This window comes from Marinibaculum pumilum (assembly GCF_042646425.1).
GTDB lineage: Bacteria > Pseudomonadota > Alphaproteobacteria > Ferrovibrionales > Ferrovibrionaceae > Marinibaculum > Marinibaculum pumilum.
The window spans coordinates 121,158-174,354 of record NZ_JBHRTR010000023.1; the positions used below are offsets into that span (position 1 = coordinate 121,158).

The window sequence follows — 53,197 nt, forward strand, 5'->3', positions numbered from 1 at the left end:
CTCCGTCCAGCACCGGCAGGGCGAAATAGCCGAGCCTGCGCTTCGCCTTCGGCACATAGGCCTCGAACAGATGGTCATAGCCGAAGAACAGCGACAGACGCTTGCGCTGGATGATCAGCGGGTCGAACGGCGACAGGATGTGCAGCAGGTCGGGCAGGGGGGCTGCGGCCCCGTCCAGGGCTTCCGGCGTGGCCCAATGTTCCGTCTTGTCCGCGCCTTCCAGGGCCACCGGGCGCAGCTTCCCGCGCCGCACCCGGCTTTCGATCCGCTGGCGGATCGCCGGCTTCCGGCCGGCATCCAGGTGACAGATCGAGTCCAGGCTGACAACGCCCTGCGACCGCAGCGCCCGGTCCAGCAGATAGTCCAGCAGCTGCCCTTCGGTGGCCGCCCGCGGCTTTGCCGTCCAGCCGAAATGCCGGTCCGTCAGGTCGTAGCTCTTCAGCATGCCGTCGCGGGCGGCGATGGTCAGCGCGCCGGTGAAGAAGGCGAGCTGCAGGGCCTTCTTCGACGGCTTGCGGCTGCCCCAGGCATGCGTCTTCTCCACCAGGGTATCGTCGTCGATGTCGCGGATGGAGATCGGCCCCTGGTCGCGTACCAGCCGCATCACCTTGCGCATGTCGGCGGGGCGCACCGTGCCGAACCAGGATTTCGATTCGCGGCCGAACTGCCGCATCGCCGGCAGGAAAAAGCGGAAATCGGCCGTGGGCACGTAGGACAGCGCATGGGTCCAGTATTCGAAGACGCTCTTCTCGCCGCTCTGCGCGGCCTGCAGGTCGGCACGGCGATAGTCCGGGATGCGGGACCAGAGGATGTGGTGGTGGCTGCGCTCGACGACGTTGATGGTGTCGATCTGGACATAGCCCAGATGCGCGACGGCGGCGCGCACGGCCTGCGGGCCGGCACCGAACGGCGCATCCGCATCCAGTCGCTGCGCCCGCAGCCAGATGCGGCGGGCGTGAGTGGCGGACAAGGGCAGGGGGGCAGGGGGCGGCTTCGGCATCGGCGAGAGATTAGCCGCCCGCATACCCTCCGGCCCAGCCTTGTCTGCCGCCGCACCGCCATGCGGCCGCTGCAGGGATCGCCCGAGGGGCTTCCAGGTCGAACTTCGTCAGCTGCGTCAGTGCCTGCACTGCGCGATGCCGGTCATCCGACGGCCTCCTGCGCGGCATCCGTACCGGCGTTCAGAGCGTCGCCGCCAGCTCGGCCAGCTGGTGGGCCACGATGCCCCAGCCTTCTTCGAAACCCATTTCCAGGTGGGACTGCCGGTCCGCCGCCGTCCAATGGCGGGCGCAGGCGGTGTAGCGGGTGCCACCGCCCTCCGGCACGAAGTCGATGATGCCGGTCATGAAGGGCTTCTCCGACGGCCGCCATCCGGCCGTGTAGGCATCGGTGAAGACCAGGCGTCGGTTCGGCACCACCTCCAGGTAGACGCCGTCATTGGGATACGCCTTGCCCTGCGGGTCGCACATGGTGATGCGGCAGCTGCCGCCCGGCCGCAGGTCCAGAACCGCATGCGATACCGACCAGGGCCGCGGACAGAAGAACCGCTTCAGGAGATCCGGTTCGCTCCAGCAGCGGTACAGCAGCGGCGGCGGGGCGGGAATGAACCGCGACAGGACGAGGTCCCGCGGGTCGCCGGCTTCGGCATCGCGGCGATCGGCTTTGGCGGCAGGACTGGCGGGCATGGTCGGCTCCTATGCGACGGGGCTGTGATTGCCCCCAGGACGCGCGACCGGTGTCGCGGCCGACATCGGCGGGCGAGATTTTTCCCAGCCGCGGATCCCGTCCGGTGCATGGCTGCGAAACGGCCGGCGGGGGCTGTCATTTCCGTGCCGCTTTCCTATGTCATGCAGGCGCCCCGGAAGGGGGCCGCCATATCCAGGCCCCCGACAGGGGCCGCGACCCCTCTACGCCGTCCCGTCAGGAAGGGCTTCCGTGGATCCCATTGTCGTCATCTCCGGCCTGGACAAGGTCTATGCCGGCGGCCATCACGCGCTCAAATCGGTCGACCTGGAGATCCGCCGCGGCGAGATCTTCGCCCTGCTCGGGCCCAACGGAGCGGGCAAGACCACCCTGATCGGCATCGTCTGCGGCCTGGTGCGCCCGACCTCCGGACGGGTCACGGTCGGTGGCGCGGACATCCGGCGCGACTATCGCGCGGCGCGGTCGCGGATCGGCCTGGTGCCGCAGGAACTATCCACCGACATGTTCTCCACGGTGTGGCAGACACTCGTCTTCAGCCGCGGCCTGTTCGGCAGGTCCTCCGACCCGGCGAAGGTGGAGCAGGTGCTGCGCGACCTGTCGCTGTGGGACAAGCGCGACGCGAAGATCATGACCCTGTCCGGCGGGATGAAGCGCCGGGTGCTGATCGCCAAGGCCCTGGTGCACGAACCGGAGGTGCTGTTCCTGGACGAGCCGACCGCGGGGGTCGATGTCGAGCTGCGCCGCGACATGTGGGCACTGGTGCGCCGGCTTCGCGAACAGGGCACCACCATCATCCTGACCACCCACTATATCGAGGAGGCGGAGGAGATGGCCGACCGGATCGGCGTCATCGACGGCGGCGAGATCATCCTGGTTGAGGAGACAGCCGCCCTGATGCGCAAGATGGGCCGCACCGAGGTGACGATCGGCATCGCCGAACCGCTGCCGGCGGTACCGCCGGGCCTGGAGGACTGGGCCATCGGCCTGTCGGAGGATGGCTGCGTGCTGACCGCGACCCTGGGCGGGGGCGAGCAGCCGGACGATGCCGGCGTCGCCGACCTCCTGAAGGCGCTGGCCGCCCGTGGCGTCGACGCCCGCACCATCGCCATGGAGCGGTCGTCGCTGGAAGACATCTTCGTCGACCTGGTGGGGCGCCGGCCATGAACCTCTATGCGGTCCGCGCCATCTACCTGTTCGAGCTGGGGCGCACCTGGCGGACCCTGTTCCAGAGCATCGCCTCCCCGGTGCTGTCGACCTCGCTCTACTTCATCGTCTTCGGCGCCGCGATCGGCAGCCGGGTCGACCAGGTGGAGGGGATCGACTATGGCGCCTTCATCGTGCCGGGCCTGATCATGCTGACCCTGCTGACGGAGAGCATCTCCAACGCCTCCTTCGGCATCTACCTGCCACGCTTCACCGGCACGATCTACGAGCTGCTGTCGGCGCCGGTTTCGGTGACGGAGACCCTGCTGGGCTATGTCGGCGCGGCGGCGACGAAGTCGGTGATCCTGGGGCTGATCATCATGGCCACCGCGCGGCTGTTCGTGCCCTACGAGATCGCGTATCCGGCCCTGGTGATCGCCTTCCTGGTGCTGACGGCCGTCACCTTCAGCCTGTTCGGCTTCGTCCTGGGGGTCTGGGCGGAAGGCTTCGAGCGGCTGCAGATCGTGCCGCTGATGATCGTCACGCCGCTCGCCTTCCTGGGCGGCACCTTCTACTCGATCTCCATGCTGCCGCCGTTCTGGCAGACGGTGACCCTGTTCAACCCGGTGGTCTACCTGGTCAGCGGCATGCGCTGGGCGTTCTACGGCCGGGCCGATGTCTCGGTCTGGATCAGCTTCGGCATGACCCTGGTCTTCATGGCGGTCTGCATCGGGATCATCGCCTGGATCTTCCGCACCGGATACCGGCTGCGCAGCTGAACGCCGCAGCTACAGCGCCACCCAGCCCGCCGGCGGTTCCCGCCCCGGATGGACCGCACCGCAGCTGCCGCAGCGGCGCTTTTCGGCATCGCCGTAGAAGGCGTCGAACAGCGGCGGCAGGTCCTTCACGATGTCGGTGACCTGCACCTCCACCCGGTGCACCAGGGCGCCGCAGTCGAAGCAGTACCATTCGAACCCGTCCCAGTGGGTCGGCCCGCGCGTGCCCTCGACCACCAGGCCGACGGAGCCGGGGACGGGGCGCTGCGGCGAGTGGCGCACATGCGGCGGCAGCAGGAAGACCTCTCCCTCGCGGATCGGGATGTCGTAGATCTGCCCGCCCTCGACGACCTTCAGCAGCATGTCGCCCTGGATCTGGTAGAAGAATTCCTCCACCGGGTCGTCGTGGAAATCGACCCGCATGTTCGGGCCGCCGACGATCATCACCACCATCCCGGTCTTCCGGTCGAACAGCTGCTTGTTGCTGACCGGCGGCTTCAGCTGGTCGCGGTTGCGCGCGATCCAGTCCTGGAAGTTGAAGGGGGTCAGGCTGGGATGGACGTTCATCTTGTGTCTCCGCTTCCTCGGCGCGCCCATCCTGCCTATGGCAGAATGCCGGTCCAGGCAATTCCCGGAAGCACGATGCCAGACAGCGATACCCAGAGTGAACCGGCCGCCGGGATCGGCATGCCCCTGCGCCGCCGCGAGGACGCCGCCCTGCTGCGCGGGGAAGGACGCTATGTTGCGGATATCGACCTGCCGGGCGCGCTGCATCTGGCCTTCCTGCGCAGCCAGCTGCCGGCCGGGCGCATCCGCGGCTGCGACACCGCGACGGCAGCCTGCGCCCCGGGTGTCGCGGCAATCTTCGATGCCGCCGACCTGGGGCCGCTGGGGAACCTGACGGTCGCTACGCCGCTGTCGCGGCAGACCGTCCCGCCCTATCCGGTGCTGGCCGATGGCCGAGTCGACGCGGTCGGGCAGCCGGTGCTGGCGGTGCTGGCGGACAGCGCGGCCCATGCCGCCGATGCCGTCGAGATGATCGACCTGGACGTCGAAGCGGCGGCGGCGGGCGCGGGCGATCCGCTGCTGGCGGAGGACTGGTCGGCCGGTGACGCGGCGGTGGCGTTCGCCGCGGCCAGCCATGTGGCGCATGCGGAGATCCGCCATGCCCGCCTGGCGCCCTCGCCGATTGAATGCCGGGCCATCGCGGTCGATGTCGGGCCGGAGGGCGAGACTGTCACCGTCTGGCTGTCCAGCCAGACGCCGCACCGCGCGCGCAGCGAACTGGCCGCGATCCTGGGCATCGACGCCGGCCGGATCCGGGTGATCGCGCCCGATGTCGGCGGCGCCTTCGGGATGAAGGCCTCCCTCTATCCAGAGGAGGTGGTGGCGGTCTGGGCCGCGCTGCATCTGCGCCGGCCGGTCCGCTGGACCGCGAGCCGGGGCGAGGACCTGCTGGCGGCCAGCCATGGCCGCGGCCTGACCTGCCGCGGCCGCCTGGCGGTGGACGGGGAGGGGCGCTTCCTGGCCCTGGAGGCGGAGGTCGAGGGGCCGCTGGGGCACTGGCTGACCACCAGCGCGCCGGTGCCGCTGTGGAATGCGGGACGCATCCTGCCGGGCCCCTACCGGGTACCGGCCCTGCGGATTGCGGTGCGGGGGCATCGCAGCCACACCGCGCCGGTCGGCATCTATCGTGGCGCCGGCCGGCCGGAAGCGGCGATGCTGATGGAGCGGCTGGTGGAGGCGGCGGCGCGCGGGCTCGGGCTGGACCCGGTCGAACTGCGCCGCCGCAACCTGGTGGGGCCGCAGGACATGCCCTGGCAGGGCGCCACCGGCACCCGGCTGGATTCCGGCGACTATCCCCGGCTGCTGGCGGAAGCGGATGCCGCCGCCCGGGCGGCCGGACTGCACCGGCTCCGCGCCCGCCGGCGCGCCGCCGGCGACCTGGCGGGCCTGGGCTGCGCCCTGTTCGTGGAACCCTGCGGGCAGGGCTGGGAAAGCGCGCGGGTGCGCTGGACGCCGAACGGGCGGGTGGAGGCCTTCCTGGGCGGCAGCAGCCAGGGCCATGGCCGGGAGACGGCGGCGGCGCAGATCCTGGCGGATCTGTTCGGCCTGCCGGCCGAGGCGGTGGAGGTGCGCCACGGCGATACCGCGACCTGCCCGGCGGGGATCGGTGCCCTGGCCAGCCGCAGCACGCCGATCGGCGGCAGCGCGCTCCTGCAGGCCGGGCGGCAGGTCCTGGCGGAGCTGGACGCCGGCAACCCGTCGGCTCCGGTCGAGGCGGAGGCCGTCTACACCGCGGCAGGGGAGGCCTGGGGCAGTGGCTGCCACTGGGCGCTGGTGACCGTCGACCGCGACACCGGCGCGGTCCGCGTGGAACAGATGATCTGCCTCGACGATGCCGGACGCATCGTCAACCCGATTCTGGTGGAAGGCCAGATCATGGGCGGCGTGGCGCAGGGCCTGGGCGAGGCGCTGCTGGAGCGCCTGGTCTATGACGATGCGGGCCAGCTTCTCACCGGCAGCCTGATGGACTACGCCTTGCCGCGGGCGGCCGACATGCCGCAGATCCGTGCCGGTTGCCTGCAGACCCCGTCGCCGGCGAATCCGCTGGGTGCGAAGGGGGTGGGGGAGGCCGGCACGATCGGCGCGCCGGCCGCGATCGTGAACGCCGTCCTGGACGCGCTGGCGCCGCTCGGTGTCCGCGATATCGGCCTGCCGCTGCGGCCGGAGTCGGTCTGGCGGGCGATCCGCGACGCGGCGTTGGCCGACAAGGAAGGGGGAACGGGGCGATGACCTACGACAAGCTGGACGCCAAGGCCCATGCGCGGGCCCATATGCGCGGCATCTGGGCCGCCGCGCTGACGCCGATGCTGCCGGACTTCGCGGTGGACGAGGCGGGCTTCCGCAAAAACATCCGCCACTGGGTCGACGAGCTCGGCATCGCCGGCCTGTTCATCAACGGCAAGCAGGGCGAGTTCTTCTCGATGTCGCTGGCGGAGCGCAAGCGCAGCTTCGAGATCGCGGCCGAGGAATGCCGCGGCAGCGCCCAGACCATCATGTCCTGCTCCGACCAGAACTTCGACACGGTGCTGGACCTGGGCCGCCATGCGGAGGCGGTAGGCGCCGACTATATCGTCGTGCATGCCCCGGTCCTGCATTTCATCCACGACCGCGACGACACCCTGTTCAACTATTACCGCCTGCTGTGCGAGGAACTGCGCATCGGCATCGCGATGTGGAGCCATCCGGACAGCGGCTACATCATGAGCCCGGAGCTCTGCGCGCGGATCGCCGAACTGCCGAACATCGTGGCGATCAAGTACAGCGTGGACCGCCAGCATTATCGCCGCCTGACCGAACTGGCCGGCGACAGCATCCTAGTCTCCACCGCGTCGGAGGAGGAGTGGCTCGACAATATCGTCGAGCTGGGCTGGCAGCTCTATCTCTGTTCCTCGCCGCCCTATCTGCTGCAGACGAAGAACGACCGCCGCATGCATGACTATACCGAACTGGCCTTTGCCGGCCGGGTCGAGGAAGCGCGGCGGGTCCGCGACAGCCTGGAACCGGTACGACGGGCGTTGAAGGGGACGCGCCCCGGTGGCAAGCCGCAGGCGCACCAGAAGTACTGGCAGGAACTGCTGGGCCAGGCAGGCGGGCCGGTACGGCCGCCGCTGCTGCAGCTGACGGAGGCGGAGAAGGCGGCGACCCGCGCGGCGTTCGAGGGCTGCGGCCTCAAACTCTAGGAACCGCTACCGCTGTCGTTCAGCGACCAGTCATAGTCATAGCCGTCGACCCGGCCGCGCATCCGGATCGCCGCCGCCAGTCCGGGGCGCGCCCGTGCAGCGAGCCGGTCCAGCACCGCCGCCTCGTCCGGGCCGAAATCCTTGCGGAACCAGAGCCAGATCTTTGACAGGGTCAGACGGCCCTCCGGCCCGACCGTGACGCCGCGCGGATCGTTCACATAGGCGCGCTCCGCGGCATCGAGCGCGGTGTCGAGCCCCTCAGCCCGCCAGGCCTGCGGCCGCAGGTTCGGGCAGCCGATGGCGGCGCAGTTCAGGGCGTAGTGGATGCGCGGCTCGTCGAAGAACGGGCGCAGGATCCGGTGCTCGATATCGTTCAGGCTCAGCGGCCGGCCGGCCACGGCCACCACCTCGCGGTCCCAGGGGCCGAAGGACAGCAGGCCGTCGTCGATGTCGCGGATGCTGGCCACCGGGTAGTGCGCCAGCACCAGCGCAACCGTTGCCGCGTTGTAGAGGTTGATCCAGTAGGCCAGCTGCTGGGGCCGGGTCAGCGATGCCGGCGGGACGGCCTGCAGCCGGTCGAGATAGGCCTGCAGCGCCGCACGGTCGGGCGCGGTGACCGCGGCATAGTCTATGCGGGTCACGCCGTCAGTGCCGGTCGTCAGGTAGCCGGCCAGAAAGCCCTCCCAGGCGTCATGGTCCAGCACCCGTCCCGGCGGGGCGGCGGAGGCCCCCCAGTCCGGGCCCAGGGGATGCGGCGCGGGAATGGCCGCACGCTCGATGGCCGCGCAGGCGGCGGTCGACAGCGCAAGCAGCAGGGCCGCCAGCAGCTGCCGGAACCGACCGGCGTTCATCGCCCGTCGTCCCCGGCCGCGGCGCGGAGCCGGCCCTTCAGCCGCTTGCGGGGCAGGGGGAGCGCCGCCGGATCGACCTCCGGCCGGGCCGTTGCGAGGCGGCCCGAGGCGGCGTCCCACCACCGGCGGCCGGCCGCGGTCTCCACCCGCGCCGGCGCGAACAGGTGCCGGTCGCGGGCGGCGTTGTGCACGCACATCGACAGCGGCCCCTCTGCCGTCATCACCATGAAGACGCAGGCGCGGCAGCGCTCGGCATCCAGGTCCGTCGCATCCATGAAGTCGTGCACCAGAAGCGACAGCCGCGCGGGACGGAAGCGGGCGGCAGGCAGGCCCCGGCGCAGGCGCCAGAACAGAGCCAGGCAATGCCAGGCCAGCCGCAGGGTCAGGAGCGGCCGCCGCGGCAGCAGCCGCCGCAGGGTGGCGCGCAGTTCGAGATGCGGCTCCACCGGCCGCTCGACGGTCTCCAGCCCCGCGAACAGGTCGTGCAGGAGGCGGCGGTCGGCCAGTGCGGAGACGGCGCTTCGGCCCGCCACCAGGACCGAGGCATAGCGGCTGCAGGCCTCATGCCCGATTGCGGCGCTGTCGAAATCGAGTGCGCAGCCCATGCCCTCGGCAAGGGCGGACCGCAACGCCGCCGGTGTCACCGCAGCGGCACGGTCGCGCAGGACGCCGCGCCCGGTATCGGCCTGCATCTGGAACGAGGCCAAAGCCACGGTTGCGGCATGGTCGCGGAAGAAGCGGGCCAGGACCGGCAGTTCGTGCAGATTGCCGTCGAAGACCGTGGTGTTGAACAGCACCCGCAGGCCCAGCCCTTCCGCGCGACGGATATACTTCGCCCGCACCGGGTTCAGCGAGACCTCGGTGTCATAGCCCTTGCGGTCCTGGGTGAGATCGACATGGAAGGCGACATCGTCCAGCCCTGCCGCCGCCAGCCGGGCAAGCAGCGCACGGCTGGCCCGGATGCCGTTCGTCATCAGGCAGGAGCGCAGGCCCCGGCCGCGGATCTCGCGGCAGATAGCCTCCAGGTCTTCGGCGCTGCGCAGGGTCGGGTCGCCGCCGGAGATCTGCACCGGGGTACCCGGACCGTAATGGCTGCGCACCATGCGGATGCGGTCGAACAAGACCCGCAGCGGGACGTCGTGCGCCAGTTCGGCGCGGTCGGAGAGGTAGCAGAGGCGGCAGTCCAGGTTGCAGCGCTGCGTCACTTCCAGCGAGACGCAGGCCATCGGGTAGAAGCGGCCGGCGGTCTGCCCCGGCCCGTACTGACCCGCCTGCTGCAGTGCCTGGCGCAACGGCTGGCGGCGATCGCTGCCGGCGAAGCGCGGACCTGCCGGCCGCGTGTGCGGGTCCGGCGCATCTGCGCGATCTGCGGCCTGGGGCATGACCTTCCTCCGTTCCAGCGGCCGGGGGCTTGCCCGAACCGCATCCCGCAGGATGACGGAGACAGGGTGACGCCGTGGTCACGAGACGGTGCGCAGGCCCCGGACCGGCATCACGATTGCGCCAGCATCCGTCGGTCAGGCCGGTCCCGCGCAGAGGCAGCCGGCGGCAGGCGCGCCGCCGTCGCAGGCGGGGGAGGCATCGGGATAGAAGGTGCGTATGGCGCCGTCGCGCGCCACGAAGACCGCCAGATAGGGCTCGCCCGCCTGCGGTGTCACGCGGTGCAGGCAGACGGTGTTGCCCGGCCGGTCGCCGACATCCTGCAGCGCCCGGCCCGCCTCCACGAACAGGCCGTGGGCGTCGAGGCCGAGGGCATAGCCCTTCGGGCAGGCCGTTCCCTGGCCGCCGCCGGGGCGCCGGTAGCGCACGCCGATCGTGTAGATCGGCGGCGCGATCTCCATGTCACCGCAGGCCGGATCCAGTCCGCCCCAGTTCCGTTCCTGCATCTGCAGATAGCGCGGCGCATAATGCAGGCCGCCGATCGTTCCGTGACCCGGCTCCCCGCAGAAGATATGGGCGAAGCCATCGGCGGCGAACCAGGCTGCCGCGAGGGCATCGGCAAAATCCGCGGGCGGCGTGCCGGCGGGCACCTCCAGGTCCTGGCGAAGGCGGGCGATCGGCTGTTCGAGGCCCGGATCGTCCAGCTTCCGGCGGAAGGCGGCGCGGTCCGGCCGGCTCCCCCAATCGCCGCAGAGGTCCAGGACGGCACGGTCCAGTGCATCGAGAGCCGGTGCAGGCGGTGCCGGGTCGAGGTCTGCACCAGCCGGTTCCCGGTCGTCGAAGAACGGCATCAAGGCAGCCGTTTCGCCATCGGCCGCCGGTCCGGCCGCCAGCTGCCCGCAGGACAGGGCAACCCAGCGGCGCGACGGTTCGGCGCCGGCGACGCTGACATGGACATGGCTGCCGCCGCGCTTGTTCAGGGCATGGGCGCGATAGTCGGTCCCCGGCACCAGGTGGACCTCGCCAGGATTGCTCCCCTTGCGGATGCTGGCCGGGGCGGGACAGGCGCGGTCGGCTTGAAAGCGTCCCTCGACCTCGTAATAGCCATGCGCCACCGGCGCCGGGAACAGCAGCAGGAGCGCGAGCAGCGCTGCCCGAACCGGCTGCCAGTCCCGGGTCCCTGCTGCCTGCATCGCCGCGTTCCTTCTGCCGCCCCGTCGCCAGGCCGGCACTGTGCCATGTCCGGCGGCGGCGCGTCAGCTTCCGGACAGGCTGCGCAGGTCCTGGCGCAGGGCCTCTGGGTCGCCGGGGCCGGCGCCCGCGGCGAGCAGCGCGTCGATCCTGCGATGGCTGTCCTGCCAGATCGGCAAGGCGCGGGCGAGGAGGGCAAGGCCGTCATCCGTCAGCGCCAGGCGCCGCCCCCGGCGGTCGCGGGGATCGGCTTCCACCCGGACCAGGCCGCGGCGCTGCAGGGGCTTGAGCGCGGCGGTCAGGGTGGTGCGGTCCATCGCCAGCAGGCCGGCGACATCCGTCATGCCGGGGGGCTCGGGGCGGTTGAGGGACATCAGCAGGGAGAACTGGCCGTTGGTGAGGCCGCAGGGTCGCAGCGCATCGTCGAAATGGCGTGCCAGGGCACGCGCTGCCCGCTGCGCATGCAGGCAGAGGCAGGTGTCGCGCACGTGCAGGGTGGTGGCGAACGGAACCGGCCGGTCGTCGACGGCGCTGAAATCATCCTTTGACATGGCTTCCATAACGTTGATATCAACATATCTGTCGCTGCAGGGCAAGATGCCCAGCAGGAAGGTTTCGGACGGAGAGCGGGATGACAGCAACGGCTGAGAACATGCGCGCGGCCTGGCTGGAGGCACGGCTGGACCTCCTGCAGCGGGAAAAGGCGGCAGCCCGGCTGCGCGACGAGCTGACGGCTGCGCGCATGGCATTGCCGCGCCTGCCGGTGGACAAGGACTATCGCTTCATGACGGCGGCGGGCGAAAGGGGCCTGGAGGAACTGTTCGACCGACGCAGCCAGCTCATCGTCTACCATTTCATGCTCGGTCCCGGATGGCAGGCGGGCTGCCCCGGCTGTTCCTTTCTGGCCGATCACCTGGACGGCACCCTGGCCCATCTGAACCATCACGACGTGACGGTGACGGCGGTGTCCCGCGCACCGTTGCCGGAGATCGAGGCCTACCGCCGGCGCATGGGCTGGCAGTTCCCCTGGGCCTCGTCCCACGGCAGCGACTTCAACTACGACTTCCACGTCTCCTTCACCGAGGCGCAGCGGCAGGGCCGGGTGTTCTACAACTTCACCTGGATGGAGGGCAGCGAGGTGGGGGAGGAGAATCCGGGGGTCAGCTGTTTCGAGCGCGATCCGGACGGCCGTGTCTTCCACACCTATTCCAGCTATGCCCGCGGGCCGGAGAGCCTGATCACTACCTACATGATCCTCGACCTCGCGCCGAAGGGGCGCAACGAGGCGGAGATCATGGACTGGATGCGCCGGCACGATGAGTACGAGGTGCTGCCGGCTGCGGCCGGCCACCGTTAGACGGGTCGGCAGCGCACCACCTTCCGAGGCACGCAGACAGCAACGAGGAGTAGGCTGATGGCCAGCCAACAGGGACGGTTCGTCTGGTACGAGCTGATGACGACCGATACGGCAGCGGCGGAGCGCTTCTACCGCGAGGTGGTTGGCTGGTCGGCGGCCGATGCCGGGATGCCGGACATGGCCTACACGATCCTCTCCGCCGGGGAGGCGCCTGTCGGCGGCCTGATGGCACTGCCTGCGGAGGTCGCCGCGGCCGGCGGGCAGCCGGGCTGGATCGGCTATATCGCGGTCGACGACGCGGAGGCGATGGCAGAGCGCGCCAAGGCTGCGGGCGGCGCGGTGCATCGTGCGCCCGAGGACACTCCCGGGATCGGCCGCTTTGCCGTCATCGGCGACCCGCACGGCGCCGTCTTCGCCCTGTTCCAGGCCACGGATGGCGGCGAAGGGCCGCCTGCCGCACCGATGGGCACCCCCGGCCATGTCGGCTGGCGCGAATTGATGGCCGGCGACCTGGACAGCGCCTTCACCTTCTATGCCGGCCTGTTCGGCTGGACGAAGGCGGAAGCGCATGACATGGGGCCGATGGGTGTCTATCAGCTCTTCGCCACCGGCGGCGAGACGGCCGGCGGCATGATGACGAAGCCTGCAGAGGTGCCGGCGCCGTACTGGGGCTATTACTTCAACGTGCCCGAGATCGAAGCCGCCGCCGCCCGCGTGAAAGCTGCAGGCGGGCAGCTGATCAACGGACCGATGGAGGTCCCCGGCGGCTCCTGGGTCATGCAGGGGCTGGATCCGCAGGGCGCCCTGTTCGCCCTGGTGGCGCCGCCGAAGGGTTGAGGCGCGGGCGGCCCGGTACCGGTGGACCGGTGGCGGATCAGAACGGCTTCACCATTGCAAGGAAGACCACCGCCGGTGCCGCCAGCAGCAGAAGCGGCAGGCCGAAGCGTGCCGCCATGTCCGGCGCAGCGTCTTCGGCCTGCCGGCGCAGCCGGCCGGCGAGGCCCCCGTGCAGGGCCGAAAGCAGCACCACCAGGGCCAGCTTGGCCATCAGCCACGGCGCCGTGAACCAGCCGGCCTCTACGGCGAGCCACAGCCCCAGCGCCCAGGTTGCCGCCATTGCCGGGACCGTGGCACGGCGGTCCCAGCGCAGTGCCAGGACGGCGATCCCGGCATCGGCCCTTGTGCTGGCCGCACGCAACGCCAGTGCGGCCAGCAGCATGCCGGCCAGCCACAGCAGGGCGGCACAGAGATGCGCCGCCCTGAGCCAGGGATAGAGCTGGTCGACCATCTCAGCTTCCGGCCTGCCGGCGCGACAGCCAGCGCTCGTTGACGAGCCCGCCGAAGGGCAGCATGGCGCCGAGCAGGAGCCGGCCGGAAGCCCGCCAGGGCAGCTCGCCGGCCGCGCAGCTGCGCGCCAGCAGCCAGAGAAAGGCGAGGAAGGCCGTGCCATGCACCGGCCCCATCACCGCCGCCGGCAGGCCGGCGAGATGCTTCAGCGGCACGGCGATTCCGATCAGGACGAGCAGGGTGATCGCTTCCGCGACCGCCGCGAGCCGCAGGGGGCGAAGCGGCGCCATCAGGCGACTTCGCGCAGCAGGCCGTCGATCGCGTCGAGCCGCGCCCGAACCGCCGCCACGTCCGATTGCAGCGACCGCATCGCCGCGGCGGCCTCGACCTGCGCGGCTGCGGCGCGGTCGGCAAGGGCGCGCAGCTCCACCTGCGCGTCCTGGGCGGCGCGGCCGGCGCGGGCCACGGCGAGATACTTCATGCCGAAGATCGCGAGGATGGTCGCCAGTACCAGGACGGTGACCAGGAGGAAAAGCGAGGCATGGTCGTTCATGGGATCCTCATTTGGAAGGTGCCGGCCGGGATGTCGGGAGCGGCGCTGTCAGCCCCCCGGCAGCCTCGGCCAGGCTCTGCGGGCTGATGCGGAAGTCGAAGGCCGTCGTGGCGAACCAGTTCAGGGTCTTGCCGTCGGGCGCGATCTCCATGCGGCTTTCCACCAGGCCGGCACGCTCCAGCCGCTTCAGGTGCATGTGCAGCAGCGGCCGGCCCATGTTCAGGTCGCGGGCCAGCTGGCTGACATAGGCGCGGCCCTGCCGGTGGAGCAGCCCGAGGATGCGCAGCCGGTGCGGGTTGGCGAGGGCTTCCAGCGCGGCGAGGAGCCGGTCGCCGTCGGGCGCTGCGCCGCCAGGGGGGGCTTCCCCGTGGCGTTCCAACCCTTGCCGCTCCGCCTTCGTCATCCCTCGCAGTCACCCTATGTCAGAATTTTCTGACACCTATCAGATTCATCTGACATATAGCAAGCCGGTGGCCGTGGGAGGGGCAGGGACCTACCTAGTAGTGGTCAATCGGAAGACAGGAGCACCGCATGCATCGGCACAGCCACCCAAGCAGGCGCGGCGTGCTGGCTGGCGCCGCCGCCCTCGCGGCGGCGGCGGCACTGCCGCGAGGCGCCGCAAGGAGCGCGGCGCCGACGCCCGGCACCCGCCGCATCCCCTCAACGGGGGCGGAAATCCCGGCCGTCGGCCTGGGCACCTGGATCACCTTCAATGTCGGCAGCGATCCGGCCCTGCGGGCCGAATGCGTCGCGGTGATGGAGGCCTTCTTCGCCGCCGGCGGCGGTGTCATCGATTCCTCGCCGATGTACGGCTCCGCGCAGCCGGTGGTCGGCCATGGCCTGCAGGCGTTGGGCCATCCGGAAGGCCTGTATGCGGCCGACAAGATCTGGACCTCGTCGGGCGAGGAGGGGCCGTCGCAGATCGCCCGCAGCCGCGACCACTGGACCGTCCCGCGCTTCGACCTGCTCCAGGTGCACAACCTGCGGGCCTGGGAGGCCCATCTGCCGACCCTGCAGCAGATGAAGGCCGACGGGCGGCTGCGCCATGTCGGTATCACCACATCGCACGGCCGCCGCCACGACGAATTCGAGCAGGTGATGCGCAGTCACGACCTGGACTGCGTACAGCTGACCTACAACATCGTCGACCGGGAGGCGGAGGCACGGCTGCTGCCGCTGGCGCAGGACCGCGGCATGGCGGTGATCGTCAACCGGCCGTTCCGGCAGGGCGCGCTGATCCGGCAGCTGGCCGGCGCGCCGCTGCCGCCGGGCGCAGCGGAAGTCGGCGCCGCCAGCTGGGCCCAGGTGCTGCTGAAATACATCCTTTCGCATCCTGCCGTGACCGTCGCGATCCCGGCCACCCGGGTGGTCGGCCATGTGCAGGAGAACAAGCAGGCGGCCCTGGGCGCGATGCCGGACCCGGCGATGCGCGCCCGCTGGGCCGCCCATGTGGCGGAACTCTAGGCCGGCTTGCGCGCGCGTGCGGCCGTTCAGCCTGCCGCCGGCTGCGGGTGCTGCAGGGCGACATTGCCGGCGAGCAGGTCCGCCGGGGTGAGGGCCGTGCCGCTGACCGCGACCTGGTCGAAATACCCGTACCAGCCGGACTCGCGGATCGCCGCCTCGAAACCGCGCTGGAATTCCGCGGAAGGCACGCGGTAGACGCAGAAGAAGTCGTAGGGGGCGCGATGGTCGGTGGCGGGGTCGTTGTAGCCCCAGCCGAGGACTTCCACCCCCTGCTCGGCAAGGCCGCCGACCGCGCCCAGGATGCCGTCGGCGAAAGCCCGTCGCTCGGCTTCGTCGAGCGACAGCCAGGCCGGGCGGTAGTTGTAGAGTTCGACGAATATCTGCTGCATCTCCGGTCCTTCCTTGCGTGGGTCACGGGCAGGCCGGCACCGATGCCGGCCGGGCGAAGCGACTGCGATACTGTGCCGGCACCATGCCGTAGCGGCGCAGGAAACAGCGCCGCAGATTCTGTTCGTCGCCGAAGCCGCAGCGGCGGGCGACCTGCTTGATCGGCAGCTGCGGGTCCAGCAATGCCTGGCAGGCGGCCTCCAGCCGCAGCAGTTCCACCGTCCTGGCGGGGGTCCTGCCGGCGGCCCGGGCATAGCGCCTGGCGAAGGTGCGCGGCGCCATGCCGGCCCTGGCGGCGAGTGCCTCGACCCGCAGGTCGGCATCCAGGTTGTCGACGATCCAGGCATGCAGCCGGTCGAAGGCCGGATCCGCCGCCGTCTGGGAGGCGAGGGCGCTGGAGAACTGGCGCTGCTCCCCCGGGCGCTTGACGAACATCACCATCAGCCGGGCCAGCTGCATGGCGGCGGCATGGCCGTGGTCCTCCTCCACCAGCGCCAGGGCAAGGTCGATGCCTGCGGTGAAGCCGGCGGAACTCCATACCGGTCCGTCATGCACGAAGATCGGCTCCGGTTCGACCGACACGGCGGGGTGGCGGCGCTGCAGTTCGCCGGCCGCCTCCCAGTGGGTGGCGAGACGCCGTCCCTCGGCAAGGCCGGCAGCGGCCAGAAGAAAGGCGCCGGTGCAGACGGAACACAGGCGCCGCGCCGCCGCGCCGTTGCCGGCGAGCCATGCCACGAGGTTGGGCGGCACGGGCGGTGCCTGCGGCGGTCCGCCGCCGGGCACGATGATGGTATCGATCGCGGCGGGGTCGATCGCGTCCAGCGCCAGGGTGTCGATCGACAGGCCGGAGACGGAGCGTATCGGACCGCCCGGGACCGAGGCGACCGCCACCCGGTAGGCCGGCGGCGATTGCGACAGGACATGGCCGGACACCACAGTGAAGGCGTCTGCCGGCCCGACCAGGTCGAGCAGCGCGACCTCCTCGAAGGCGAGGAGCAGGATCGTCCGCGTCTTCGCCATCCGCCGTCGCTCCACCATGCCGATCCTGCCGCGAAGGCTAGCGTCTTCGCGACGGCGCCGCCATCGATCCTCCAATGCAGCAGGGGCGCTGCGGGTCACGGCCGGGCCCCCGGCCGCGGTCAGTCCGCGCCGGCAGGCTGTCGACGGTCGCGGACGGCCTGCAGCCGCTCCAGCGGCATCAGTTCCGCCAGCTGGCCGCGGGCAGCCGCCAATGTCTCTGCCGGCGCCAGTTCCGGCCGCCCGGTCCCAAATGGGGGCTCCGGCGCATATTCGAACAGAAGCTCGAACAGCCTGCCAGCCTCCTCGCCCATGATCTGCCCGATCATCGCGATGCCGAAGTCGACCCCGGCGGTCATCCCGCCGCCCGTCGCGCGGTTGCGGTCAATGACCACACGGGCGTCGGTCGGAATCGCGCCGAACAGGGCCAGGCTCTCCCGCGCGTACCAGTAGCTCGCCGCGCGGTAGCCCTGCAGCAGGCCGGCCGCGCCCAGCAGCAGGGAGCCGTTGCAGACGCTCGTCACCCAGCCGGCCCGTGCGCCCCGGTCGGCGACGAAGTCCAGCGTACGGTCATCCTCCAGCTGGGCGAACAGGGCCTTCGTGTTGCCGGGCACGAACAGAATGTCCGGGTCCTGCCAGCAATCCTCCAGGCCGTGGCTGGCCAGCACGGTGACGCCGGCATCCGACGGCACGGGCCCCTTCTCATGCCAGACGGTCTGGCACTGGACGTCCGGCAGCATGCCGAAGGCCTGCATCGGGGCGGCAAGGTCGATGAAGGTGAAGCCCGGAAAGACGAAAGACAGGACTTTCATGGTCGGCACTCCCTGGACGGCGGCTCTGCTTCCGTTCCGAAGCTTGCCGGCGCCGGCGCCGGCGCGGCAATGACAGCCAGCCGTCATTTCCTGCCAGGCGGCGCCGGCCATGACCGCACCGGGCATCACCGCACTGGGCATGGGCGCACCGGTTCTTGTCACCGCGCATCTGCGAGGCAGATTCCCATGGGCGACAAGGCCGGTGAGCCAGGGGCTTGCGCGCCTGGGAAGATCGAAGGATTGCGGCGACGGGATGCTGGCAGACCTGACGACATACCGCCCGGAGGACTTCCTGCTGTTCGGGCCGGAGGTCTACTGGCGCCTGTTCGCGCTGCAGAACGCCGCACTCTGGCCGCTACATGTCGCAACGACGGCCTTCGGACTGTTCCTGTGCGCCGTGGCATCGGTTCCGGAAGGGCAGGGAAAACCGCCTGCCGGGCACTGGCTGGTCCGGGGTGCGGCCACAGGACTGGCGCTGCTCTGGCTGCTTGTCGGCTGGACCTTCCTTCTGGACCGCTATTCTCCCGTCAACTGGGCGATCGACTATGCGGTCCCGCTCTTTGCGCTCGAGGCGGCGCTCCTGTTGGCCTGCGCTGTCCCGGCCGGCAGCCTGCAGCCTGCGGCCGGCTGGACGGCCCGTCGCATCGCCGGCCTCGGCCTTCTGGGCTACGCGGTCCTGCTGCATCCGTTGACCGGGCTGCTGGCGGGGCGGCCCTGGAACGAGGCGGAGGTCTTCGGTCTTGCGCCGGATCCGACCGCTATGGCGACCCTCGGCATTCTGCTTGCCGCCGCGGACCGGGCTTCCGCCGGCCGCTGGCTGGTGCTGATCGGCATGGCCGTGCCGCTGGCCTGGTGCCTGGTCAGCGCCGCGACCCTGCTCACCCTCGGTGGCTGGGCCGGCTGGTTGCCGCTGGCCGCGGCCCTCCTGGCCGTCGCCGCGCTGGCAGCTGGCGGCCATCGCGGCCGGGCCGGCGGCTGATCCCTCTCCCGGCGCTGCACTGACACGCCCCGGTCGGCGGGGCCGAACCGGGCAGGGGGCGCCGGCGCATCGGCGGGAACCGAATCACGGCCTCCAGGGTTCCGTTCGACGATGTTTGGAGTTCGGCGACCGCGGCCGCGGCGGGAAGGCCCTTTATGATGCAATCTCCCCTGACCGACACCATGCGCAGGGCCGCAATGGTCCTGGCAGTAGGATGCCTTGCCCTGCCGGCGATGCCGGTCCGGGCGCTCGATTGCGGAAATCCGCTGGTGATGCCCGATTGCCGGGGCGACGCCGCGGGGGCCGGTTGCGGCATCCTCTACCTGCAGATTTCCAACCTGGTGGAGGACGGACCCGTCCTGAACGGCCTGTCCCTGGCACCTGAAGCTGCCGCGCGTGAAAGCGCGGCCCGGGGTCCTGCGGCCGCCCAGTGCGCCCTGGCCCCCAGCGGGCCGCTTCCGCCGGCGGATCCGGGAAGCCCGGACCGCGACTGCGTGGCGTTCCTGCTGCCCGCCTGCACCTACGGCATCCAGGCGGAGTTCGGCGATGGCAGCCGGTCGACGGCGGAAGGCATCCTCATCGCACCCTCTCGCAGCACCGGGACCGCAGGTCGTGCCGATTGCGCGAAGGTCACTGTCGATCTGGCCGGCCGCCAGGTCTCCTCGACCGCACCGGACGACTGCGCCGGGGATGACGGCGCGCGGCCGCTGGCGAATATGGCGGCGGCGGAGATGCCGGTTTCCCTGGCTTCGGGGAACGATGTGACCGCGATCACGCATTCCGGCACGCATCGCGCGGAACCGTAAGGGAAGCGGCGTGTTCTCCGACTGATCCGCCAGGGCCGCTACGCTCGGAGGGGCGCAAGGATCTGGGGCCTGGATCTGGCGGGTGGGACACACGGAAAGGACGGACAGATGAAGAAGAGCATTTTCGCCATGACCCTGGGTCTGGGCCTGGCTGCCGGCGGCACCGCGATGGCTGACGATTGCGGCGCGCCGCGCACCATCGACTATTGCGACGGCGCCAGCGCATGCGGCGTGATGTACGTTCCCTACTACGACGCCAACAACCTGACGCCGAACATCACCGATGTTACGGTCACCGGCCCCCGCAGCGTGTCGGTGGAACTGCCGCCGGTCGGCAACAACCGGCCGGAATCGGTTTGCCTCGCCTACTTCCTGCCGGTCGGCACCTACAACGTCACGGCGACCTTTGCCGACGGCACGTCCAGCTGGTCGAAGGGCGTTCAGGTCGACCAGATGCGCACTGCGGTGACCTGCCCCCAGGTCAGCATCGACCTGGCCTATCGGCGTCTGTCGAACGACCCGATCCTCTGCCGCGGCCTGGTGCGCTCCGCCTCCTAGGCCAAAGCCCAGTCCCGGCCCGTCAAAGCCTGCGCCGGAACCCGGCGCAGGCGACGGGCGGGAGACCGGGCAGTGCGGCTGCCGAACGTGCCGGCCCCGATGGGCCGGCATTTTCATGTCCGCCAGGTCCGAATCCGGCTGGCGGATTGTGACGGTCGTCGCTCCCGCTGTGGAAGCTACAGGATGGTGGCGCCGGTGCGGATTGCAGGCCGATGGCGCCGCCGTCGATTTTCGCTGCCCCAATGTCCGCCGGCGGCATGAGACCTCATCGGCCAGTCGCGGCTGTGCTGCCGCCTGTCCCCGTGGCCGGCGTGGCGGCGCGGGCCAGCCGCTCACCGCGAGGCCCGGGCGGGTGATGCATGGCGCCCGCCGCCATATGGCTAGCGTCCAGGTTCGTGCAGGGCGACCGCCACCTCGCGCAGGATCTTCCGGCGCAGGGCAGCCAGGAAATCGCCGATGCTGTCGATGCGCATGACGAATCCGTTCACCACCTGCGTCCGGTAATAGTCGTCGATCGGATAGCGGGTGCGGCCGCCCAGGACCAGGCCGTTGATTTCCACCGGCATGGCCGCGGCGGCGGCGCGCATCCGCTCCAGCAGGGCGGAATCGCGGTTGTCGCGGCCGTCGCCGGAGATGTCGATCACCCGCCGGCCGGGCTTGTCCTGCAGGAGGCGCAGGGCCTCGGAAAGCCCGCGTCCGATGCCCGTGCCGCCGCGGGAACCCTCCCACGCCCAGTCCTGATAGGCCTGGGCCGCGACGAGGGGCGGGGCGAACGGCACCACGGTCTCCGCGGTGCTGTCGAACTCGACGATGGCCACCTGGCTGTGCCGCAGCATCTGCGCCACCCGCGGGTCGCGCAGGGCATCGACATAGGCCTGGCGCTGGAGCTGCAGTTCCTCGGCGTCGATGGAACTCGATCGGTCGACGACGAAGACAAGCCAGTCGAGCGCCGTCACCGGCGATGCCGGCAGCAGCAGAAGGCCGCTGAGGAGGACAAGACACAGCCCGCGGCACCGGAAGGCAAGCTGTCGGGGCGGGAAGCCCAGCCGGATCCCGCCCCGACGCCCGGTCAGGATGACGACCGCCTCACTTCGGCCGCACCGCGTCGGCCGTTGCCTGGATGAAGGCGGCGATCTGCTCGACCTCCTTCTTGGTCAGGCGGCCTTCGAAGCTCGGCATGCCGCCCTCCACATAGGCCCCGGTCAGAACCAGTTCCGGCAGGGACTTCAGCGTGTCCGGATGCACGAATCCCAGGTTCGGCACGTTGCCGCCATTGTTCACGCCGGGCACGCCGTGGCAGACCGCACAGCTGGAGACGTAGAGGCCGGTGCCAGGACCGACATCCTCGGGGTCGAATGGCACGCCGGCCACCAGGTCGCCCTCCGGTGCCTTCACGAATTCCGGCATGGCTGCATCGCCGCCCAGGGTGAAGGTGTAGACGGTGCCCGGGCCGACCCGGTCGGTTGCCCGCTGCACGACGCCATAGACGCCGCCCCAGCCGACCGCGACAGAGACATACTGCTTGCCGTCGATCTCGTAGGTGGCGGGGCCGGCCACCACGCCGGAACCGACCGGCGTCTGCCACAAGGCCTCGCCGGTGGTGGCATTGTAGGCCACGAAGCGGCCGTCCGCGGTGCCCTGGAACACCAGATTGCCGGCCGTGGCCAGGGTGCCGCCGTTCCACGGCGACAGATGTTCCTGGCGCCAGGCCTCCTTCTGGGCGACCGGGTCCCAGGCGATCAGGGCGCCGAACGGGGTCGCTTCCGGCGCCACCGCGTTGAGGGCGAAACCGAGGTTCCAGCCGGTATTGCCGCCGAACTTGAACGGCGCGCTCTCATTGAAGGCCAGGTTCGGTTCCGGCGTCTGGGTGACCGGCACGCCCTGCGCCGGGATATAGACCAGGCCGGTGTCCGGGCTGTAGGACATCGGGTGCCAGTTATGCGCCCCATAGGCGCTGGGAATGGTCTCCCACGCTGCGTCCTGTGCGCGGGCCGCCGGGTTCTCGATCGGCCGGCCATTCGCGTCATAGCCTTCCGCCCAGGTCACCTTCACGAAGTTCTTTGCGGAGATGAACTCGCCGGTCTGGCGGTCGACGACGAAGAAGAAGCCGTTCTTCGGGGCATGCATGATGATCTTGCGGTCGCGCCCGTCGATCTTCAGGTCGGCCAGCATCAGCGGCTGTGTGGAGGTATAGTCCCAGTTGTCGCCGGGGGTTTCCTGGTAGTACCAGACCAGTTCGCCGCTGTCGGGGTTCAGCGCGACGATGGAGGCAAGATAGAGATTGTCGCCGCCGCCCGGGCTGCGCAGGTGCCGGTTCCAGGGCGTGCCGTTGCCGGTGCCGACATACATCAGGTCCAGTTCCGGGTCGAACACGATGCTGTCCCACATCGTGCCGCCGCCGCCGACTTCCCAGTACTTGCCGGACGGGTCCCAGGTCTGCGCTGCGCGCGCCATCGAGATGTCCTCGAACGGCTTCGACGGATCGCCGGGCACGGAGAACCAGCGCCAGGCCTGCTCGCCGGTCTCCGCGTCGTAGGCGGTGAGATAGCCGCGCACGCCGTATTCGGCGCCGCCATTGCCGATATAGACCTTGCCGTTGAACACCCGCGGCGCGCCGGTGATGGTGTAGCTGCGCGAGCGGTCGATGATCGTGTCGACCTCCCAGGCGGGTTCGCCGCTGGCGGAATCGAGCGCGATCAGACGGCCGTCATAGGTGGCCACGATCACCTTGCCCTTGTGCAGCGCCACGCCGCGGTTGACGACGTCGCAGCAGCCCTTTTCCGCATAGTCGCGGGGCACCTGCGGGTCGTAAGTCCAGATTTCCTCGCCGCTGCGCACATCGATGGCATGCACGATGCTCCACGACGAGGTGACGTACATGACGCCGTCCACCACCAGCGGCGTCGCCTCGACGCCGCGGCGGGAATTCAGGTCGAACGACCAGGCCAGGCCAAGCTGGCCGACATTGCCGTCGTTGATCTGGTCGAGCTTGCTGAAGCGGGTCTCGGCATAGTTCAGGCCATAGCTCGGCCAGTTCTTCGTCGACGCGTCGTTGGCGATGATCGCCTGCTCGTCGATGCCCGAGGTGGCGGCCTTGATCTGCTCCGCCGTCATCGACTCCGCCATGGCGGTGCCGAAGCCAAAGGTCGCGGTCAGCGCCAGCACAAGGCCGGCACCCGTCAGCGCGATTGCGCGCATTATGTTCCTCCCTCTGTCTCGGTTTGTCGTTGCTGACCGGTGCCGGGGCGACATCCGGGTTGACCGCTGCCCGAGTGCATGCGCGGTCGACTGTTTCTTGGTCGGTCGCATTCCTCCGATGATTGCAGGACGGACGTCCGGCAGGGCATGAGAGGCGGCGGCGCTGCCACCATGCCTCGTTCGGAATGATGCTATTCCCTCTTCTGGTTGTCCATGACAGAGAGCCGTTCGTCCCGCCGGCCAGCTGGCTCCGGCAAGTGGTCTCCGGCCAGCTGACTCCGGCAAGTGGTCTCCGGCAAGTGGATTCCGGCGAGTGGATTCCGGCGGGCGCGGCTGCGCCTGCACGGCCGGCCATCGCGGCAGCGGTCCGGCCGGGCCGGAATCTAGGCCCGGAGCGCTGCGCCCTGTGGCGGGCGATGTCGGCCGGCGGCATTGCACCAGTGCATGGCCCGCAGGCGGCCCGCTCCGGAGGAATCGCCACTGGTGTCGATCTGCCAGCCGTAGACGGCGCCCAGCCGGCCGTACTGGTGCCAGTGGATCTCCGTGCCGAACGCATCCAGCCGGGCGAAACCCGGGTCGACGCCGGGAATCGGCGTGGCGGCATGCCATGCGGCATGCCGCCGGCCGAACGCGCCGGTCAGCAGCGCTCTCTGGGTCACCTGGAGCCGCCCGGATCCGCCGGGACGGAGCCGCTCAGCTGCAGCCCGTCGTGCCGCCGCAGGTGTCGCATTTCAGGCAGGAGCCGTTGCGCACCAGGGTGAAGTTGCCGCATTCGGGGCAGGCATCGCCTTCATAGCCGCGCAGGCGTGCCTGGCGGATCTGCGCCATCTTGCCATCGTCGGCGGAGAGCACGGCGCCGGCTTCGGCGCGCAGCTCCGCCACCGCCGCTCCGCCGGTCGCGACACTGGCCGAGACCGCCACTTCCGACGTGGCGGCCTGCGCCACCGCTGCCGCTGCGCCGTCGCCCTGCATCCCGGCGGCGGCACCGCTCAGGCGGCCGGCCAGCACGTAGAGGTTGGAGCGGACATAGCCGGTGGAGGCGACCGCGCCCAGCGCTGTCTCCAGGTGCTGGGGCAGGGAGGGCAGGCTGCCCTCGCCATCGCCATCGCCCAGGCTGTCGGGATTCAGATCCTCCGGCTGCACATGGGCCAGGTCGTTGCGGCCCAGATAGCTGACCGCCAGCTCCCGGAAGACATAGTCGACGATGGAGGTCGCCATCTTGATGGCGTCGTTGCCCTCCACCGGACCCGCGGGGTCGAAGCGGGTGAAGGTGAAGGCCTCGACGAACTCCTCCAGCGGCACGCCGTACTGCAGGCCGATGGACACGGCGATGGCGAAATTGTTCATCAGGCTGCGGAAGGCGGCGCCCTCCTTGTGCATGTCGATGAAGATCTCGCCCAGGCGGCCATCATCATATTCGCCGGTGCGCAGATAGACCTTGTGGCCGCCGACGATCGCCTTCTGGGTATAGCCCTTGCGCCGGCCGGGCAGGCGCATGCGCCCCGAGACATGCCGTTCCACGATCCGCTCGGCGATGATCTGCGCCTTCGCCGCCGGCGTGGCCGCGGCGACCGTCTCGACCAGATCCTCGGTCTGCTCGGCAGCATCGTCCTCGGTATCGGCGCCCAGCTGCATCGCCGCCAGCGGCTGCGACAGCTTGGAGCCGTCGCGATACAGCGCGTTGGCCTTCAGGCCCAGCTTCCAGGACAGGAAATAGGCGTCCCGGCAATCCTCCACCGTGGCCTGGTTCGGCATGTTGATGGTCTTGGAGATCGCGCCCGAGATGAACGGCTGCGCCGCCGCCATCATGCGGATATGGCTTTCCGCAGACAGGTAGCGGGTGCCGTCCTTGCCGCAGGGATTGGCGCAGTCGAACACCGACAGATGCGCCGCCTTCAGGTGCGGCGCACCCTCCAGGGTCATGGCACCGCAGCAATGGGTGTTGGCCGCGGCGATTTCGGCGGCGCCGAAGCCCAGGGTCTCCAGCATGTCGAAGCCGGGGGCGTCCAGCATCTCCGCCGGCAGGCCCAGCACGTCGGTGCAGAACGCCTCCCCCAGGGTCCATTTGTTGAAGGCGAAGCGGATGTCGTAGGCATTGGCCAGCGCATCCTCCAGGCGCTCCAGCGCGGCATCGTCGAAACCGCGGGCGCGCAGGTCGTCATGATCGATGCCGGCGGCGCCCTTCAGGGTGCCGTGGCCGACGGCATAGGCGGTGATCGCGTCGATCTGGTCCGGGGTGTAGCCCAGCCGGCGCAGCGCCAGCGGCACCGTGCGGTTGATGATCTTGAAATAGCCGCCGCCGGCCAGCTTCTTGAACTTCACCAGGGCGAAGTCGGGCTCGATCCCGGTGGTGTCGCAGTCCATCACCAGGCCGATCGTGCCGGTCGGCGCAATGACCGTGGACTGCGCATTGCGGAAGCCGTGGATGGCGCCCAGCTCGACCACCCGGTCCCAGACCTCCGCCGCCGCCGCGGCCAGCTCCGCGTCCGGGCAATGCGCCGCGTTCAGCGGTACCGGCGGCACGCTCAGGCCCTCGTAGTTGCCGCCGTCGCGGGAAACACCCTGCGCGGCGCGCTGATGGTTGCGCATCACCCGCAGCATCGTGTCGCGATTGTCGGCGTAGCCGGGGAAGGGGCCCAGTTCCTCCGCCATCTCGGCAGAGGTGGCATAGGCCTCGCCGGTCATCAAGGCGGAGATCGCGGCGCACATCGCGCGGCCGGCATCGCTGTCATAGGACAGGCCCTGCGCCATCAGCAGCGCGCCGATATTGGCATAGCCCAGGCCCAGGGTGCGGTAGTGGTAGGACAGCTTCGCGATCTCTTCCGACGGGAACTGCGCCATCAGCACGGAGATCTCGAGGGTCACGGTCCACAGCCGCACCGCGTGGCGGAAGCCGGCCACGTCGAAGCTGCCGTCGGGGCTGCGGAAGGTCATCAGGTTCAGGGACGCCAGGTTGCAGGCCGTGTCGTCCAGGAACATGTATTCCGAGCAGGGATTCGACGCGTTGATGCGGCCGCCCGCCGGGCAGGTGTGCCATTCGTTGATGGTGGTGTCGTACTGCAGCCCCGGATCCGCGGAGGCCCAGACCGCCTCGCCGATGCGGTCCCACAGGGCGCGGGCGCGCAGGGTCTTCGCCACCCGCCCGTCGGTGCGGCGCAGCAGGTCCCAGTCGCCGTCCTCCTCCACCGCGCGCAGGAAGGCGTTGGTCACCCGGATCGAGTTGTTGGCGTTCTGGCCGGAGACCGTGAAATAGGCCTGCCCGTCCCAGTCGGTGTCGTAGGTCGGGAAGCGCAGCGAATCATAGCCCTGGCGGGCGAACTGCATGGTGCGGCGGATATAGTTCTCCGGCACCGCCACCAGGCGGGCGGCGCGGATCGCCTTGCGCAGGGCCGGGTTGGCCTTCGGCTCGAAGCGGTCGTCGCCGGCCACCCCGTCGGCCGGGGCATGGCAGGCGGCAAGGACGGCATTCAGGTGCTGCTCGCACATGCGGCTGCCGGCCACCAGGGCGGCAACCTTCTGCTCCTCCACCACCTTCCAGTCGATATATTCCTCGATGTCGGGATGATCGATGTCGACGGTGACCATCTTGGCGGCGCGGCGGGTGGTGCCGCCCGACTTGATCGCGCCGGCGGCACGGTCGCCGACCTTCAGGAAGCTCATCAGGCCGGAGGACTGGCCGCCGCCGGAGAGCGGCTCGCCGACGCCGCGGATGCGGGAGAAGTTGGTGCCGGTGCCCGAGCCGTACTTGAACAGGCGCGCCTCGCGGACCCAGAGGTCCATGATGCCGCCCTCGTTCACCAGGTCGTCGCCGACCGACTGGATGAAGCAGGCATGCGGCTGCGGATGCTCGTAGGCGTTGGCGGACCGTTTCAGCTTGCCGGTGCGGAAGTCGACATAGTGGTGGCCCTGTGCCGGACCGGCGATGCCGTAGGCCCAGTGCAGGCCGGTGTTGAACCATTGCGGCGAGTTCGGCGCGGCCATCTGCTTGGCCAGCATGTGCCGCATCTCGTCGTAATAGGCGGCGGCATCGGCCTCGCTGTCGAAATAGCCGCCCTTCCAGCCCCAATAGGCCCAGGTGCCGGCCAGCCGGTCGAAGACCTGCTTGGCGGACGATTCGGCGCCCGTGGCGGGTCCCGCCTCGCCCTCCGACTCGACGGGCTCGTGCCGCCAGAGGAACTTCGGCACGTCCTTTTCCGGCACCGCGCGCAGGGCCAGGGGCACACCGGCCTTGCGGAAATACTTCTGCGCCAGAACGTCGATCGCGACCTGCGACCAGTGCGCCGGGACCTCTATGCTGTCCATCCGGAAGACGGTGCTGCCGTCGGGGTTCCGGATCTCGCTGGAGGCGGTCTGGAACGCGATGTCGGCATAGGCCCCGCTCTCTTCGCGGGTGAAGCGGCGCGGTATCTGCATGCAAGCCCCCAGAAGTGCTTTGTTCGCCAGAAGTGCTTTGGTTGCACGTGCCGGTTCGGCACGTGCTTTGGTCGGCGCAAGCCCCGGTATTCCGCCGATGCCGGGCTATCCAGAGGGCCACCCCCGCTGCCACATCTGGTGTCTGCGCAATCGGCAGCTACCAAGGGTATGGAGCAGGTCGCGGGTGGTCAATACATCTTGTAGCTTGACCTTTGCGGAATACCGCATGGAGTGGCTGGGCGCTGCGGTTGTCCCATGCCCGCCACCGATCTCGGGCTGCGCGGCCGTGCGGCCCACTGGACGCCGGCAGCCGGCTGATCCATAAACGCTGCGATACTGCGGCCAGCCAGGGGTGATGCTGACATGGCAACGATCGGAACCCGTCTTTTCACCATGTTCCATGGGGAGCAGGTGGGCGAAGACCGATTCGGCAACCGCTATTACCGGCACAAGACCGATCCGACGCGGCGCTGGGTCCTCTACAAGGGCGTGCCGGAAGGATCGAAGGTGCCGCCGGAATGGCATGCCTGGCTCGTTGGCACCCTGAAGGAGACGCCGCCGAAGGATATGCCGCGCCGGGTCTGGGAGAAGGAGCATCTGCCCAACCTGACCGGCACCGAGCTGGCCTACCGGCCGCCCGGTGCGGTGTCCCATGGCGGGCTGCGGGCGAAGGCCACCGGCGACTACGACGCCTGGACGCCGGAATGACGGATGGTCGAGTGACAGGCGGCGAAAGGACGGGCGGGGGCCTGACGGCATGAACAACTCCCTGGTCGAGACCCTGATCGGTGCGGTGGTCCTGCTGGTGGCCGCCGTCTTCCTGGTATTTGCCTATTCGTCCTCCGGCATCGGCGGCAGCGTGTCCGGCTACGACCTGAATGCGAAGTTCTTCAATGCGGAAGGGTTGCGGGTCGGCTCGGATGTACGGCTGAGCGGCGTGAAGGTCGGCTCGGTCACCGAACAGAGCCTGGACGCGAAGACCTATCAGGCGGTGATCGGCATGACCCTGCGCACCGACGTTCAGCTGCCGGAGGATTCGGTCGCCAAGATCAGCTCCTCCGGCCTGCTGGGCGATTCCTATGTCGCGCTGGAGCCCGGCGGCAGCGATACGATGATGAAGCCCGGCGGCACCTTCCAGTACACCCAGGGCTCCGTGAACCTGATGGACCTGATCAGCAAGGCGATCTTCTCCTCGGTCGGTAGCGGATCCGAGGGCGAGGCCGCAGGCGGTGCCGGGGCTGCGCCGGCAGGTGCGACCTCCAAGTAGCGCTTGAAGTTTCGCAATATCAATAGGTTGCGACACTTTTTTGAAGTGATTGATTAGCGTAGGGAGCCGGCATGACTGTATCGGACCTGTCCCGGCTCGCCCTGTCGACGGGGCTTTCCCTGCTGCTCGCCGCGGCCCTGGTCGTGCCGGCCGGAGCGCAGCAGGCGACGGATGAGCCCCTGCGGGACGGTACGGGGCAGGCGGGCATGGGCCAGGAAGGCTCAGAAGCTCCGCTGGAGGAACTGGAGATGATCCCGGGGCAGGTTGCACGCCTGCAGACCCTGGACAAGATCTCGGCGCGGATCTCCACCATCGAGGTGCCGGTCGGCGGCACCGTGGCCTGGGAACGGCTGGACATCTCCGTCGCCAAATGCGCCCGGTCCTCGCCCTTCGAACGGCCGGAGCGCGCGGCCCTGCTGAAGATCGCGGAGCGCCGCCGCGGCCTCGCCCCGGTCGAGGTCTTTTCCGGCTGGATGTTCGCCTCCAGCCCCGCGCTGCACGCCATGGAGCATCCGGTCTACGACGTTCTGGTCGTGGACTGTATGAGCTGGTCGGCGGCCGAGGGCGGGCCCGCCGGCCAAGGTGGTGGGTCCGAAGGCGCGCCGAAGACCGAATAGGCGGCCTGACAAGGTGGCCTGCGGGGGCCCTCAGGCTGCGGTGGAGAGAAGCGCCAGGGCCTCGCTGCCGGGCAGTTCGTCGGGCAGCGCCTGGAGATCGCCTTCCACGGTCAGGGCGTCGGCAAGCATCCTGCGATAGCGGAAGCGGCTGATCTCCTGTGCACCGAACTGCTGCAGATGCTCGGTGGTGAACTGCGCGTCCAGCAGCCGGAACCCACCCGCCCGCAGCCGGGCCGCCAGATGCACCAGGGCTACCTTGCTGGCATCGCGGGCCCGCGAAAACATCGTCTCGCCAAAGAAAGCCCCGCCCAGGGATACGCCATAGAGCCCGCCGACAAGGTCCTGGCCGTCCCAGGCCTCGAGGCTGTGGACATGGCCGGCCTGGTGCAGGGCGGTATAGAGGCGCCGGATCTCGCCGTTGATCCAGGTTCTGGGCCGGTCGCGGGTCTGGGCGGCGCAGGCCTCGATCACGGCGCCGAAGCAGCGGTTGATGGTGACCCTGTAGCGGTCAGTGCGGACGGTGCGGGCCAGGCGGCGCGGCACATGGAATCCGTCGAGCGGCAGGATCCCGCGCTGTTCCGGATCGACCCAGAACAGCTCCGGATCTTCGCGATCCTCCGCCATCGGGAACAGGCCGTGGGCATAGGCCTGCAGGACGATCTCCGGCGTGATCCGGACCATGGTGTCGCGGGCTCCGGCGTGTCACGGACACTTGCAAGGCATTGGCGGGCGAGCGCTGCCGGCCGGCGGAAGCAGGGCGGCGTCGGGGTCAGGTATCCCGGTCGGCCATGAACGCTTCCAGCCAGTGGATGTCATAGGCGCCATCTATGAAGTCCTGCGATTCCAGCAGCAGCTGATGCAGCGGGATCGTGTTCTTCAGGTCGTGGATGACGAACTCTTCCAGCGCCCGCTTCAGCCGCATCAGGCATTCGTCCCGGCTCTGGCCATGGACGATCAGCTTGGCGATCAGGCTGTCGTAGTTCGGCGGAACGCGATAGCCGGAATAGAGCGCGGAATCGACCCGCACGCCGGGCCCGCCGGGCTGATGATAGGAAGAGACGAGGCCCGGCGTCGGCTGGAAGGTATGCGGATCCTCCGCGTTGATCCGGCATTCGATGGCATGGCCGGTGAAGCGGATATCCTCCTGCCGCAGGCCGAGCCGCTCGCCGGTGGCGATGCGCAGCTGCTCCCGCACCAGGTCCAGGCCGGTGACCATCTCCGTCACCGGATGCTCGACCTGCAGCCGGGTGTTCATCTCGATGAAGTAGAACTCGCCATTCTCGTACAGGAATTCCACCGTGCCCACGCCGAGATAACCCAGCTCGGCGATCGCATCGCGCACGACGCGGCCGATCCGTTCCCGGTCGGTGGCGTTCAGGGCAGGCGAGGGGGCCTCCTCGAGCACCTTCTGGTGGCGGCGCTGCAGGCTGCAGTCGCGCTCGCCCAGATGCAGGGCCGTGCCGTGGGAATCGGCAATCACCTGGATCTCGATATGGCGCGGACGGTCCAGGTACTTTTCCAGATAGACACTGTCGTCGCCGAAGGCGGCGCGGGCCTCCGCCCGGGTGCGCTGCAGGGCGGCCGCCAGGTCGTCGGGCCGGCGCACCACGGACATGCCCCGGCCGCCGCCGCCAGCTGCGGCCTTGATGAGGACGGGATAACCGATCTCCGCGGCGACCGCAGCGGCCTGCTTCGGGTCGCTGACAGGGCCGTCCGAGCCGGGCACCACCGGCACGCCCAGCCGGCGCATCGCATCCTTCGCCGCGATCTTGTCGCCCATCATCCGGATATGGTCGGCGGAAGGGCCGATGAAGGTCATGCCATGGGCGGTGACGATGTCGGCAAACCGCGCATTCTCCGACAGGAAGCCATAGCCCGGGTGGATGGCATCGGCGCCGGTGATCTCGGCCGCGGCAATGATCCCGGGAATGTTCAGGTAGCTCTGCAGCGGCGAGGGCGGGCCGATGCAGACGCTCTCGTTCGCCAGCCGCACATGCATGGCATTGCTGTCGGCGGTGGAATGCACCGCGACGGTGGAGATGCCCATCTCTCGGCATGCGCGGTGCACGCGCAGCGCGATCTCGCCGCGATTGGCTATCAGGACCTTCTCGAACATCTTGCCTGTCCGCCCCGGCTATTCGATCACCATCAGCACCTGGTCGAATTCGACGGGTTCCTCGTTCTCGACGAGGATCTGGACGAGGCGACCGCTGCGCGGCGCCGGAATCGGGTTCATGGTCTTCATCGCCTCGACGATCAGCAGGGTCTGTCCCTGGCTGACCTCGTCACCGACCTGGACATAGGGCGGGGCGCCCGGTTCCGGCGCGGTATAGGCGGTGCCGACCATCGGCGACTTCACGGCGCCGGGATGGCTGCCCGGATCGGCCGCGCCCGGCGTCGCCGGGGCCGCGCCGTCGGCGGCGCGGACAGGGCCGGCGGCCGGCGGCGGATACCAGGCCGCCGGCGCCGGTGCTGGTGCCGGCATGCTCCGGGCGATGCGCATCTGCACGCCATCCTCCGACCATTCGATCTCGGCCAGGTCCTTCTCGTGAAGGATGTCGGCGATCTCGCGGACAAGGTCGGGGTCGATGCTGAGTTTTGCCATGGAAGAGGATCCTTTCGCGGCGCCTATGCGGTCCGCAGGTCCGGGGACGGGGAGGCCGGCTGACGGTCCGACGCCAGCGCCTGGATGGCGAGTGCGTAGCCCATCGGGCCGAGGCCGGCAATGACCCCCCTGGCCGCCTGGGCGGGGTAGGAATGATGCCGGAACGTCTCGCGGGCGTGAATGTTGCTGAGATGCACCTCGATCACCGGGACGGAGATCGCACGGACGGCATCCAGCAACGCGACGGAGGTGTGGGTATAGGCGCCGCCGTTCAACACCACGCCGACCGCGCCCGCGTGATGGGCCTCGTGCAGCAGGTCGACCAGCGCGCCCTCGTGGTTGCTCTGGTGGCAGCGGGCTTCGAGGTCCAGGGCGGCGGCGGTCTGCCGGCACAGCTCCTCGATCCCGGCGAGGGTGATGGCGCCGTAGATACCGGGCTCGCGGCTGCCGAGCATGTTCAGGTTGGGTCCGTTCAGGACATAAATCAGTGCAGTCATCCGCTGCGGCATTTCCGGCGCAAATTTTCCCCCCAATCGCCGACCGGTCCCTCGCCGACCGGTTCTTCGCCAACCGGCGCCTCACCGACCGGCTCCTCACCGACCGGCCGGGTGCGGCTGCTGCCTGCGGCAGGCCGCCACACCGCAGTTATAGCCCGTGCCGCACCCGGACGAAAAGTCGCGGGAATGGAGCCGCAGGGGCGATCCCGAGCGTTTTCGCTTTCGTCACCGCGCCGGCCATTGCTAGGGTTGCCCGATGCGTTCTGCGGCGCTGCGTCGGCGCAAATCGCGATAATGAAAGCGGTTCGCATCGGGAAAACGGTTCGCAACGGCGCTCCGGGGCAGCAATCGGGAACGGCTCGGTCACGTGGAAGTCTGGGGAATCGATCTGGCGCAGTTGATCAGCGACTATGGCTCGCTGTTCTACGTCGTCACCTTCATCTGGGTGTTCCTGGAGGGGGAGACGTTCGTCATCTTCTCCGGCGCGCTGGCGGAACAGGGCTACCTGAACATCTGGATCCTGATCGCCGTGGCCTGGATCGGCAGCTTCTGCGGCGACCAGCTGTATTTCTATATCGGGCGCCGCTACGGGGCGCGCGTGATCGCCCGTTTCCCGCGGATCGAACGCGGCGCCGACCGGGCGCTGCGGCTGCTGCACCGCTACCATACCGCCTTCATCCTCAGCTACCGCTTCATCTACGGCGTGCGGAACTTCGCCTCTTTCGCGATGGGGATGAGCGAGGTGCCCTGGCGGCGCTTCCTGGTCCTGAACTTCGTCGCCGCCGGGCTCTGGGCGACCAGCTTCGCGGGCGGCGGCTATCTGATCGGCAAGCTGATCGGGGCCCTGCTGGGGGACTATGCGAAGAGCTTCATGCTGGTCTTCCTGGCGCTGTTCCTGATCCTCTTCTCCTTCGGCCTGTGGTTCATGCACCGCAAGATGAAGCAGGAGGATGCCGCGCCGCCGGCGCAGCCGCGTGCCCTGCCGCACCACGGCACGAAGGAGTTGCCGGCCAAGTCCGGCAGCGGCAGCTGACGCCCGCAGCCGTCCTGGCGCGGACGGCTGCGGAGATTTGCGGCTCAGCCGCCGCTGCGTTCGCTGGCGACCAGTTCCTGCAGCTGGGCCTTGGGCACGGCACCCGGCACCAGGTTGTCGCCGACGATGAAAGCCGGCGTGCCGTTCACGCCGATGTCGCGGGCGATCTGCTGGTTGATATTCAGCGCATTGTCGATGTCCGACGAGCCCATGTCGCGCTTCAGCTGCTCGACGTCGAATCCCAGATTCTCGGCGATGCCCATGACCGATGCCTCGTTCAGGGCCCGCGAATTCATCAGGGCGTTGTGGAAATCCATGTATTTGGCACGGTCCTGCTTCAGGGAGGCCATCGCCGCGCGGGCGGCAAGGACGCTCTCCTCGCTGAGGATCGGGAACTCGATGAACACCACCCGCAGGTCGTCGTCCTCCGCCAGCATCTCCTGGATGGTGGGCAGGGCGCGGCGGCAATAGCCGCAGCGATAGTCGAAGAACTCAACCATCGTCGCGCTGGCATCCTCCGGCCCGGCGGCGAAGGTGGTCGGCCCGGCCTGGAACCTGTCCTTGTGCGCGGCGATCGCGGCCTTCGCCTGCTCCGCCTTGGCGGACTGCTCGCGCTGCTGCAGGACCTCCATCGCGTCGACGATGACCTCCGGGTTTTCCAGCAGATAGCCGCGGATGAAGGCGCCCATCTCCGCCTTCTCGGCGGCCGACATCTCTGCACTGGCAGGCGCGGGGGAGAGGGCGATGGCGGAGGTCATCGCCAGGCCGGCGGCGAGCCCGAGGGCGGCAAGCGGGCGGGGCATACGGGTGGGCACGTTCATCGGCGGCTCCTTCAGGCTCTGGCGGTCCGGCATCCTGCGAAGGCCGGCTCCGGCGAACAAGTCACGTATCTGTCAGGCAAACGGCCGTGCCGTCCGCATCGGCGGCCTTCCTGCACGACGGTTCGGGTCGAAATGTGGCAGCGGGTCGACGTTATGATGTCAGGACCCGTCGCACGGCAATATCCCAGCCGCCGCACAGCGCTTCGCGCCGCTCCGGCGCCATCGACGGCTCGAACAGGCGCTCGCGCTGCCAGCGGCCGGCCACATCGTCCAGGTCCCGGTAGACGCCCTGCGCCAGACCGGCAAGGAAGGCGGCGCCCAGCGCGGTCGTCTCGGTCACCGACGGCCGTTCCACCGGCAGGTCCAGGATGTCCGCCATGAACTGCATCACCCAGTCGTTGACGCTGAGCCCGCCATCCACCCGCAGCGCCTGTGGCGTCGGGATGCCGTCGGCGATCATGGCGTCCATCAGGTCGCGGGTCTGGTAGGCGACGGCTTCGAGCGTTGCCCGGGCGATCTGCGGCACGCCGGTGGCCCGGGTCATGCCGACGATGGCGCCGCGCGCCTCCGGGTCCCACCAGGGCGCGCCGAGGCCGGTGAAGGCGGGGACCAGATAGACGCCGCCGGTATCCTCCACCTGCCGGGCCAGTGCCTCCGTCTCCGCGGCCTGGCCGATCACCCCCAGACCGTCCCGCAGCCATTGCACCGCCGCTCCGGCGACAAAGATCGCCCCTTCCAATGCGTAGGTCCGGCGGCCGTCCAACTGCCAGGCGATGGTGGTGAGCAGGCGGTTTTCCGACCGCACCGGGATCTCGCCGGTATTGGCCAGGGCGAAGCAGCCGGTGCCGTAGGTCGACTTCACCATGCCCGGGGCGAAGGCCGCCTGGCCGAAGGTCGCCGCCTGCTGGTCGCCGGCCAGGCCGGCGATCGGGATCGCCGCGCCGAACAGCTCCGGCAGGCAATGGCCGACCACCCCGGCGCTGTCGACCACCGTCGGCATCAGGCCGCGCGGGATCGCGAACAGGCGCTGAAGTTCCGGGTCCCAGCGCCCGGTGCGGATATCCAGCAGCATGGTGCGCGCCGCGTTGGTGGCGTCGGTGACATGGCAGCGGCCGCCCGTCAGCTTCCAGACCAGGAAGCTGTCGATCGTCCCGAAGGCCAGTTCGCCGCGTGCGGCACGATCCTCCGCGCCAGGCACATGGGTCAGCAGCCAGGCGATCTTGGTGGCGGAGAAGTAGGGATCGAGCAGCAGCCCGGTCCGCTGCCGCACCAGCTCCTCGGCGCCCTTCTGCCGCAGCTGCTCGCAGATCGAGGCGGTGCGCCGGTCCTGCCAGACGATGGCGTTGTGGATCGGCTGGCCGGTGGCCCGGTCCCAGACCACCGTCGTCTCCCGCTGGTTGGTGATGCCGATCCCCGCGACCTCCGCCGCAGCCGTACCGGCGGCGGCGAGGGCGTCGCGCACCACCGCCTGGACGTCCTGCCAGATCCGCATCGCGTCATGTTCCACCCAGCCCGGCGCCGGGTAGATCTGCGGCAGCTCCCGCTGCGCCACGCCGCGGACATCGCCGTCCGGGCCGAAGATGATGGCACGTGTCGAAGTGGTGCCCTGGTCGATGACCAGGAGCGGCGCGTCGCTCGTCATGTCTCCCCCCTGGCAGCGGCCGTTCCCCGAGTTGCGGCTGCCATTGCCTTCCTGCGCCTGCCGCCGCGCGGCGGTCAGCGGCGCTTCTGTTGCTGTTCCTCCAGCAGGCGCTTGGCCTCGGCCTCGATATCGGTGGCCCGCACCTGGCCTGGCGCGCCGGCCGGGATCATCCGTGCGGCGCGCTGTGCCTGGCCATAGGCGTCCCGGTAATTGCCGGTGCGAAAGAAATACTCCGCATTGGCCAGGGCGGACTGGCCGAGATCGCCGGAACGGCCCTCCGCGATGGCCAGCTGGCGCCAGGCATTCGGCGAGTCGGGGTCCTGCCGCAGGCTGCTGTTCAACGCCTGCTCCGCCTCCGCCAGATGGGCGGGATTCTCGGTCGCCAGCAGGGCCTGCGCCAGGCCGGTCTGCAGCAGAGATTCCTGCGGCGCCAGCCGCACCGCGTCGCGATAGGGCGGGATCGATTCCTCGACCCGGCCGCTTTCCAGCAGGATCTGGCCCTTCAATTCGTGGAAAAAGGCATAGTCCGGCTGCTCGGCGATCAGGCTGTCGACCAGCGGCAGGGCGCGGCTCATGTCCGCGGTGCGGTAATAGGCGAAGGCCCGGGCATAGCGGGCCGGCAGGCTGGTGTCGCTTTCCGGCCATTTGCGCAGGGTCGCCTGCAGGCCGTTCAGGTAACCGTCCAGCTTCGCCTGGATCAGCGCCAGGTGCAGCTTGTCGGTGGCGCTGTCGGGGCGGACCTGTGCCTGGCGCGCCGCGCGGTTCTGCAGTGCCGAGACCCGTTCGCGGCTCAGCGGGTGGGTGCGGACATAGGGATCCTGGCGGCTGGACAGCAGTGCCTCCTGGTCGCCCAGCACCTCCAGGAAGTCGACGAGGCCCTGCACCGACTGGCCGGTGTCCTGCAGGTAGGTCGCGGCCGCCTGGTCGGCGGAGCTTTCCTGCGTGCGGGTGAACTGCAGGAACGATCGCTGCGCGATCTGCTGCGATCCCAGCAGCGCCGCCCCGGCGGCCTGCGGGGCGCCCGCGATCATCGCGGCGGCGCCCAGCACCATGCCCAGGATCGATGTCGCGGTGGCGTTCTTGGTGGCGTCGTGGAAGCGCGCCAGATGGCCGCCGGCGATATGCCCGGTTTCATGGGCGATCACGCCGATCAGTTCGTTCGGCGTGCGCACCCGCTGCAGCAGGCCGGTATTGATGAAGATCCGCTGTCCGCCCGCGACGAAGGCGTTCAGGCTGCGGTCGTCGACCAGATGCACGGTGATCGCATCGGGGTTCAGGCCGGCCGCGCGAAAGATCGGCTCCGACCAGTCGCGGATGACCCACTCTATTTCTGCGTCCCGGATGAGTGATACACTCCGGGCCTCGGAAGCCGGCAGCAGCAGTGCCGCCGCCAGTCCGATCGCCATCACCAGATTTACCGCGTAGCGCATGATTCGTATCCAACGGGCCGCAAGTCCCGCACGTTCAGGTCTGTCCGGGCCATTCAAACATGAGCGCGTATCCCCACAAAGCCGTCGCCGGTCGATCCGGCGGCCTGCCGCAGGGGGCAGCAGCTTATATGGGTATTGCCTGCGCCGGGGGCGCGCCCTAGCGCGCGGCCTGGGCGTCGGGCTTTTCGGCCTGGCGCTGTCGGGCTGTGTGCTGACGGGGCAGAAGAGCGGCGCCCCCCTGGGCTCGATCGGCCATGTGCTGGGCTTCATCGGCGGCGCCGCCACCGAGGGCCCGCGCGCCACCCTGATCGCGCGCAACATCCTGTCGGCCGGCGGCACCGCGGCCGATGCCGCCGTCGCGGCCGCCTTCATGCTGACCGTGACCTATCCGGTGGCGGCCTCGCTTGCCGGCGGCGGCCGCTGCCTGGTGTTCGATGGCGAGCGCGAGACGGTCGGCTATTTCGATTTTCCGGTCCGGCCGCCCGCCGGCGGCGGCACGGTGCCCATACCCGGTCTTGTTCGCGGTCTGGCGCTTCTCCACGCGGAACATGGCCGGTTGCCCTGGTCGCAGCTCGTTTCGCCGGCGGAGCAGGTGGCCCGCTTCGGCGAACGGGTGACCCGCGCCTATGCCCGTGTCCTGCGGGAACCCGGCGTGATGGCGCGGCTGAGCCCGGCGGCCCGGACCGCCCTGGCGGTGGGTCCGGACGGTCAGGTGCTGGACGAAGGCGCGCCGCATGTTCATCCGGAACTGGCCTCCACCCTGAGCCGGATCCGCCTGGCCGGCGCCGGCGACTTCTATTCGGGCCTGCTGGCGCGCAGCTTCGTGGATGCCGTCGACGATCTGGGCGGCACCGTGACGATGGACGAGATGCGCGGCTACCGGATCGATACCGGCATCCCGGAGGCCCGCCCGTTCGATGCCTTCGAGGTCTATTTCGATCCCGCGCATTCGGCCCGCATGCTGGCGGTCTGGGACAAGGTGGTGGAACGGCGCCCGGCGCTGATCGCGGACGGCGCCGACCTGTCGGCGCTGCCGGCCGCACTGCTGTCCGTTGCGCCGGCAGGGCTTGGCGATGGCGCGCCGAACCTGGCGGGCATCGGGGCGACGACCATCGCCGTCGCCGACCGCGAAGGCCAGTCCGTCGCCTGCAGCCTGGAGGTCGGCCCGCCGTTCGGCAGCGGGCTCTATGCCCGCGCGGTAGGCACATTGCTTCCGGCAATGCCTACGACGGGGTCGTTTTCGGAAGCGAGCCTGGCCGTGATCGGCAGCGAGAAGAGCTGGCGCTCCCGTGGCGCGTTCGGGGCCGCTTCGGGCCTGCCGGGCGGCGCCACCGCATCGCTGCTGGAAACCATGCTGCCGATGCTGGCGGACGATGCGACGGCGGCCCAGGCGCAGGCGCGCGCGCGGTTCGTGCCACTGCCGGGCGGCACCGGCTTTGCAGTGGAAGGGACGAACGCGGCCGCAGGAGCGGCGGCCACGGAGCTTCCGGCGGAGATGCGACAGGCTCTGTCGGGAACGGGGCGCCCCGTGACAAGCGTGGAAAGGATCGGTCGCGTGAACATCGCCTATTGTGCGGACGGGATACCGGTCGACGACGACGAACTGTGCTACTTCGCGCACGATCCACGAGGACACGGCCTCGGCGCCGGCTACAGTTTCTGATGACGGGCGGCCTCTGATGGCCGGTGCCGGGCCGGCCGCGCCGCGACCGGCGGCGCCGGCGCAGCGGATCTCCCGCCGTTCGGGAATCCCTGCCTTTCAGGCGATGGAAGTCCTGAAGGCGGCCAATGCCCGTGAACGGGCGGGGGATTCGGTCCTGCACCTGGAGGCCGGGCAGCCCGGCACCGGGGCGCCGCGACGGGTGCGGGAGGCCGCTGCCCGCCTCGTGATGTCAGAGAATCTCGGCTACACGGACGCGCTTGGCATCCCGGAACTGCGGGCGGCGATCGCCGGGCATTATGCCCGCTGGTACGGCGTCGAGCTGGCGCCGGAGCGGGTCGTGGTGACGACCGGATCCTCCGCTGCCTTCGTCCTGGCCTTCCTGGCGCTGTTCGACCGCGGCGCCCGGGTGGGAATCGCCGCGCCCGGCTACCCGGCCTATCGCAACATCCTGTCCGCACTGGACATGGCCGAACATGCGATCCCGGTCAACGACAGCACCCGCTACCAGCCCGCGCCGAAGCATCTGGACCGGATCGCCGGCCCGCTCGACGGGTTGCTGGTGGCCAATCCGGCCAATCCGACCGGCAGCATGCTGACGGCGGCCGAACTGCAGGATTTGGCGGCGGCCTGCGCGGCGCGCGGAACCGCGCTGATCGTCGACGAGATCTACCACGGCATCTGCTTCGAGTTCCCGGCGCCGACCATCCTGGCGCTGCGCGACGATGCGATCGCGGTGAACAGCTTCTCGAAATATTTCGGCATGACCGGCTGGCGCCTGGGCTGGATGGTGGTGCCGGACCCGCTGGTCGCCACGGTCGAGCGGCTGGCCCAGAACCTGTTCATTTCGCCGCCCGCGATTTCGCAATACGCGGCCCTCGCGGCGTTCGAGTCCTATGACGAACTGGACGCCAACGTGGCGCGCTATGCGCAGAACAGGCAGCTGCTGCTGGAGGCCCTGCCGCAGCTGGGCATGGGGCATTTCGCGCCGCCGGACGGTGCCTTCTACGTCTATGTGGATGTCGGCGGGCTGACCAACGATTCGCGCGCCTTCTGCCGGCGGATGCTGCAGGAGACGGGGGTTGCAACCACACCAGGGGTGGATTTCGACCCGGCCTGGGGGCACCGCTTCATGCGCCTGTCCTTTGCCGGCGCAACAGAGGATATCGCCGAGGCGATGGATCGTCTGCGCGCCTGGCTGCCCGCCTGATTGAGGTGCGGCGGCGGCCGGCGGCTATTCGGCTGCCGGCAGCGGGGCGCCCCGGCTGTCTGCCACCGCACGCTCACCCAGTCCGAAGCGCGGGCCGGCGTAGAGGAAGTCATGCGGATGCACGATCACCCGGTCGGCATCCACCAGGACGACGGCATAGGCGGGCGGCTCGTGGCTGCCGGCAATGTCGCCATCCCCGGCGGCATCGAAATCCAGCCAGCACTGGTGATTGGTGGCGCGCACGGTCGATACCGGAATGCCCAGCCAGCTGCCGCCGACCGGCCGGTGCACATGGCCGAAGAACAGGTGCCGGATGCGATGCGCAAAGGGCTCCACGATCTCCTGGAAGTCGGCGGCCTGCCGCAGGCCGATCCGGTCCAGGGGGCGGATGCCGATGTCGAACGGTGGATGGTGCATGAACAGGAAGATCGCGCCGTCGCTCTCCGACAGCTGCCGGGCCAGCCATTCCTGGCGGCGTTCGCAGTACCAGCCGGCATGGCTGCCCGGTTCGTTGGTGTCCAGGACCAGGAAGCGGCCCTCCGGCGTGTCGAACGCCTGCTGCACATAGCCATGCGGATCCACCGGCACCGTCGGGAAGTGGCGCAGCAGGGTGGGGCGGTGGTCATGGTTGCCGATCACCAGGGTGACCGGCGGCACCAGGCCGGTGAGGCAGTCGCGCAGCAGGGCATAGGCCTCGGCCTCGCCCCAGTGGGTGAGGTCGCCGGTGATGATGCAGTGGTCGGCGTCGGCGTGGTGCCGGTTGATGTCGGCGATGCAGGCCACCAGCCGCTCCTGGGGATCCAGGCCATACAGCCGTTCGCCGCGCTTCACGAAATGCGTGTCGGTCAGGTGGATCAGTTTCATCGGTGGTCGCTTGTCCCGGTGCGCGGTGCCCGCCACGGCAGCCTGTGGCGGGGAGGTCCCGACCCGGCTTCCGCCGCCTCTGTCATCGGAAAACGATAGCAAGCCTTCGCTGCACTTTGATGACATCTAGATGAATCTTGAGGTGGCCGATGCCGGCGGAGCTCCCGGCGAGACGCCTCGGTGCCGGAAACCTCTGAGATATTCGGAACGGATGGTCCGATCCCTGTCCCCGTAGCCGTGACGCAATTCGGATTCATCTAGACATCCAGGCGCCGACGGGCCTCTGGAACCAAGCGCGGGGTGCAGCTTTTCCCTTCACATGCGTGCGGCCCGAGCCACGGGCCGCAGGGGTGGGCCGCGGAGGCGGCGAGAACCCAGGAAGGAGACGCTGATGAGCGGAGTGGAAATTCCCGGCGATGCGCTGGTTCTGGTGGGCGACGGCGAGAAGGCGCTGTTCCTGCGGAATCGCGGCGATGACAGGCAGGCCAACCTGCAGGTCGAGAGGGTGCTCGAACATCCCGATCCGCCGACGCGGGAACAGGGCACCGACCGGCCGGGCCGGTTCAACGACGGGCCCACGGTCGCGCGCAGCGCGGTGGAGCAGACGGACTGGCACCAGTTGGAGAAGGACCGCTTCGCCGGCGAGATCGCAGAGGCGCTCTACAAGGCCGCCCATGCGGGGCGCTACGACAAGCTGATCGTGGTGGCGCCCCCGAAGGTGCTCGGTGCCCTGCGGAAGGCCTATCACAAGGAGGTCAGCGCCCGCCTGCTGGCGGAGGTCGACAAGGACCTGACCAACCAGCCGCCATACGAGATCGAGAAGCGCCTGAAAGGTGCCGCCTGACGTCAGGCCCGGCTTCGCCAGGGACCCGTCGCTGCTGGGTCCCGTTGGCGAAGCCGGAAGCTTCTTGCGGGGCTCAGACGGCGGTCACCGCTCTGCGACCTCCAGCACGACGGCCATCGAGGAATCGCCGGCGGCACAGCCCTGGAACAGGCCGAGGCCGCCGCCTTCGATCACCAGTTCCTCGATCAGTTCCAGGATCGCCCGCAGGCCGGTCGGGCCCTGCGGGTGGCCCCAGATCAGGGAGCAGCCGTAATTGTTCATCCGGTTCAGGTCGGCGCCGGTCTCCCGCGCGAAGACGATGTCGTTCACGGCAAAGGGGTTGTGCGACTTGATCGCCTTGATCTGGTCGATCCCGACGCCGGCATGGCGGAGGGCATTGCGTGCTGCCTGCACCGGCGCTTCCGGCATGTAGGCCATGTCCGCACGGCCCTGGCCGAAGCCCTTCAGGGTGATGCGAATGCCGGGATCGCGGCTGAGTTCCCGCGCCCGGTCGGCCGTGGCGATCACCAGGCCGACGCTGCCGTCGGCGGGATGCGTCTGGCCGCCGAAGGTGACGGTTCCGCCCTCCTTCACCGGCTTCAGCTTGGCGAGTCCCTCGCGGCTGGTAATGAAGACGCCCTCATCGCCTTCCATCACCCCGTCATCGCCGCGGAAATTGTGCTTCGGCACGGCAAAGGGCAGGGTCATGTAGCGCTTCTGGAAGGCCCGGTCGTCCTTCAGGGCATCGCCGTACTGTTCGAAGCGGCGCAGCACCACGTCATGCTGTTCCTCGGTGGTGATCTGGTACTTCGCCGCCACGTTCTCGGCCGTGTCCAGCATGGCATGGCCGCCGATCGCATCGTTGGAGAAGTTGTAGATCACCTGGTCTTCGGACTTGCCGGTGCCGCCCGGCCCCTTGGGTGCTGGATAGAAGATATGCGGCCCGTTCGAGCAGCGGTCGCCGGTCAGCACCAGCGCCGTTTCCGCCAGGCCCATCTGCACCTCCGATGCGCCTGCGAACAGCACCCGGGCGCCGGTGGCGCAGACCTGCGTCAACATATGGCCCGGCGTGTGGGTGGCGCCCAGTTCGTGCAGCGGCCAGGGGGCGCCGTAGAACGACTGGTACTGATTGTTGGTCATGCCGTAGACGCCGGAATCGAAGCCCTTCGGGTCGATGTCGCGCTTTGCCAGTTCGGACTTCGCAACATGCGCGGCGAACTTCATGGCATGCAGGTGCTGCAGCGACCCCTGCCACTTGGCGAAGGGGGTCGACCAGTAGGTGCCATACGGGATTTCAACGTTCTCGAACGTCATGACGGTCTCCAGCTGCAGGACGGGGCCCCGGCGCTCCGCTTCGGGGCCGGTCGAGGTCGGCCGCAGGATCAGGCGTCGGACGTTCGGGGTCAATCTGTGCGACGATGGCCTACGTCAGTCCGGCCGTCCCCACTCCTGCTGTCCTCAGTCCTGCCGTCCGAGATAGACGCCGATCATCAGCATGACGATCCTGTCCTCGTCGTTCACCAGGGGCATGTGCACCGCTTCGTACGGCAGGTGGCTCTTGCCGGCGAAGGCCATCGTCCCGGTGAAGCGGATCGCCACCCTGTGCTGCAGCGACAGGCCGTAGACGGCGCCAAGGCGTTCCACCACCGCCGGCTCGTAGATCTCGTCGAACCACCTTCCGGTCAGGTCGCGGCCAAGCCGGCGGGTGACCTGGCTGCAGATCAGGCGCCAGCGATAGCGCGGCGGATCGCCCGCGACGTCGATCATGGAAACGTAGGGCATGGCCCGGCCGAATTGCGCCGGGGAAATGTCGGCCCGCCTCGGCAGGGTGTTGCCGCGATGGGCCTTTCGCCAATGCTCCAGAAGGGCGACGAGAGCCCAGTGCCGGACATTGAGGTCGAAATCCGGCACAGGCGGATCCGGCAGTTCCCGCGACACGGAGGCTGAACTTGGGAACGGCTCGGTCAAATGAAACTCGTCGATGATGACGGCATGGGGTGAGCTTATCAGGTCTCCGGACCTGAGTCCGGCCAGAGCGGCTGCCCTGGCTCGGCCTCCGCCGCGATCGCTTCAAGGGCCCGCTCCATGGCGGCCAGGCCCGTCATCAGCGCCTGCCGCTCCGCGCCGGTCAGGCGGTCCAGAAGGCCGGACTCGTAGCCGAGCATCTGCGGCACGAGGCGCCGGTAGGCGGCGCGTCCGGCGCCGGTGAGACGCAGATGCTCGATCCGGCGGTCGCCATCGTCGCGGCGCCGTTCCAGCCAGCGCCGCGCCTGCAATGCGGCGACCGCGCGGCTGACCTTGGTCTTGTGCATGCTGGAATGGCGGCCAATGGCGGTGGCCGTCGCCTCGCCGAACTGGCCCAGGGTGGCCAGCACGCGCCATTCTGGGATGGTCAGACCGAAGGCGCCGCGATAGATCCGCGACAGCTGGGCGCTGCTGCTTGCCGCGGCCCGGTTCAGCCGATAGGGCAGGAAGTCCTCCAGCAGGAGGCGGGCGGTGCTCCGCGACGGTTGCACCGCGGACGGGCGGGCCATGGATGGCTTCGCAGGGGACATGACGGCACCGCAATGGGTTGATAGTTACAAACACAACTATCACAAACGCCGTCAGCAGGTCACAATAGCTCGCATGGGCCGCACCATGGATGGGGCAGGAACAGCATAGGGAGGAAGGTCGATGACGTCCGTTTCGGGTCCTGACGGCTACATGTCCGGCTTCGGCAACGAGTTCGAGACCGAGGCCCTGGAAGGCGCCCTGCCGGTGGGGCAGAACTCGCCGCAACGCTGCCCCTACGGCCTCTATGCGGAACAGCTCTCCGGTTCGCCCTTCACCGCGCCGCGTGCCAGCAACCGCCGTACCTGGCTGTACCGGATCAGGCCGTCCGTCCTGCATGCGGTGAAGTTCCGCCGTGCCGCGGAATCGGAGTGGAAGACGGCGCCGCACCATGTCGCAGGCGGCCCCGACCTGGGGCCGCTTCGCTGGGACCCGCCGGCGCCGCCGGCGGGCGAGACCAGCTTCGTCGAAGGCATGCGCACCATGACGACGGCCGGCGACGTGAATGTCCAGGCCGGGATGGCTGCGCACATCTTCCACGTCTCGCGCTCGATGGAACGGGAGTATTTCTACAATGCCGATGGCGAGCTGCTGGTCGTGATGGGGAAGGGCCGGCTCGCCTTCCATACCGAAATGGGCCGGATCGAGGCGGAGCCCGGCGAGATCGTCGTGCTGCCGCGCGGCGTGAAGTTCCGCGTCGCGCTGCTGGAGGGGCCCGCCCGCGGCTATGCCTGCGAGAATTACGGCGCCATGTTCACCCTGCCGGAGCGCGGCCCGATCGGCGCCAACGGCCTGGCCAATCCGCGCGACTTCCTGGTGCCTGTCGCCGCCTATGAGGAGGTGGAGGCGCCCTGCACCCTGACCGTGAAGTGGTGCGGCGGCTTCCATACCGCCGAGATCGGTCATTCGCCGCTCGACGTCGTCGCCTGGCATGGCGCGCATGTGCCCTATAAGTACGACCTGCGCCGCTTCTCGCCGGTGGGCGCGATCCTCAACGACCATCCCGACCCGTCGATCTTCACGGTGCTGACCGCGCCGTCCGACACGCCGGGCATGGCCAATGTCGACTTTGCGATCTTTCCGGAGCGCTGGATGGTTGCCGAGGGCACCTTCCGGCCGCCCTGGTACCACATGAACGTGATGTCGGAGTTCATGGGCCTGATCTACGGGGTCTACGACGCCAAGCCGGAGGGGTTCGTGCCCGGCGGCATGAGCCTGCACAATTGCATGCTGCCGCACGGCCCGGACAATGACGCCTTCACTGCGGCCAGTTTCAGCAAGCTGGAGCCGCACAAGCTGTCGGGCACCCTGGCCTTCATGTTCGAGACCCGTTTCCCGCAGCACCTGACCGGCTTTGCCGGCGACCTGCCGACCCTGCAGGCCGGCTATACCGACTGCTGGTCGGGGCTGAAGAAGCATTTCGATCCGGCCCGCCGCGACTGGGGCGCGGCAGCCGAATGACGGTTCACGCAAGGGGAGGAAAAGGCCGATGAAACTCGCGACTTTGAAAAGCGGCGGACGGGACGGGACCCTGGTGCTGGTCAGCCGCGACCTGTCGCGGGCGGTGAAGGCCAGGGCGGCCCCGACCTTGCAGGCGGCGCTGGACCGCTGGGCGGAGGCGGCGCCGGCGCTGGAGGCCGAGGCCCGCGAGCTGGAGGCCGGCAAGGCGGCGGATGCCTTCGATTTCGACCAGGCCGCCTGCGCCTCGCCGCTGCCGCGCGCCTATCAGTGGGCGGACGGATCCGCCTACGTCAATCATGTCGAACTGGTCCGCAAGGCCCGCAATGCGGAGATGCCGGAGAGCTTCTGGAGCGACCCGCTGATGTACCAGGGCGGTTCGGATTCCTTCCTCGGCCCGCGCGACGACATCCTGATGGCGGACGAGGCCTGGGGCATCGACTTCGAAGGCGAGGTCGCGGTCATCGTCGACGATGTGCCGATGGGCGCCAGCCTGGAGCAGGCGGCCGCGGCGATCCGGCTGGTGGTGCTGGTCAACGACGTGTCGCTGCGCGGCCTGATCCCCGCGGAACTGGGCAAGGGATTCGGTTTCTTCCATGCCAAGCCCTCCAGCGCCTTCTCGCCGGTCGCCGTCACGCCGGACGAACTGGGCAGCGCCTGGGACGGCGAGAAGGTCAGCCTGGCGCTCAACTGCGACCTGAACGGCACGGCCTTCGGGCGGGCGCGGGCCGGGGTCGACATGACCTTCACTTTCCCCACCCTGATCGCCCATGCCGCAAAGACCCGGCCGCTCTGCGCCGGCAGCATCGTCGGCTCCGGAACCGTCTCCAACAAGGGCGAGGATGGCGGGCCCGGTCGGGCGGTCGTTGCCGGGGGCCTCGGCTATTCCTGCATCGCCGAGGTGCGGATGGTGGAGACCATCGAGGAGGGCCAGCCGAAGACGCCGTTCATGCGCTTCGGCGACCGGATCCGCATCGAGATGCCGGACGCCGATGGCCGGTCCGTGTTCGGCGCCATCGAACAGACGGTGCGCAAGTACGAAGGCCCATAGGACCCGGAACAGGGAGGGACCGCCATGGCACGCTACCAGTACACCCGCTTTCCCTACCGGACGCCGCCGGAACTGGACGATGGAGCGACCGCGCGCACGCCGGTGCTGATCGTCGGTGCCGGCCCGATCGGCCTCTGCGCCGCGATCGACCTGGCGCTGCACGGCATCAGGAGCATGGTGATCGACGACAATGACGTGGTCTCCATCGGCAGCCGGGCGATCTGCTGGTCGAAGCGCAGCCTGGAGATCATGGAGCGCCTGGGTGTCGGGCAGCGGATCGTCGACAAGGGGGTGACCTGGAAGGTCGGCCGCCTGTATCACCGCGACCGGGAGGTCTATTCCTTCGACATGCTGCCGGAAGGGGGGCACCACTTCCCCGCCTTCGTGAACCTGCAGCAATACTATGTCGAGGAATACCTGGTGGAGCGGGCGCGGGACTTCCCGGACCTGATCGACCTGCGCTTCAAGAACCGCTTCACCGCGCTGGAGCGGTATCCCGACAGGGTCGTCGCGCAGGTCGAGACGCCGGACGGTGCCTATGCCGTGGAGGCCGACTACCTGTTGGCCTGCGACGGCGTGCGCAGTGCAGTCCGCACGGCTCTGGGGCTGGACTTCGCCGGTCGCGTCTTCGAGGAACGCTTCCTGATCGCCGATGTCGAGTTGAAGGCGGATTTCCCCTCCGAGCGCTGGTTCTGGTTCGAGCCGCCCTTCCATCCCGGCCAGTCGGCGCTGTTGCACAAGCAGGCCGACGACATCTACCGCATCGACCTGCAACTGGGCCCCGATGCGGATCCGGAGGAAGAGAAGAAGCCGGAGAAGGTGATCCCGCGCATCCGCTCGATGATCGGCGACCGCCCGTTCGAGCTGGACTGGGTGTCCGTCTACACCTTCCAGTGCCGCCGCCTGGAGCGCTTCGTCCACGACCGGGTGATCTTCGCCGGCGACAGCGCGCATGTCGTCTCGCCGTTCGGCGCGCGCGGCGGCAATGGCGGCATCCAGGATGTCGACAATCTGTGCTGGAAGCTGGCCGCGATCCTGAAGGGGGAGGCGGGCCAGGGCCTGCTGTCCAGCTATGACGAGGAACGGATCCACGGCGCGGACGAGAACATCCGGAATTCCGCCCGCGCCACGAACTTCATGACGCCGAAATCGGCGATGGAGAAGCGCTTCCGCGACGAGATCCTGAACATGGCCGAAGTGCATCCCTTTGCACGCCGCATGGTGAATTCCGGCCGCCTGTCCATCGCCTGCTCCCTGGCGGGCTTCTCGCTGCAATCGGCCGACGATCCGGCCTTCGGCGGCGCGATGGTGCCCGGCGCTCCCTGCGCCGATGCACCAGTGACCGATGCGTCCGGCGCCCCCGCCTGGCTGTTGGACCATCTGGGCGGCCGCTTCCACCTGCTCAGCTTCGGCGGGCCGGTGGCCGCACCCGCCGGCCTGCCGCAGGTGGTGGTGGGCGAGGGGGCCGGCCAGCTGCGCGATGTCGAGGGCCTGGTCGCGCGCCGCTACGATGCGGGGCGGGGCGCGGCCTATCTTATCCGGCCCGACCAGCATGTGGCGGCCCGCTTCGCGGCCCCGACGGCGGAGCGCATCGCCGCCGCGTGGCGCCAGGCGCTGGGCGGCGATGCAGCCCATGCCGGGGGGCAGGCCGGGGGGCAGGCGGCATGACGGCGCTGAACACAGAGTTCAACCTGGGGCCGGCCGGCGACGACGTCTATTCGGCCCTGATCGCCGCACATGAAGGGCTGTCGGAGGAGGCGAGCGCGCGGTTGAACGTGCGCCTGGTGCTGCTGCTGGCGAACCAGGTCGGCGATCCGGAGGTCATCCGCCAGGCGATCGCGGCGGCCCGGGCCGGCCTCGCGGGAGCGGACGGCACCGGCGGCAAAGGTTAGCGGCGGGATGGAGGAGGCCGCCCGGGAGCGGTTTCGCAAGCGGCTGTCGGAGCGGCTGGCCGCGTTGCGCACCGCCTCCGGCGTCACGGAAGAGGACCGGCGTCCGGTCCAGCTGGACCAGTCGTCGGTCGGCCGGCTGTCGCGCATGGACGCGATGCAGGTGCAGGCCATGGCGCAGGCGGCGGAGCGCCGCCGCAGCGACGAGGTCCGCCGCATCGAGGCGGCGCTGCAGCGCATCGCAGAGGACGAATATGGCTGGTGCCTGCGCTGCGGCGAGGCCATCGCCGTGCCGCGGCTGGAGGCCGACCCCACCGCCACACTGTGTATCGGCTGCGCGGGCAGCAGCTAGGGTGGGCAACGCGTCCGGCTTGATGCGCCGCAGCAATTACTTAACAACACCGCTGGACCCCGGGGGGATGCTGCCCCATGATGATCGCCATCATCTGTCAAAGGGGGGCTCCTGGATGAGCAAGTTTCCTCGCTATGTCGTCGCGGCAGGCGCCGTGCTGACTGTTGCCGGAGCGGCCGGCACGGCTCTCGCGCACCATCCGATGGGCGGTGCGACGCCGAGCAACCTCGCCGAAGGGCTGCTTTCGGGCATCGGCCATCCGGTCATCGGGGTGGACCATCTGGCCTTCATCATTGCGGTGGGGATTGCCGCTGCATTCACGCCGCGCTCCTGGCTGTCGCCGCTCGCCTTCGTCGCCGCCACCGTTATCGGCTGCCTTTTCCTGGTCGGCGGGGTGATGCTGCCGGCGGCAGAGTTCGTGATCTCCGCATCGGTCGTCGTGGTCGGGGCGGCGATCCTGTCGGGCCGTGGCCTTCCGGCCTCGGCCTATGCCGCATTGTTCGCCGTGGCCGGCCTGTTCCATGGCTGGGCCTATGGCGAAGCCATCGTGGGGGCCGAGAGCACGCCGCTCCTTGCCTATCTGGTCGGCTTCGCGGTCACCCAGTACCTGATCGCGCTGGGCGTCTCGAAGATCGTACAGGCGACCGTGAAGGCGGGTCCGGAAGGCCTTCCGCTGTGGCGGCAGGTCGGGCCGCGCCTCGCCGGCGCCGTCGTGGCCGGCGTCGGTCTGGCCTTCTTCCTCGAGGCTGTCGAAGGCGCCGTCTTCGCCTGAACGCAGGGCCCGCTTCGGCGGGCCCTTCTTCCTTGTCTGATGTCTGCGCGTGTTACCGGAGGCTTTCTGGGTCGGGAGGACCTGACATGGCACATGACCATCACAACCGTCCGCTGACGGACGTCGAGTTGCGCGTCAAAGCTCTGGAATCCCTGCTGGTGGAGAAGGATCTGATCGATCCGGCCGCGGTGGACGAACTGATCCAGATGTACGAGACCAAGATCGGCCCGCGCAATGGCGCGAAGGTGGTGGCCAAGGCCTGGTCCGATCCGGAATACAAGAAGCGCCTCCTGGAGGACGGCACCAAGGCGATCGCCGAACTCGGCTTCTCCGGCCTGCAGGGCGAGGACATGATCGTCGTGGAGAACACGCCGCAGGTGCACAACATGGTCGTGTGCACCCTCTGCTCCTGCTATCCCTGGCCGACCCTGGGCCTGCCGCCGGTCTGGTACAAGTCGACGCCATACCGGGCGAAGGTGGTCGCCGATCCGCGCGGCGTGCTCAACGAATTCGGCACCAGCATCGGCGATGGTAAGGAAGTCCGTGTCTGGGATTCCAATGCCGAGCTGCGCTACCTGGTCCTGCCGGAGCGGCCGGCCGGCACCGACGGGATGTCGGAGGACCAGCTGGCGGAACTCGTCACCCGCGACAGCATGATCGGCACCGGACTGCCGAAGTCGCCGGCCTGACGCAGGCAAAGGGAGAGCATCATGAACGGAGTACATGATTGCGGCGGGATGCACGGCATGGGGCCGATCGATCCCGAACCGAACGAGCCCGTCTTCAAGGAGGACTGGCAGCGCCACATGTTCGGCATGTTCATCGCGATCCTGCCGGCCGGCCTGTTCACCCTCGACCAGGTGCGCCACGCGATCGAGCGCATGGGCGCCACCCACTACCTGAACACCAGCTATTACGAGCATTGGCTCGCGGCGCTGGAGACCCTGATGATCGAGGGCGGGCACGTCACCCGGGAAGAGCTCGACGCGCGCATCGCGCAGCTGTCGAAGGAGGCGGCGTGATGGCGGCGCTGACGAAGGAAATGGTCCCGATGGTGGTCGGTGGCGGCGCCTCGGCGCGGGTCGAGAGCGACATGCCGGCGAAGTTCAAGGCCGGCGACACGGTCCTTGTCAGGAACATCAACCCGCCGACCCATACCCGGATGCCGCGCTATATCCGCGGCAAGACCGGCAAGGTCGAGCATGACCACGGTGTCTTCATCTATCCCGACGCTTCCGCCCATGGCGAGGAGAAGCCGCAGCACTGCTACAGCGTGAGGTTCACCGCGCAGGAGTTGTGGGGACCGGAGGCGAACGCGAAGGACTCGCTCTATATCGACCTGTTCGACGACTATATCGAAAAGGCCTGAGGCGGCAGCAGGTCGCCATCGGAGTAGCATGACCGCGGGACAGGACAGCGAACGGCCGGTGTTCGGCGTCGAGAGGGCGCCCCAGGAGATCCCGGGCGCGGGGATGCGCGGGCGGCGAACGCCGCCCAGCCACCCCGACATGCCGCCCATCCCGCAGGATGCGGAGGGCCCCGTCTTCAAGGAGCCGTGGGAGGCGCAGGCCTTCGCCATGGTGCTGGACCTGTACGACAAGGGCCGCTTCACCTGGAACGAATGGGTGGAGACGATCAGCGCCGAGATCGCCGCGGCGAAGACCCGCGGCGATCCCGACCTGGGTGACAGCTACTACACGCACTGGCTGTCCGCGCTGGAGAAGCTGGTCGCGGCGAAGGGCCTCTCGTCTGCGGAGGAACTGGCCGGCCGCAAGGAAGCCTGGCGCCATGCCGACGAGCATCGCGACTTCGGTGCGCCGATCGAGCTGCACGACCACGACCAAGACCACTGACTGCGCCGGTGTCGAAGCGGGACACCGAGGGGTTCGACTGTGACGTGATCATTGCCGGCGCCGGGCCTGTCGGCCTGACCCTGGCGATTGACCTTGGCCGCCGCGGCATAGGCTGCGTGGTGCTGGAGCGCAATTCCGGGCCCACGCCCTGGCCGAAGATGGACCGCACCAACGCCCGCTCGATGGAGATGTTCCGGCGCATCGGCCTGGCCGACCGGATCCGGGCGCGCGGCTATCCGGCCGACAATCCGATGGATGTCCTGCTGGTCCGCCGGCTCTGCGACCCGCCGCTGGCGGTCCTGCCATTCCCGTCGGTGGCGGAGGCAAGGCGACGGATCGCCGCCTGCCGCGACGGCTCGCTGCCGCTGGAACCCTACCAGCTGGTTTCCCAGAACGACCTGGAACCGCTGCTGCGGGAAGCCGCAGACGAACTGCCGGCGGTCAGCCTGCGGGACAGCTCGGAGCTGTTGTCGCTGACACAGGACGAGAACGGGGTGACGGCGGAGGTGGCGGATGCCGCCGGCGGTGGTTCGCATCACGTGCACGGCCGGTACCTGATCGGCTGCGACGGTGGCCGCAGCACGGTGCGCCGGGCGCTCGGCATCGGACTGGAGGGGCAGGGGGGCTTGCGGGAACTGCGGCAGGTCGTGTTCGGGTCGCGCGACCTCTACGCAAAGATCCGTGCCGGCAAGGGACGCCACTACAACTTCGCTGAGCCCAACGGGTCGATGATCATCGCCCAGGGCAGCCGGCGGGAGTTCAGCCTGCACACCAACCTGCCGGCCGACACCGACTTCGTGCCGGTGCTGCGCGACCTGATCGGCTTCGACTGCGAGATCGAGATCCGCCACCTGCTGACCTGGCGCTACAACCTGCTGGTCGCCGAACGCTATCGCCTCGGCCGGGTCCTGCTGGCCGGCGATTCCGCCCACCTGGTGATCCCGACCGGCGGCCTGGGCATGAACACCGGCGTCGGCGACGCCTTCGACCTATCCTGGAAGCTGGCCGGCACCCTGGCCGGCTGGGGCGGTCCGGGGCTGCTGGACGCCTACGAGGCGGAGCGGCGCCCGGTCGCCATGTTCAACCGCGATGCTGCCGGCTGGGCAGCGGAAGGCGTTCCGCTCTGGCGCCGCTACGTGACGCCGGAGGCGGTGCAGGATGGGCCGGAGCAGGCGGCG

At 69.3% G+C, this 53,197-nt stretch carries 57 protein-coding genes (2 of these 57 only partly in view); 28 read left to right on the forward strand and 29 right to left on the reverse strand.

Translation table 11 applies throughout. The features are described from left to right. Both ACFOGJ_RS09635 and ACFOGJ_RS09640 read right to left on the reverse strand, forming a co-directional pair. Positions 1–1,000, reverse strand: partial view of a winged helix-turn-helix domain-containing protein gene (locus tag ACFOGJ_RS09635; protein WP_379899673.1) — the 5' portion only. Its footprint begins 158 nt before the window's first position; only the first 1,000 of its 1,158 coding nucleotides appear in the window; its start codon is at positions 998–1,000; its stop codon lies beyond the left edge, outside the window. A gap of 181 nt (positions 1,001–1,181) precedes the next feature. Further along, positions 1,182–1,685, reverse strand: coding sequence for an SRPBCC family protein (locus ACFOGJ_RS09640; RefSeq protein WP_379899675.1), 504 nt, complete (start codon positions 1,683–1,685; stop codon positions 1,182–1,184). Between the two features lie 250 nt (positions 1,686–1,935). Here ACFOGJ_RS09640 and ACFOGJ_RS09645 point away from each other — a divergent pair, with 250 nt between their 5' ends. Both ACFOGJ_RS09645 and ACFOGJ_RS09650 read left to right on the forward strand, forming a co-directional pair. Then, positions 1,936–2,868 (forward strand): ABC transporter ATP-binding protein, encoded by a 933-nt coding sequence (locus tag ACFOGJ_RS09645; protein WP_379899677.1) that lies wholly within the window; start codon positions 1,936–1,938, stop codon positions 2,866–2,868. Then, on the forward strand, positions 2,865–3,626 hold the full coding sequence (locus ACFOGJ_RS09650) for an ABC transporter permease (protein WP_379899679.1): 762 nt from the start codon (positions 2,865–2,867) through the stop codon (positions 3,624–3,626). The genes ACFOGJ_RS09645 and ACFOGJ_RS09650 overlap by 4 nt, the downstream gene beginning before the upstream one ends. A 9-nt stretch (positions 3,627–3,635) precedes the next feature. On the opposite strand, the gene ACFOGJ_RS09655 is transcribed toward ACFOGJ_RS09650, so the two are convergent. Then, positions 3,636–4,190, reverse strand: coding sequence for a 3-hydroxyanthranilate 3,4-dioxygenase (locus ACFOGJ_RS09655; protein WP_379899682.1), 555 nt, complete (start codon positions 4,188–4,190; stop codon positions 3,636–3,638). A 75-nt stretch (positions 4,191–4,265) separates the two neighbouring features. On the opposite strand from ACFOGJ_RS09655, the gene ACFOGJ_RS09660 reads away from it, so the two are divergent. Together ACFOGJ_RS09660 and ACFOGJ_RS09665 are read left to right on the forward strand one after the other, a co-directional pair. Continuing rightward, positions 4,266–6,419 carry a xanthine dehydrogenase family protein molybdopterin-binding subunit gene (locus tag ACFOGJ_RS09660; protein ID WP_379899685.1) on the forward strand — a complete coding sequence of 718 codons (2,154 nt, stop codon included), beginning with the start codon at positions 4,266–4,268 and terminating at the stop codon, positions 6,417–6,419. Further along, positions 6,416–7,369, forward strand: a complete 954-nt coding sequence (locus ACFOGJ_RS09665) for a dihydrodipicolinate synthase family protein (protein WP_379899687.1) — start codon at positions 6,416–6,418, stop codon at positions 7,367–7,369. The genes ACFOGJ_RS09660 and ACFOGJ_RS09665 overlap by 4 nt, the downstream gene beginning before the upstream one ends. Here ACFOGJ_RS09665 and ACFOGJ_RS09670 read toward each other — a convergent pair. From ACFOGJ_RS09670 to ACFOGJ_RS09685, 4 genes are all read right to left on the reverse strand, one after another. After that, a complete protein-coding gene (locus ACFOGJ_RS09670) occupies positions 7,366–8,220 on the reverse strand; it encodes a DUF547 domain-containing protein (protein ID WP_379899689.1) in 855 nt (284 codons plus the stop codon). The two genes, ACFOGJ_RS09665 and ACFOGJ_RS09670, sit on opposite strands and share 4 nt — an antisense overlap. Beyond that, positions 8,217–9,602, reverse strand: a complete 1,386-nt coding sequence (locus ACFOGJ_RS09675; RefSeq protein WP_379899691.1) for a radical SAM protein — start codon at positions 9,600–9,602, stop codon at positions 8,217–8,219. The genes ACFOGJ_RS09670 and ACFOGJ_RS09675 overlap by 4 nt, the downstream gene beginning before the upstream one ends. A 135-nt stretch (positions 9,603–9,737) precedes the next feature. Next, entirely contained in the window at positions 9,738–10,793 is a 1,056-nt protein-coding gene (locus tag ACFOGJ_RS09680; protein ID WP_379899694.1) for an EndoU domain-containing protein, read from the reverse strand. 63 nt (positions 10,794–10,856) lie between these two features. Continuing rightward, the gene (locus ACFOGJ_RS09685) at positions 10,857–11,342 is read right to left on the reverse strand and encodes a MarR family winged helix-turn-helix transcriptional regulator (RefSeq protein WP_379899696.1); all 486 of its coding nucleotides are present in this window, start codon (positions 11,340–11,342) and stop codon (positions 10,857–10,859) included. 80 nt (positions 11,343–11,422) lie between these two features. On the opposite strand from ACFOGJ_RS09685, the gene ACFOGJ_RS09690 reads away from it, so the two are divergent. Continuing rightward, complete coding sequence (locus ACFOGJ_RS09690; protein WP_379899698.1) at positions 11,423–12,148, forward strand: DUF899 domain-containing protein; 726 nt, start codon at positions 11,423–11,425, stop codon at positions 12,146–12,148. A 57-nt stretch (positions 12,149–12,205) separates the two neighbouring features. Then, entirely contained in the window at positions 12,206–12,985 is a 780-nt protein-coding gene (locus tag ACFOGJ_RS09695; RefSeq protein ID WP_379899700.1) for a VOC family protein, read from the forward strand. Positions 12,986–13,022: 37 nt separating this feature from the next. Here the strand turns inward: ACFOGJ_RS09695 and ACFOGJ_RS09700 are convergent, their stop codons facing one another. The 4 genes from ACFOGJ_RS09700 to ACFOGJ_RS09715 are packed head-to-tail and all read right to left on the reverse strand — an operon-like array spanning position 13,023 to position 14,391. Next, the gene (locus tag ACFOGJ_RS09700) at positions 13,023–13,436 is read right to left on the reverse strand and encodes a CopD family protein (protein ID WP_379899702.1); all 414 of its coding nucleotides are present in this window, start codon (positions 13,434–13,436) and stop codon (positions 13,023–13,025) included. A gap of 1 nt (position 13,437) precedes the next feature. Then, positions 13,438–13,725, reverse strand: a complete 288-nt coding sequence (locus ACFOGJ_RS09705) for a DUF3817 domain-containing protein (RefSeq protein WP_379899704.1) — start codon at positions 13,723–13,725, stop codon at positions 13,438–13,440. Further along, positions 13,725–13,988, reverse strand: a complete 264-nt coding sequence (locus ACFOGJ_RS09710; protein WP_379899706.1) for a hypothetical protein — start codon at positions 13,986–13,988, stop codon at positions 13,725–13,727. The genes ACFOGJ_RS09705 and ACFOGJ_RS09710 overlap by 1 nt, the downstream gene beginning before the upstream one ends. Before the next feature lie 7 nt (positions 13,989–13,995). Continuing rightward, the gene (locus tag ACFOGJ_RS09715; protein ID WP_379899708.1) at positions 13,996–14,391 is read right to left on the reverse strand and encodes an ArsR/SmtB family transcription factor; all 396 of its coding nucleotides are present in this window, start codon (positions 14,389–14,391) and stop codon (positions 13,996–13,998) included. Positions 14,392–14,552: 161 nt separating this feature from the next. On the opposite strand from ACFOGJ_RS09715, the gene ACFOGJ_RS09720 reads away from it, so the two are divergent. Then, positions 14,553–15,452 (forward strand): aldo/keto reductase, encoded by a 900-nt coding sequence (locus ACFOGJ_RS09720; protein WP_379899710.1) that lies wholly within the window; start codon positions 14,553–14,555, stop codon positions 15,450–15,452. A 26-nt stretch (positions 15,453–15,478) separates the two neighbouring features. Here ACFOGJ_RS09720 and ACFOGJ_RS09725 read toward each other — a convergent pair whose 3' ends face one another. From ACFOGJ_RS09725 to ACFOGJ_RS09735, 3 genes are all read right to left on the reverse strand, one after another. After that, the gene (locus tag ACFOGJ_RS09725; protein ID WP_379899712.1) at positions 15,479–15,841 is read right to left on the reverse strand and encodes a DUF6616 family protein; all 363 of its coding nucleotides are present in this window, start codon (positions 15,839–15,841) and stop codon (positions 15,479–15,481) included. A gap of 22 nt (positions 15,842–15,863) precedes the next feature. Further along, on the reverse strand, positions 15,864–16,859 hold the full coding sequence (locus ACFOGJ_RS09730; protein ID WP_379899714.1) for a GlxA family transcriptional regulator: 996 nt from the start codon (positions 16,857–16,859) through the stop codon (positions 15,864–15,866). A gap of 119 nt (positions 16,860–16,978) precedes the next feature. Beyond that, positions 16,979–17,668 carry a DJ-1/PfpI family protein gene (locus ACFOGJ_RS09735; protein WP_379899717.1) on the reverse strand — a complete coding sequence of 230 codons (690 nt, stop codon included), beginning with the start codon at positions 17,666–17,668 and terminating at the stop codon, positions 16,979–16,981. A gap of 253 nt (positions 17,669–17,921) precedes the next feature. Between ACFOGJ_RS09735 and ACFOGJ_RS09740 the strand changes: the two genes are divergently transcribed. The 3 genes from ACFOGJ_RS09740 (at position 17,922) to ACFOGJ_RS09750 (ending at position 20,011) form a co-directional block, all read left to right on the forward strand. Next, positions 17,922–18,647: a DUF6064 family protein gene (locus ACFOGJ_RS09740; RefSeq protein WP_379899719.1), complete on the forward strand. Its 726-nt coding sequence runs from the start codon at positions 17,922–17,924 to the stop codon at positions 18,645–18,647. 155 nt (positions 18,648–18,802) lie between these two features. Further along, positions 18,803–19,453, forward strand: a complete 651-nt coding sequence (locus ACFOGJ_RS09745) for a hypothetical protein (protein ID WP_379899721.1) — start codon at positions 18,803–18,805, stop codon at positions 19,451–19,453. A gap of 108 nt (positions 19,454–19,561) precedes the next feature. After that, positions 19,562–20,011, forward strand: coding sequence for a hypothetical protein (locus ACFOGJ_RS09750; RefSeq protein WP_379899723.1), 450 nt, complete (start codon positions 19,562–19,564; stop codon positions 20,009–20,011). A 380-nt stretch (positions 20,012–20,391) separates the two neighbouring features. On the opposite strand, the gene ACFOGJ_RS09755 is transcribed toward ACFOGJ_RS09750, so the two are convergent. The 4 genes from ACFOGJ_RS09755 to ACFOGJ_RS09770 form a co-directional block, all read right to left on the reverse strand. Next, complete coding sequence (locus ACFOGJ_RS09755; RefSeq protein ID WP_379899725.1) at positions 20,392–20,967, reverse strand: DUF1194 domain-containing protein; 576 nt, start codon at positions 20,965–20,967, stop codon at positions 20,392–20,394. Between the two features lie 130 nt (positions 20,968–21,097). Continuing rightward, positions 21,098–23,209: a PQQ-dependent dehydrogenase, methanol/ethanol family gene (locus tag ACFOGJ_RS09760; protein WP_379899727.1), complete on the reverse strand. Its 2,112-nt coding sequence runs from the start codon at positions 23,207–23,209 to the stop codon at positions 21,098–21,100. 383 nt (positions 23,210–23,592) lie between these two features. Beyond that, positions 23,593–23,868: a hypothetical protein gene (locus ACFOGJ_RS09765; protein WP_379899729.1), complete on the reverse strand. Its 276-nt coding sequence runs from the start codon at positions 23,866–23,868 to the stop codon at positions 23,593–23,595. Positions 23,869–23,902: 34 nt separating this feature from the next. Then, entirely contained in the window at positions 23,903–27,622 is a 3,720-nt protein-coding gene (locus ACFOGJ_RS09770; RefSeq protein ID WP_379899731.1) for a vitamin B12-dependent ribonucleotide reductase, read from the reverse strand. 363 nt (positions 27,623–27,985) lie between these two features. Here ACFOGJ_RS09770 and ACFOGJ_RS09775 point away from each other — a divergent pair, with 363 nt between their 5' ends. The 3 genes from ACFOGJ_RS09775 (at position 27,986) to ACFOGJ_RS09785 (ending at position 29,506) form a co-directional block, all read left to right on the forward strand. Continuing rightward, entirely contained in the window at positions 27,986–28,330 is a 345-nt protein-coding gene (locus tag ACFOGJ_RS09775) for an NADH:ubiquinone oxidoreductase subunit NDUFA12 (RefSeq protein WP_379899733.1), read from the forward strand. 49 nt (positions 28,331–28,379) lie between these two features. After that, complete coding sequence (gene mlaD, locus ACFOGJ_RS09780) at positions 28,380–28,889, forward strand: outer membrane lipid asymmetry maintenance protein MlaD (protein WP_379899735.1); 510 nt, start codon at positions 28,380–28,382, stop codon at positions 28,887–28,889. A 71-nt stretch (positions 28,890–28,960) separates the two neighbouring features. Then, positions 28,961–29,506, forward strand: coding sequence for a DUF2155 domain-containing protein (locus ACFOGJ_RS09785; RefSeq protein WP_379899737.1), 546 nt, complete (start codon positions 28,961–28,963; stop codon positions 29,504–29,506). A 30-nt stretch (positions 29,507–29,536) separates the two neighbouring features. Here ACFOGJ_RS09785 and aat read toward each other — a convergent pair whose 3' ends face one another. From aat to aroQ, 4 genes are all read right to left on the reverse strand, one after another. Continuing rightward, positions 29,537–30,187 (reverse strand): leucyl/phenylalanyl-tRNA--protein transferase, encoded by a 651-nt coding sequence (aat, locus tag ACFOGJ_RS09790; RefSeq protein WP_379899739.1) that lies wholly within the window; start codon positions 30,185–30,187, stop codon positions 29,537–29,539. 88 nt (positions 30,188–30,275) lie between these two features. Beyond that, positions 30,276–31,622, reverse strand: coding sequence for an acetyl-CoA carboxylase biotin carboxylase subunit (gene accC / locus ACFOGJ_RS09795; protein WP_379899741.1), 1,347 nt, complete (start codon positions 31,620–31,622; stop codon positions 30,276–30,278). A gap of 18 nt (positions 31,623–31,640) precedes the next feature. After that, positions 31,641–32,111, reverse strand: coding sequence for an acetyl-CoA carboxylase biotin carboxyl carrier protein (gene accB / locus ACFOGJ_RS09800; protein ID WP_379899743.1), 471 nt, complete (start codon positions 32,109–32,111; stop codon positions 31,641–31,643). Between the two features lie 23 nt (positions 32,112–32,134). Continuing rightward, positions 32,135–32,608, reverse strand: coding sequence for a type II 3-dehydroquinate dehydratase (aroQ, locus tag ACFOGJ_RS09805; protein WP_379899745.1), 474 nt, complete (start codon positions 32,606–32,608; stop codon positions 32,135–32,137). Between the two features lie 367 nt (positions 32,609–32,975). On the opposite strand from aroQ, the gene ACFOGJ_RS09810 reads away from it, so the two are divergent. Next, positions 32,976–33,641, forward strand: coding sequence for a DedA family protein (locus ACFOGJ_RS09810; RefSeq protein ID WP_379899747.1), 666 nt, complete (start codon positions 32,976–32,978; stop codon positions 33,639–33,641). 44 nt (positions 33,642–33,685) lie between these two features. Here the strand turns inward: ACFOGJ_RS09810 and ACFOGJ_RS09815 are convergent, their stop codons facing one another. The 3 genes from ACFOGJ_RS09815 to ACFOGJ_RS09825 form a co-directional block, all read right to left on the reverse strand. Next, positions 33,686–34,462 carry a DsbA family protein gene (locus ACFOGJ_RS09815; RefSeq protein ID WP_379899749.1) on the reverse strand — a complete coding sequence of 259 codons (777 nt, stop codon included), beginning with the start codon at positions 34,460–34,462 and terminating at the stop codon, positions 33,686–33,688. Positions 34,463–34,613: 151 nt separating this feature from the next. Beyond that, positions 34,614–36,104, reverse strand: coding sequence for a glycerol kinase GlpK (gene glpK, locus ACFOGJ_RS09820; protein ID WP_379899751.1), 1,491 nt, complete (start codon positions 36,102–36,104; stop codon positions 34,614–34,616). 74 nt (positions 36,105–36,178) lie between these two features. Next, complete coding sequence (locus tag ACFOGJ_RS09825) at positions 36,179–37,534, reverse strand: M48 family metalloprotease (RefSeq protein ID WP_379899753.1); 1,356 nt, start codon at positions 37,532–37,534, stop codon at positions 36,179–36,181. Between the two features lie 208 nt (positions 37,535–37,742). On the opposite strand from ACFOGJ_RS09825, the gene ACFOGJ_RS09830 reads away from it, so the two are divergent. Next, positions 37,743–39,197 carry a gamma-glutamyltransferase gene (locus ACFOGJ_RS09830; protein WP_379899755.1) on the forward strand — a complete coding sequence of 485 codons (1,455 nt, stop codon included), beginning with the start codon at positions 37,743–37,745 and terminating at the stop codon, positions 39,195–39,197. Between the two features lie 103 nt (positions 39,198–39,300). Continuing rightward, positions 39,301–40,404: a pyridoxal phosphate-dependent aminotransferase gene (locus ACFOGJ_RS09835; RefSeq protein WP_379899757.1), complete on the forward strand. Its 1,104-nt coding sequence runs from the start codon at positions 39,301–39,303 to the stop codon at positions 40,402–40,404. Between the two features lie 24 nt (positions 40,405–40,428). Here ACFOGJ_RS09835 and ACFOGJ_RS09840 read toward each other — a convergent pair whose 3' ends face one another. After that, a complete protein-coding gene (locus ACFOGJ_RS09840) occupies positions 40,429–41,268 on the reverse strand; it encodes a phosphodiesterase (protein ID WP_379899759.1) in 840 nt (279 codons plus the stop codon). A gap of 391 nt (positions 41,269–41,659) precedes the next feature. Between ACFOGJ_RS09840 and ACFOGJ_RS09845 the strand changes: the two genes are divergently transcribed. Beyond that, positions 41,660–42,112 (forward strand): baeRF12 domain-containing protein, encoded by a 453-nt coding sequence (locus ACFOGJ_RS09845; RefSeq protein ID WP_379899761.1) that lies wholly within the window; start codon positions 41,660–41,662, stop codon positions 42,110–42,112. 84 nt (positions 42,113–42,196) lie between these two features. Here the strand turns inward: ACFOGJ_RS09845 and ACFOGJ_RS09850 are convergent, their stop codons facing one another. From ACFOGJ_RS09850 to ACFOGJ_RS09860, 3 genes are all read right to left on the reverse strand, one after another. Further along, complete coding sequence (locus ACFOGJ_RS09850) at positions 42,197–43,405, reverse strand: thiolase family protein (protein ID WP_379899763.1); 1,209 nt, start codon at positions 43,403–43,405, stop codon at positions 42,197–42,199. A gap of 144 nt (positions 43,406–43,549) precedes the next feature. Beyond that, entirely contained in the window at positions 43,550–44,002 is a 453-nt protein-coding gene (locus ACFOGJ_RS09855) for a PAS domain-containing protein (RefSeq protein ID WP_379899765.1), read from the reverse strand. A 95-nt stretch (positions 44,003–44,097) separates the two neighbouring features. After that, positions 44,098–44,625: a MarR family winged helix-turn-helix transcriptional regulator gene (locus ACFOGJ_RS09860; RefSeq protein ID WP_379899767.1), complete on the reverse strand. Its 528-nt coding sequence runs from the start codon at positions 44,623–44,625 to the stop codon at positions 44,098–44,100. A gap of 142 nt (positions 44,626–44,767) precedes the next feature. Here ACFOGJ_RS09860 and hmgA point away from each other — a divergent pair, with 142 nt between their 5' ends. From hmgA to ACFOGJ_RS09915, 11 genes are all read left to right on the forward strand, one after another. After that, positions 44,768–46,105 (forward strand): homogentisate 1,2-dioxygenase, encoded by a 1,338-nt coding sequence (hmgA, locus tag ACFOGJ_RS09865; RefSeq protein ID WP_379899769.1) that lies wholly within the window; start codon positions 44,768–44,770, stop codon positions 46,103–46,105. A gap of 28 nt (positions 46,106–46,133) precedes the next feature. Next, positions 46,134–47,153, forward strand: coding sequence for a fumarylacetoacetate hydrolase family protein (locus tag ACFOGJ_RS09870; protein ID WP_379899771.1), 1,020 nt, complete (start codon positions 46,134–46,136; stop codon positions 47,151–47,153). A gap of 24 nt (positions 47,154–47,177) precedes the next feature. Then, positions 47,178–48,821: an FAD-dependent oxidoreductase gene (locus tag ACFOGJ_RS09875; protein ID WP_379899773.1), complete on the forward strand. Its 1,644-nt coding sequence runs from the start codon at positions 47,178–47,180 to the stop codon at positions 48,819–48,821. Further along, positions 48,818–49,045 (forward strand): DUF2783 domain-containing protein, encoded by a 228-nt coding sequence (locus ACFOGJ_RS09880; protein WP_379899775.1) that lies wholly within the window; start codon positions 48,818–48,820, stop codon positions 49,043–49,045. Before ACFOGJ_RS09875 ends, ACFOGJ_RS09880 begins: the two co-directional genes overlap by 4 nt. A 7-nt stretch (positions 49,046–49,052) precedes the next feature. Continuing rightward, complete coding sequence (locus ACFOGJ_RS09885; protein WP_379899777.1) at positions 49,053–49,394, forward strand: TraR/DksA family transcriptional regulator; 342 nt, start codon at positions 49,053–49,055, stop codon at positions 49,392–49,394. Between the two features lies 1 nt (position 49,395). Then, a complete protein-coding gene (locus ACFOGJ_RS09890; RefSeq protein ID WP_379899780.1) occupies positions 49,396–50,166 on the forward strand; it encodes a HupE/UreJ family protein in 771 nt (256 codons plus the stop codon). Positions 50,167–50,252: 86 nt separating this feature from the next. Then, entirely contained in the window at positions 50,253–50,855 is a 603-nt protein-coding gene (gene nthA / locus ACFOGJ_RS09895) for a nitrile hydratase subunit alpha (protein WP_379899782.1), read from the forward strand. 21 nt (positions 50,856–50,876) lie between these two features. After that, positions 50,877–51,188 (forward strand): hypothetical protein, encoded by a 312-nt coding sequence (locus tag ACFOGJ_RS09900; protein ID WP_379899784.1) that lies wholly within the window; start codon positions 50,877–50,879, stop codon positions 51,186–51,188. Beyond that, positions 51,188–51,535: an SH3-like domain-containing protein gene (locus tag ACFOGJ_RS09905; RefSeq protein ID WP_379899786.1), complete on the forward strand. Its 348-nt coding sequence runs from the start codon at positions 51,188–51,190 to the stop codon at positions 51,533–51,535. Before ACFOGJ_RS09900 ends, ACFOGJ_RS09905 begins: the two co-directional genes overlap by 1 nt. A gap of 28 nt (positions 51,536–51,563) precedes the next feature. Then, entirely contained in the window at positions 51,564–52,019 is a 456-nt protein-coding gene (locus ACFOGJ_RS09910; RefSeq protein ID WP_379899788.1) for a nitrile hydratase accessory protein, read from the forward strand. An 8-nt stretch (positions 52,020–52,027) separates the two neighbouring features. Beyond that, positions 52,028–53,197: the 5' portion of an FAD-dependent monooxygenase gene (locus ACFOGJ_RS09915; RefSeq protein WP_379899790.1), read on the forward strand. It continues 459 nt past the right edge of the window; 1,170 of the gene's 1,629 nt are visible here — the first part of the coding sequence; its start codon is at positions 52,028–52,030; its stop codon lies beyond the right edge, outside the window.

What these genes read in the sequence shown, in the direction of transcription:
- ACFOGJ_RS09910 (WP_379899788.1), top strand. Translation starts at nt 51,564, where the DNA reads ATGACCGCGGGACAGGACAGCGAACGGCCGGTGTTCGGCGTCGAGAGG.
- ACFOGJ_RS09670 (WP_379899689.1), bottom strand. Translation starts at nt 8,220, where the DNA reads ATGAACGCCGGTCGGTTCCGGCAGCTGCTGGCGGCCCTGCTGCTTGCG.
- ACFOGJ_RS09700 (WP_379899702.1), bottom strand. Translation starts at nt 13,436, where the DNA reads ATGGTCGACCAGCTCTATCCCTGGCTCAGGGCGGCGCATCTCTGTGCC.
- ACFOGJ_RS09850 (WP_379899763.1), bottom strand. Translation starts at nt 43,405, where the DNA reads ATGACGTTCGAGAACGTTGAAATCCCGTATGGCACCTACTGGTCGACC.
- ACFOGJ_RS09725 (WP_379899712.1), bottom strand. Translation starts at nt 15,841, where the DNA reads ATGCAGCAGATATTCGTCGAACTCTACAACTACCGCCCGGCCTGGCTG.
- ACFOGJ_RS09730 (WP_379899714.1), bottom strand. Translation starts at nt 16,859, where the DNA reads ATGGCGAAGACGCGGACGATCCTGCTCCTCGCCTTCGAGGAGGTCGCG.
- ACFOGJ_RS09875 (WP_379899773.1), top strand. Translation starts at nt 47,178, where the DNA reads ATGGCACGCTACCAGTACACCCGCTTTCCCTACCGGACGCCGCCGGAA.
- accC (WP_379899741.1), bottom strand. Translation starts at nt 31,622, where the DNA reads ATGTTCGAGAAGGTCCTGATAGCCAATCGCGGCGAGATCGCGCTGCGC.
- ACFOGJ_RS09870 (WP_379899771.1), top strand. Translation starts at nt 46,134, where the DNA reads ATGAAACTCGCGACTTTGAAAAGCGGCGGACGGGACGGGACCCTGGTG.
- ACFOGJ_RS09770 (WP_379899731.1), bottom strand. Translation starts at nt 27,622, where the DNA reads ATGCAGATACCGCGCCGCTTCACCCGCGAAGAGAGCGGGGCCTATGCC.
- hmgA (WP_379899769.1), top strand. Translation starts at nt 44,768, where the DNA reads ATGACGTCCGTTTCGGGTCCTGACGGCTACATGTCCGGCTTCGGCAAC.
- ACFOGJ_RS09815 (WP_379899749.1), bottom strand. Translation starts at nt 34,462, where the DNA reads ATGAACGTGCCCACCCGTATGCCCCGCCCGCTTGCCGCCCTCGGGCTC.
- ACFOGJ_RS09735 (WP_379899717.1), bottom strand. Translation starts at nt 17,668, where the DNA reads ATGAAAGTCCTGTCTTTCGTCTTTCCGGGCTTCACCTTCATCGACCTT.
- ACFOGJ_RS09785 (WP_379899737.1), top strand. Translation starts at nt 28,961, where the DNA reads ATGACTGTATCGGACCTGTCCCGGCTCGCCCTGTCGACGGGGCTTTCC.
- ACFOGJ_RS09880 (WP_379899775.1), top strand. Translation starts at nt 48,818, where the DNA reads ATGACGGCGCTGAACACAGAGTTCAACCTGGGGCCGGCCGGCGACGAC.
- ACFOGJ_RS09655 (WP_379899682.1), bottom strand. Translation starts at nt 4,190, where the DNA reads ATGAACGTCCATCCCAGCCTGACCCCCTTCAACTTCCAGGACTGGATC.
- ACFOGJ_RS09650 (WP_379899679.1), top strand. Translation starts at nt 2,865, where the DNA reads ATGAACCTCTATGCGGTCCGCGCCATCTACCTGTTCGAGCTGGGGCGC.
- ACFOGJ_RS09760 (WP_379899727.1), bottom strand. Translation starts at nt 23,209, where the DNA reads ATGCGCGCAATCGCGCTGACGGGTGCCGGCCTTGTGCTGGCGCTGACC.
- ACFOGJ_RS09885 (WP_379899777.1), top strand. Translation starts at nt 49,053, where the DNA reads ATGGAGGAGGCCGCCCGGGAGCGGTTTCGCAAGCGGCTGTCGGAGCGG.
- ACFOGJ_RS09745 (WP_379899721.1), top strand. Translation starts at nt 18,803, where the DNA reads ATGATGCAATCTCCCCTGACCGACACCATGCGCAGGGCCGCAATGGTC.
- ACFOGJ_RS09905 (WP_379899786.1), top strand. Translation starts at nt 51,188, where the DNA reads ATGGCGGCGCTGACGAAGGAAATGGTCCCGATGGTGGTCGGTGGCGGC.
- ACFOGJ_RS09695 (WP_379899700.1), top strand. Translation starts at nt 12,206, where the DNA reads ATGGCCAGCCAACAGGGACGGTTCGTCTGGTACGAGCTGATGACGACC.
- glpK (WP_379899751.1), bottom strand. Translation starts at nt 36,104, where the DNA reads ATGACGAGCGACGCGCCGCTCCTGGTCATCGACCAGGGCACCACTTCG.
- ACFOGJ_RS09835 (WP_379899757.1), top strand. Translation starts at nt 39,301, where the DNA reads ATGGAAGTCCTGAAGGCGGCCAATGCCCGTGAACGGGCGGGGGATTCG.
- ACFOGJ_RS09860 (WP_379899767.1), bottom strand. Translation starts at nt 44,625, where the DNA reads ATGGCCCGCCCGTCCGCGGTGCAACCGTCGCGGAGCACCGCCCGCCTC.
- nthA (WP_379899782.1), top strand. Translation starts at nt 50,253, where the DNA reads ATGGCACATGACCATCACAACCGTCCGCTGACGGACGTCGAGTTGCGC.
- ACFOGJ_RS09705 (WP_379899704.1), bottom strand. Translation starts at nt 13,725, where the DNA reads ATGGCGCCGCTTCGCCCCCTGCGGCTCGCGGCGGTCGCGGAAGCGATC.
- accB (WP_379899743.1), bottom strand. Translation starts at nt 32,111, where the DNA reads ATGGCAAAACTCAGCATCGACCCCGACCTTGTCCGCGAGATCGCCGAC.
- ACFOGJ_RS09740 (WP_379899719.1), top strand. Translation starts at nt 17,922, where the DNA reads ATGCTGGCAGACCTGACGACATACCGCCCGGAGGACTTCCTGCTGTTC.
- ACFOGJ_RS09690 (WP_379899698.1), top strand. Translation starts at nt 11,423, where the DNA reads ATGACAGCAACGGCTGAGAACATGCGCGCGGCCTGGCTGGAGGCACGG.
- ACFOGJ_RS09845 (WP_379899761.1), top strand. Translation starts at nt 41,660, where the DNA reads ATGAGCGGAGTGGAAATTCCCGGCGATGCGCTGGTTCTGGTGGGCGAC.
- ACFOGJ_RS09680 (WP_379899694.1), bottom strand. Translation starts at nt 10,793, where the DNA reads ATGCAGGCAGCAGGGACCCGGGACTGGCAGCCGGTTCGGGCAGCGCTG.
- ACFOGJ_RS09675 (WP_379899691.1), bottom strand. Translation starts at nt 9,602, where the DNA reads ATGCCCCAGGCCGCAGATCGCGCAGATGCGCCGGACCCGCACACGCGG.
- ACFOGJ_RS09710 (WP_379899706.1), bottom strand. Translation starts at nt 13,988, where the DNA reads ATGAACGACCATGCCTCGCTTTTCCTCCTGGTCACCGTCCTGGTACTG.
- ACFOGJ_RS09825 (WP_379899753.1), bottom strand. Translation starts at nt 37,534, where the DNA reads ATGCGCTACGCGGTAAATCTGGTGATGGCGATCGGACTGGCGGCGGCA.
- aroQ (WP_379899745.1), bottom strand. Translation starts at nt 32,608, where the DNA reads ATGACTGCACTGATTTATGTCCTGAACGGACCCAACCTGAACATGCTC.
- ACFOGJ_RS09750 (WP_379899723.1), top strand. Translation starts at nt 19,562, where the DNA reads ATGAAGAAGAGCATTTTCGCCATGACCCTGGGTCTGGGCCTGGCTGCC.
- ACFOGJ_RS09715 (WP_379899708.1), bottom strand. Translation starts at nt 14,391, where the DNA reads ATGACGAAGGCGGAGCGGCAAGGGTTGGAACGCCACGGGGAAGCCCCC.
- ACFOGJ_RS09640 (WP_379899675.1), bottom strand. Translation starts at nt 1,685, where the DNA reads ATGCCCGCCAGTCCTGCCGCCAAAGCCGATCGCCGCGATGCCGAAGCC.
- mlaD (WP_379899735.1), top strand. Translation starts at nt 28,380, where the DNA reads ATGAACAACTCCCTGGTCGAGACCCTGATCGGTGCGGTGGTCCTGCTG.
- ACFOGJ_RS09660 (WP_379899685.1), top strand. Translation starts at nt 4,266, where the DNA reads ATGCCAGACAGCGATACCCAGAGTGAACCGGCCGCCGGGATCGGCATG.
- ACFOGJ_RS09775 (WP_379899733.1), top strand. Translation starts at nt 27,986, where the DNA reads ATGGCAACGATCGGAACCCGTCTTTTCACCATGTTCCATGGGGAGCAG.
- ACFOGJ_RS09900 (WP_379899784.1), top strand. Translation starts at nt 50,877, where the DNA reads ATGAACGGAGTACATGATTGCGGCGGGATGCACGGCATGGGGCCGATC.
- ACFOGJ_RS09685 (WP_379899696.1), bottom strand. Translation starts at nt 11,342, where the DNA reads ATGTCAAAGGATGATTTCAGCGCCGTCGACGACCGGCCGGTTCCGTTC.
- aat (WP_379899739.1), bottom strand. Translation starts at nt 30,187, where the DNA reads ATGGTCCGGATCACGCCGGAGATCGTCCTGCAGGCCTATGCCCACGGC.
- ACFOGJ_RS09840 (WP_379899759.1), bottom strand. Translation starts at nt 41,268, where the DNA reads ATGAAACTGATCCACCTGACCGACACGCATTTCGTGAAGCGCGGCGAA.
- ACFOGJ_RS09665 (WP_379899687.1), top strand. Translation starts at nt 6,416, where the DNA reads ATGACCTACGACAAGCTGGACGCCAAGGCCCATGCGCGGGCCCATATG.